Source organism: Achromobacter sp. FW305-C-13, from assembly GCF_058783475.1.
The window spans coordinates 735,949-793,619 of sequence record NZ_JBYSYN010000003.1; the positions used below are offsets into that span (position 1 = coordinate 735,949).

The 57,671-nt window shown below is 65.3% G+C and carries 50 protein-coding genes and 1 other RNA gene (2 of these 51 only partly in view); 28 read left to right on the forward strand and 23 right to left on the reverse strand.

Annotation, left to right across the window (positions count from 1 at the left end; genetic code table 11):
• A protein-coding gene (locus AC3WMU_RS22275; protein ID WP_006223934.1) for an outer membrane protein assembly factor BamD crosses the window boundary here: on the reverse strand, positions 1-222 show its start. Its footprint begins 567 nt before the window's first position; only the first 222 of its 789 coding nucleotides appear in the window; the start codon lies at positions 220-222; the stop codon falls past the left edge of the window.
• 107 nt (positions 223-329) lie between these two features.
• Here AC3WMU_RS22275 and AC3WMU_RS22280 point away from each other — a divergent pair, with 107 nt between their 5' ends.
• The 10 genes from AC3WMU_RS22280 to AC3WMU_RS22325 all read left to right on the forward strand — a co-directional run bounded on the left by AC3WMU_RS22280 (position 330) and on the right by AC3WMU_RS22325 (position 9,774).
• The gene (locus AC3WMU_RS22280) at positions 330-1,349 is read left to right on the forward strand and encodes an RluA family pseudouridine synthase (RefSeq protein WP_280025469.1); all 1,020 of its coding nucleotides are present in this window, start codon (positions 330-332) and stop codon (positions 1,347-1,349) included.
• Positions 1,337-2,101, forward strand: a complete 765-nt coding sequence (gene pgeF / locus AC3WMU_RS22285; protein ID WP_280025467.1) for a peptidoglycan editing factor PgeF — start codon at positions 1,337-1,339, stop codon at positions 2,099-2,101. The genes AC3WMU_RS22280 and pgeF overlap by 13 nt, the downstream gene beginning before the upstream one ends.
• Before the next feature lie 123 nt (positions 2,102-2,224).
• Positions 2,225-3,862 carry a class I poly(R)-hydroxyalkanoic acid synthase gene (gene phaC / locus AC3WMU_RS22290; protein WP_088590143.1) on the forward strand — a complete coding sequence of 546 codons (1,638 nt, stop codon included), beginning with the start codon at positions 2,225-2,227 and terminating at the stop codon, positions 3,860-3,862.
• 77 nt (positions 3,863-3,939) lie between these two features.
• On the forward strand, positions 3,940-4,677 hold the full coding sequence (gene phbB / locus AC3WMU_RS22295) for an acetoacetyl-CoA reductase (protein WP_006222901.1): 738 nt from the start codon (positions 3,940-3,942) through the stop codon (positions 4,675-4,677).
• Between the two features lie 121 nt (positions 4,678-4,798).
• Positions 4,799-5,368 carry a polyhydroxyalkanoate synthesis repressor PhaR gene (phaR, locus tag AC3WMU_RS22300; protein ID WP_006222902.1) on the forward strand — a complete coding sequence of 190 codons (570 nt, stop codon included), beginning with the start codon at positions 4,799-4,801 and terminating at the stop codon, positions 5,366-5,368.
• Between the two features lie 250 nt (positions 5,369-5,618).
• Positions 5,619-6,155, forward strand: coding sequence for an iron transporter (locus AC3WMU_RS22305; RefSeq protein WP_006222903.1), 537 nt, complete (start codon positions 5,619-5,621; stop codon positions 6,153-6,155).
• A gap of 2 nt (positions 6,156-6,157) precedes the next feature.
• The gene (locus AC3WMU_RS22310) at positions 6,158-6,511 is read left to right on the forward strand and encodes a cupredoxin domain-containing protein (RefSeq protein WP_006222904.1); all 354 of its coding nucleotides are present in this window, start codon (positions 6,158-6,160) and stop codon (positions 6,509-6,511) included.
• 13 nt (positions 6,512-6,524) lie between these two features.
• Complete coding sequence (locus AC3WMU_RS22315) at positions 6,525-7,376, forward strand: FTR1 family iron permease (RefSeq protein WP_280025461.1); 852 nt, start codon at positions 6,525-6,527, stop codon at positions 7,374-7,376.
• A gap of 39 nt (positions 7,377-7,415) precedes the next feature.
• Complete coding sequence (locus AC3WMU_RS22320) at positions 7,416-8,813, forward strand: 4Fe-4S binding protein (protein WP_492282989.1); 1,398 nt, start codon at positions 7,416-7,418, stop codon at positions 8,811-8,813.
• An 88-nt stretch (positions 8,814-8,901) separates the two neighbouring features.
• Positions 8,902-9,774, forward strand: coding sequence for a PhzF family phenazine biosynthesis protein (locus AC3WMU_RS22325; RefSeq protein ID WP_492282990.1), 873 nt, complete (start codon positions 8,902-8,904; stop codon positions 9,772-9,774).
• Between the two features lie 92 nt (positions 9,775-9,866).
• Here the strand turns inward: AC3WMU_RS22325 and AC3WMU_RS22330 are convergent, their stop codons facing one another.
• The 5 genes from AC3WMU_RS22330 to cphA (AC3WMU_RS22350) form a co-directional block, all read right to left on the reverse strand.
• On the reverse strand, positions 9,867-10,205 hold the full coding sequence (locus tag AC3WMU_RS22330; RefSeq protein ID WP_006222908.1) for a BON domain-containing protein: 339 nt from the start codon (positions 10,203-10,205) through the stop codon (positions 9,867-9,869).
• Between the two features lie 95 nt (positions 10,206-10,300).
• Positions 10,301-10,465 carry a DUF1328 domain-containing protein gene (locus AC3WMU_RS22335; RefSeq protein WP_006222909.1) on the reverse strand — a complete coding sequence of 55 codons (165 nt, stop codon included), beginning with the start codon at positions 10,463-10,465 and terminating at the stop codon, positions 10,301-10,303.
• A gap of 45 nt (positions 10,466-10,510) precedes the next feature.
• A complete protein-coding gene (locus AC3WMU_RS22340) occupies positions 10,511-10,711 on the reverse strand; it encodes a CsbD family protein (protein WP_006218180.1) in 201 nt (66 codons plus the stop codon).
• A 577-nt stretch (positions 10,712-11,288) separates the two neighbouring features.
• A complete protein-coding gene (cphA, locus tag AC3WMU_RS22345) occupies positions 11,289-13,859 on the reverse strand; it encodes a cyanophycin synthetase (protein WP_492282991.1) in 2,571 nt (856 codons plus the stop codon).
• 14 nt (positions 13,860-13,873) lie between these two features.
• A complete protein-coding gene (cphA, locus tag AC3WMU_RS22350; RefSeq protein ID WP_280025454.1) occupies positions 13,874-16,489 on the reverse strand; it encodes a cyanophycin synthetase in 2,616 nt (871 codons plus the stop codon).
• Positions 16,490-16,759: 270 nt separating this feature from the next.
• On the opposite strand from cphA (AC3WMU_RS22350), the gene AC3WMU_RS22355 reads away from it, so the two are divergent.
• Positions 16,760-19,045 (forward strand): cyanophycin metabolism-associated ABC transporter, encoded by a 2,286-nt coding sequence (locus AC3WMU_RS22355; protein WP_492282992.1) that lies wholly within the window; start codon positions 16,760-16,762, stop codon positions 19,043-19,045.
• Positions 19,046-19,066: 21 nt separating this feature from the next.
• On the forward strand, positions 19,067-19,537 hold the full coding sequence (locus AC3WMU_RS22360) for a cyanophycin metabolism-associated DUF1854 family protein (RefSeq protein WP_006225173.1): 471 nt from the start codon (positions 19,067-19,069) through the stop codon (positions 19,535-19,537).
• 9 nt (positions 19,538-19,546) lie between these two features.
• Here AC3WMU_RS22360 and AC3WMU_RS22365 read toward each other — a convergent pair whose 3' ends face one another.
• Entirely contained in the window at positions 19,547-20,677 is a 1,131-nt protein-coding gene (locus tag AC3WMU_RS22365) for a GNAT family N-acetyltransferase (RefSeq protein ID WP_492282993.1), read from the reverse strand.
• A gap of 97 nt (positions 20,678-20,774) precedes the next feature.
• Here AC3WMU_RS22365 and AC3WMU_RS22370 point away from each other — a divergent pair, with 97 nt between their 5' ends.
• The 4 genes from AC3WMU_RS22370 (at position 20,775) to AC3WMU_RS22385 (ending at position 24,413) form a co-directional block, all read left to right on the forward strand.
• Positions 20,775-21,599 (forward strand): ferritin-like domain-containing protein, encoded by an 825-nt coding sequence (locus tag AC3WMU_RS22370; RefSeq protein ID WP_492282994.1) that lies wholly within the window; start codon positions 20,775-20,777, stop codon positions 21,597-21,599.
• Positions 21,600-21,654: 55 nt separating this feature from the next.
• The gene (locus tag AC3WMU_RS22375) at positions 21,655-22,878 is read left to right on the forward strand and encodes a lytic murein transglycosylase (RefSeq protein WP_492282995.1); all 1,224 of its coding nucleotides are present in this window, start codon (positions 21,655-21,657) and stop codon (positions 22,876-22,878) included.
• A 111-nt stretch (positions 22,879-22,989) separates the two neighbouring features.
• Positions 22,990-23,403 carry a YidB family protein gene (locus tag AC3WMU_RS22380; protein WP_006225169.1) on the forward strand — a complete coding sequence of 138 codons (414 nt, stop codon included), beginning with the start codon at positions 22,990-22,992 and terminating at the stop codon, positions 23,401-23,403.
• 62 nt (positions 23,404-23,465) lie between these two features.
• A complete protein-coding gene (locus AC3WMU_RS22385) occupies positions 23,466-24,413 on the forward strand; it encodes a DUF4434 domain-containing protein (protein ID WP_006225168.1) in 948 nt (315 codons plus the stop codon).
• A 7-nt stretch (positions 24,414-24,420) separates the two neighbouring features.
• On the opposite strand, the gene AC3WMU_RS22390 is transcribed toward AC3WMU_RS22385, so the two are convergent.
• The 16 genes from AC3WMU_RS22390 to ompA all read right to left on the reverse strand — a co-directional run bounded on the left by AC3WMU_RS22390 (position 24,421) and on the right by ompA (position 44,061).
• The gene (locus AC3WMU_RS22390) at positions 24,421-25,551 is read right to left on the reverse strand and encodes an acyl-CoA dehydrogenase family protein (RefSeq protein WP_006225167.1); all 1,131 of its coding nucleotides are present in this window, start codon (positions 25,549-25,551) and stop codon (positions 24,421-24,423) included.
• 9 nt (positions 25,552-25,560) lie between these two features.
• Complete coding sequence (locus AC3WMU_RS22395; RefSeq protein WP_427937769.1) at positions 25,561-26,235, reverse strand: alginate O-acetyltransferase AlgF; 675 nt, start codon at positions 26,233-26,235, stop codon at positions 25,561-25,563.
• Positions 26,236-26,238: 3 nt separating this feature from the next.
• Positions 26,239-27,708: an AMP-binding protein gene (locus AC3WMU_RS22400; protein ID WP_454676353.1), complete on the reverse strand. Its 1,470-nt coding sequence runs from the start codon at positions 27,706-27,708 to the stop codon at positions 26,239-26,241.
• 31 nt (positions 27,709-27,739) lie between these two features.
• Complete coding sequence (locus AC3WMU_RS22405; RefSeq protein ID WP_006225164.1) at positions 27,740-27,979, reverse strand: acyl carrier protein; 240 nt, start codon at positions 27,977-27,979, stop codon at positions 27,740-27,742.
• A gap of 25 nt (positions 27,980-28,004) precedes the next feature.
• Positions 28,005-29,585, reverse strand: coding sequence for an MBOAT family O-acyltransferase (locus tag AC3WMU_RS22410; protein ID WP_454676354.1), 1,581 nt, complete (start codon positions 29,583-29,585; stop codon positions 28,005-28,007).
• A 9-nt stretch (positions 29,586-29,594) separates the two neighbouring features.
• Positions 29,595-30,689, reverse strand: coding sequence for an alginate O-acetyltransferase AlgX-related protein (locus tag AC3WMU_RS22415; protein WP_454676355.1), 1,095 nt, complete (start codon positions 30,687-30,689; stop codon positions 29,595-29,597).
• Between the two features lie 4 nt (positions 30,690-30,693).
• Positions 30,694-31,674 carry an alginate O-acetyltransferase AlgX-related protein gene (locus AC3WMU_RS22420; protein ID WP_492282996.1) on the reverse strand — a complete coding sequence of 327 codons (981 nt, stop codon included), beginning with the start codon at positions 31,672-31,674 and terminating at the stop codon, positions 30,694-30,696.
• Positions 31,675-31,712: 38 nt separating this feature from the next.
• Complete coding sequence (locus tag AC3WMU_RS22425) at positions 31,713-34,448, reverse strand: NfrA family protein (protein WP_492282997.1); 2,736 nt, start codon at positions 34,446-34,448, stop codon at positions 31,713-31,715.
• Positions 34,445-36,142 carry a glycosyl transferase family protein gene (locus AC3WMU_RS22430; protein WP_280025434.1) on the reverse strand — a complete coding sequence of 566 codons (1,698 nt, stop codon included), beginning with the start codon at positions 36,140-36,142 and terminating at the stop codon, positions 34,445-34,447. The genes AC3WMU_RS22425 and AC3WMU_RS22430 overlap by 4 nt, the downstream gene beginning before the upstream one ends.
• 12 nt (positions 36,143-36,154) lie before the next feature.
• Positions 36,155-38,371, reverse strand: a complete 2,217-nt coding sequence (locus AC3WMU_RS22435) for a cellulose biosynthesis cyclic di-GMP-binding regulatory protein BcsB (RefSeq protein ID WP_492282998.1) — start codon at positions 38,369-38,371, stop codon at positions 36,155-36,157.
• Between the two features lie 34 nt (positions 38,372-38,405).
• Complete coding sequence (gene wecB / locus AC3WMU_RS22440; RefSeq protein WP_424626369.1) at positions 38,406-39,566, reverse strand: non-hydrolyzing UDP-N-acetylglucosamine 2-epimerase; 1,161 nt, start codon at positions 39,564-39,566, stop codon at positions 38,406-38,408.
• A 365-nt stretch (positions 39,567-39,931) separates the two neighbouring features.
• Positions 39,932-40,321, reverse strand: a transfer-messenger RNA (tmRNA) gene (gene ssrA / locus AC3WMU_RS22445).
• Positions 40,322-40,411: 90 nt separating this feature from the next.
• The gene (locus tag AC3WMU_RS22450) at positions 40,412-41,587 is read right to left on the reverse strand and encodes an MFS transporter (RefSeq protein ID WP_006225156.1); all 1,176 of its coding nucleotides are present in this window, start codon (positions 41,585-41,587) and stop codon (positions 40,412-40,414) included.
• 342 nt (positions 41,588-41,929) lie between these two features.
• The gene (locus AC3WMU_RS22455) at positions 41,930-42,604 is read right to left on the reverse strand and encodes an HAD-IA family hydrolase (protein ID WP_006225155.1); all 675 of its coding nucleotides are present in this window, start codon (positions 42,602-42,604) and stop codon (positions 41,930-41,932) included.
• Positions 42,601-43,329 carry a bifunctional 2-polyprenyl-6-hydroxyphenol methylase/3-demethylubiquinol 3-O-methyltransferase UbiG gene (gene ubiG / locus AC3WMU_RS22460; RefSeq protein WP_006225154.1) on the reverse strand — a complete coding sequence of 243 codons (729 nt, stop codon included), beginning with the start codon at positions 43,327-43,329 and terminating at the stop codon, positions 42,601-42,603. The genes AC3WMU_RS22455 and ubiG overlap by 4 nt, the downstream gene beginning before the upstream one ends.
• Positions 43,330-43,479: 150 nt before the next feature.
• Positions 43,480-44,061, reverse strand: coding sequence for an outer membrane protein OmpA (gene ompA / locus AC3WMU_RS22465; RefSeq protein ID WP_006225153.1), 582 nt, complete (start codon positions 44,059-44,061; stop codon positions 43,480-43,482).
• A 413-nt stretch (positions 44,062-44,474) separates the two neighbouring features.
• Between ompA and gyrA the strand changes: the two genes are divergently transcribed.
• The 12 genes from gyrA to rfaE1 form a co-directional block, all read left to right on the forward strand.
• A complete protein-coding gene (gene gyrA, locus AC3WMU_RS22470; protein ID WP_492282999.1) occupies positions 44,475-47,144 on the forward strand; it encodes a DNA gyrase subunit A in 2,670 nt (889 codons plus the stop codon).
• Positions 47,144-48,274, forward strand: a complete 1,131-nt coding sequence (gene serC, locus AC3WMU_RS22475) for a 3-phosphoserine/phosphohydroxythreonine transaminase (protein WP_006225151.1) — start codon at positions 47,144-47,146, stop codon at positions 48,272-48,274. Before gyrA ends, serC begins: the two co-directional genes overlap by 1 nt.
• Positions 48,267-49,352, forward strand: a complete 1,086-nt coding sequence (gene pheA / locus AC3WMU_RS22480) for a prephenate dehydratase (RefSeq protein WP_280025421.1) — start codon at positions 48,267-48,269, stop codon at positions 49,350-49,352. The genes serC and pheA overlap by 8 nt, the downstream gene beginning before the upstream one ends.
• Before the next feature lie 11 nt (positions 49,353-49,363).
• Positions 49,364-50,485, forward strand: coding sequence for a histidinol-phosphate transaminase (gene hisC / locus AC3WMU_RS22485; RefSeq protein ID WP_006225149.1), 1,122 nt, complete (start codon positions 49,364-49,366; stop codon positions 50,483-50,485).
• Positions 50,482-51,384 (forward strand): prephenate dehydrogenase, encoded by a 903-nt coding sequence (locus AC3WMU_RS22490; RefSeq protein ID WP_280025418.1) that lies wholly within the window; start codon positions 50,482-50,484, stop codon positions 51,382-51,384. The genes hisC and AC3WMU_RS22490 overlap by 4 nt, the downstream gene beginning before the upstream one ends.
• A 5-nt stretch (positions 51,385-51,389) precedes the next feature.
• Positions 51,390-52,712 carry a 3-phosphoshikimate 1-carboxyvinyltransferase gene (aroA, locus tag AC3WMU_RS22495; RefSeq protein ID WP_006225147.1) on the forward strand — a complete coding sequence of 441 codons (1,323 nt, stop codon included), beginning with the start codon at positions 51,390-51,392 and terminating at the stop codon, positions 52,710-52,712.
• Positions 52,713-52,724: 12 nt separating this feature from the next.
• Entirely contained in the window at positions 52,725-53,417 is a 693-nt protein-coding gene (gene cmk, locus AC3WMU_RS22500) for a (d)CMP kinase (protein ID WP_088590170.1), read from the forward strand.
• A 204-nt stretch (positions 53,418-53,621) separates the two neighbouring features.
• Positions 53,622-55,334, forward strand: a complete 1,713-nt coding sequence (gene rpsA / locus AC3WMU_RS22505; protein ID WP_006225145.1) for a 30S ribosomal protein S1 — start codon at positions 53,622-53,624, stop codon at positions 55,332-55,334.
• Positions 55,335-55,337: 3 nt separating this feature from the next.
• Entirely contained in the window at positions 55,338-55,697 is a 360-nt protein-coding gene (locus tag AC3WMU_RS22510; protein WP_006225144.1) for an integration host factor subunit beta, read from the forward strand.
• A 183-nt stretch (positions 55,698-55,880) separates the two neighbouring features.
• The gene (locus AC3WMU_RS22515) at positions 55,881-56,195 is read left to right on the forward strand and encodes a LapA family protein (protein ID WP_006225143.1); all 315 of its coding nucleotides are present in this window, start codon (positions 55,881-55,883) and stop codon (positions 56,193-56,195) included.
• Positions 56,196-56,254: 59 nt separating this feature from the next.
• Entirely contained in the window at positions 56,255-57,472 is a 1,218-nt protein-coding gene (gene lapB, locus AC3WMU_RS22520; protein ID WP_006225142.1) for a lipopolysaccharide assembly protein LapB, read from the forward strand.
• Positions 57,469-57,671, forward strand: the 5' end (the start) of a protein-coding gene (rfaE1, locus tag AC3WMU_RS22525) for a D-glycero-beta-D-manno-heptose-7-phosphate kinase (RefSeq protein WP_006225141.1). The gene runs 739 nt beyond the window's last position; 203 of the gene's 942 nt are visible here — the first part of the coding sequence; its start codon is at positions 57,469-57,471; the stop codon falls past the right edge of the window. Before lapB ends, rfaE1 begins: the two co-directional genes overlap by 4 nt.

The following is a 57,671-nucleotide window of genomic DNA, read 5'->3' on the forward strand; positions in this document are numbered from 1 at the left end:
CAGCTCAAGCAGCGCTTGCTGGGCGTAGACGCCGAAAGGGTAGCGGCTTTCGATGGCGGTCAGACGTTCGCGTGCTTCCTTCCAGCCTCCGGAGGACATTTCGGCCTTGGCGTCGGCGTAGAGCTGTTCGGCGCTCCAGTTGGTGGTCTTGTCGTACTTGCTGTTTGTCGAGCCGCAACCGGCGATGACAATGACGGCCAATAGCGCGATAACCACGCGCAAAACCGGCCCGCTTCGGGATGCGGGGTTCGAGGGAGCTGCGGGGTGGTGAATCACGAGAATCGTATCCTTGGTGTTAGCATGGCAGGCTGATTATATGATTTGTCTCCATGTCTGATACAGCCGCCGGCACAGATCTCGTTTCCGACGATGAACTTCTGGGCCTTTCCGACGAAAACGCCGACGAAAACCCCAATGAAAACCGGGGTGAACCGCAACTTGTAACGGTGCCTTCCACGACGAAGGCCGACCGGCTGGACAAGGTGCTGGCCGGGTTGTTGCCCGACCATTCCCGCAGCCGCCTGCAAGGCTGGATCGAAGCCGGCAATGTGCACGTCAACGGCGCGCCCGGCAAGGTCCGTCAGACGGTCGGCCCCGGCGACGAGCTGCAGGTGTGGGCCCAACCGGCGCCCGATGCGCGCGCCTTCACGCCCGAGCCCGTTGAATTCCTCGTGGTGGACGAAAGCCCCGAGTGGATCGTGGTGAACAAGCCCGCGGGGCTCGTCACCCATCCCGGCGCGGGCAACTGGAGCGGCACGCTGCTCAATGGCCTGCTCTACCGCTACCCCGAATTGGCGTCCGTGGCGCGTGCCGGTATCGTTCACAGGCTGGACAAGGACACCTCCGGACTGATGGTGGTAGCCCGCAACGAGCGCGCCCAGACGCATCTGGTGCGCCAATTGCAGGCGCGCAGCATGGGACGCGAATACGTGGCGCTGGCGCATGGCTGGATCGCGAACGGCGGCCGTGTCGAACGCGCCATCGGCCGCGATTCCCGCGTGCCGATCCGCATGAGCGTTGAGCGTCCCGTGGCACCCAAACCCGCCATTACCAATTACGCGCCAGCGCGCCGCGGCCAGGTGGACCCTGGCGGCCGCGTCACCGAAGTGGTGTGCCGCCTGGAAACCGGCCGCACCCACCAGATCCGCGTGCATATGGCCAGCCTGGGTCATCCGCTGCTGGCCGATACGATCTACGGCGGCAAGAACATTGCCGGGGCGCAGCGGCAGATGCTGCACGCCCGCGCCCTGCATTTTGACGACCCGGGTGGCCGCGGCGAAGTCCGATTCGCCGCCGCCGTGCCCGAGGACATGACCCTGGTCCAGGAAAGCATTGCATGGAACGCGTGATCGCCAGCCTGCCTGTCGTGACCGGCCCGGAATGGGCCGGCGTGAATTATTTCTGCACGACCCGCGCAGGCGGCGTGGGCGTGGCGCCGCACGACACCCTGAACCTGGGGCGTCGCGCGGGCGATGATCCGGACACGGTGGCCGAGAACCGGCGCCGCGTGCGCGCCGCCGTGCCGGCCGACCCGCTGTGGTTGCGCCAGGTGCACGGCAGCGAGGTTGTGGACGCCGATGCGCAGGACGTGCCGGACGAACCTGCAGTAGACGCCAGCGTCACGGCGCAACCGGGCCGCGTGCTGGCCGTCATGGTGGCGGACTGCCTGCCGGTGGTCATTGCCGATGCCGACGGGCAGGTGCTGGGCGCGGCGCATGCCGGCTGGCGCGGCCTGTCGGGCGGCGTGCTGGAACATACGCTGGCGGCCATGCGCGCCAAGGCTCCCGCGGCTACCGGCTGGCGCGCCTGGGTCGGCCCCGGCATCGGCCCGCAGGTGTTCGAGGTGGGGCAGGACGTGCTTGACGCCTTCACGCAAGACGATCCCGCCACCGCGCGCTACTTCACGCCGCGCGCCGGTCTATCGGGAAAGTGGTTGGCGGACCTCGCCGGATTGGCGGATTTCCGCCTGCGCCGCGCCGGGGTACAAGAGGTGGCCTTGTCCGGGATGTGCACCGTATCCGAATCGGAACGCTTCTTCTCGTACCGACGCGACGGCGAAACCGGACGCATGGCGCTGCTGGCCTGGCTCGACCCGGTTTGATCTTGCGCAAGGCCGGCCGCCGGGCTTGAGATCTACCCTGGCGGTCTCCTTGTATACCCGCATTGACAGTCCTGGACCCGGAATGCAACATCAATCGAGCAGTCTCGATAACAAGGTGTCGAAGTGAACGCCAATCTCTCCGCCGCAGGGCCCATACCGGTGAGCGTGGCACCGGAAATCCTGGCCGATATTCAGGCCGAGTTCTCGCGCGAGTGGCAGCGCCTTTGTGACGACGCCCGCCGCGGTGCGCTTGCGCCTCTGGCCGACCGCCGCTTCGCCGGCGACGCCTGGGCCGCCAACGGTTCGCATCTGCTGCTGGCGCATACCTATCTGCTGTCGGCCCGCGCCATGCAACGCATGGTCGATGCGGCCCAGGTCAGCGAACCCATGCGCGAGCGCCTGCGTTTTTCCATCATGCAATGGGTCGACGCGCTGTCTCCGTCGAACTTCCTGGCGCTGAATCCGGATGCCCAGCAATCCATCGTGGAAAGCGCGGGCCGCGCCTTGAACGAAGGGCTGGCCAACCTGTTGGGCGACGTCAAGAAAGGCCGCATCACCCAGACCGACGAATCGCAGTTCGAGATCGGCCGCAACGTGGCGGTGACGCCCGGTGAAGTGGTGTTCGAGAACACGCTGTTCCAGCTGATCCAGTACGCGCCGTCCACCGCCACGGTGCACGAGCTGCCGCTGGTGATCGTGCCGCCGAACATCAACAAGTTCTACATCCTGGACCTGCAGCCCGAGAATTCCTTCGTGCGCCATGCGGTGGAGCAGGGCTACACCGTGTTCCTCGTCTCCTGGCGCAATCCGGTGGCTAGCGACACCGATGGCGTGGACCGCGCCACCTGGTCCGATTATCTGGATGACGCCGTCCTGCAGGCGCTGCGCGTGGCCAGCGACATCACCAAGCAGCCCAAGGTCAACGCCCTGGGGTTCTGCGTGGGCGGCACGATGCTGGCGTCGGCGCTGGCGCTGGCCGAGGCCCGCGGCGAACAGCCCGTGGCGTCCCTGACGCTGTTGACCTCGCTGCTGGACTTCCATGACACCGGCATCCTGAACGTCTTTGTCGACGAAGCGCATGCGCTGCTGCGCGACCATCAACTGGGCAACGGCGGGCTGATGCCCGGCCGCGACCTGGCCACCACGTTCTCGTTCCTGCGGCCCAACGAGCTGGTCTGGAACTATGTGGTGGGCAATTACCTGAAGGGCCAGAAGCCGCCCCCGTTCGACCTGCTGTTCTGGAATGGCGACAGCACCAATCTGCCGGGGCCGTTCTTCTCGTGGTACTTCCGCAATACCTACCTTGAGAACAACCTGAAAGTGCCTGGCCGCGCGCAAGCCGCCGGCCTGCCGCTGGACCTGACGCGCCTGACGATGCCGGCGTACATATTCGGGTCTCGCGAAGATCACATCGTGCCTTGGGTGTCGGCCTATGCCTCCACGCAACTGCTGCGCGGACCGCAACGCTTCGTGCTGGGGGCCTCGGGCCACATCGCCGGCGTGGTGAATCCGCCGGCCAAGAAGCGCCGCAGTTATTGGGTGGCGGACAAGCTGGGGAACACGGGCCATGACATGCCCGGCGACCCCAAGGCCTGGTTTGCGCAGGCGACTGAAAATGCGGGCAGCTGGTGGCCCGACTGGACGCAATGGCTGTCCCGGCATTCGGGCAAGCAGGTCAAGGCGCGCACGAAATTAGGCAATGCCAAGTACCGGCCGATCGAGCCGGCGCCTGGCAGGTACGTGAAGGTCCGGGCTGCCTGAAACCGCCATGCGCGGTTGGCCCAGGCCAATAAGAAAGTTAATCAACGAGGCGTCCGTCGCACACAGGAGGAAGTCCAATGAGCGGAAAACTGGCTTACGTAACAGGCGGGATGGGCGGTATCGGCACCTCTATTTGCCAGCGCTTGGCCAAGGATGGCTTTCGCGTGGTGGCAGGTTGCGGCCCAAGCCGCAATTACCAGCAATGGCTGGATGAGCAGGCAGCGCAGGGCTACACGTTCTATGCATCGGTAGGCAACGTGTCGGACTGGGATTCGACGGTAGCGGCCTTTGAACGGGTCACCGCCGACCTGGGCCCGGTCGATGTGCTGGTCAACAACGCGGGCATCACGCGCGATGGCCTGTTCCGCAAAATGAGCGCGGATGATTGGCGCGCGGTCATCGACACCAACCTGAACAGTCTCTTCAATGTGACCAAGCAGGTCATCGAGGGCATGGTCGAGCGTCAGTGGGGCCGCATCATCAACATCAGCTCGGTGAACGGGCAGAAGGGCCAATTCGGCCAGACGAACTATTCCACGGCGAAGGCGGGCATCCACGGCTTCACCATGGCGCTGGCCCAGGAAGTCGCCAGCAAGGGCGTCACGGTCAACACGATTTCGCCGGGCTACATCGGCACGGACATGGTTCGCGCCATCCGTCCCGAAGTGCTCGAGAAAATCGTGGCCACCATCCCGGTGCGCCGTCTGGGCACGCCCGAGGAAATCGCCTCCATGACCTCGTGGCTGGCTTCGGATGAATCCGGCTTTTCGACTGGCGCGGATTTCTCGCTCAACGGCGGCCTGCACATGGGCTAATGTTGGTCAGCGGGCCGCCATCGGGCGGCTCCAGGCGCTGGAAGGCCTCGGGGAGAGGGCCTTCCGGCATTACACTCCACCTTATCCGAAGTCTTAGAGATCGCCCGATCCGGGGACACACATGACGCAAGCACAAACCGGCGCCAGCCTGCGCCTGATTAAAAAATACCCCAACCGTCGCCTATACGACACCCGGACCAGCACCTACATCACTCTGGCAGATGTCAAGCAACTGGTCCTGGCCAACGAAGAATTCCAGGTGGTCGACGCCAAGAGCGGCGAAGACCTGACGCGCAGCATCCTTTTGCAGATCATCCTGGAAGAGGAAAGCGGCGGCATGCCCATGTTCTCGTCGAACATGCTGTCGCAGATCATCCGTTTCTACGGCCACGCCATGCAGGGCATCATGGGTTCTTACCTTGAGAAGAACATCCAGGCCTTCATGGAAATCCAGACGCGCATGGCCGAACAGTCCAAGGGACTGTATGGCAGCCAGTTCGGGCCCGAAGCCTGGACCCAGTTCATGAACGTGCAGACGCCCATGCTGCAGAACATGATGAACAACTACATCGACCAGAGCAAGAACCTGTTCGTGCAGATGCAGGACCAGATGCAGGACCAGACGCGCGCGATGTTCTCGACGTTCCCGTTCACGCCCGGCAGCACGCCGCCGGGGTCGGGCCGCAAGTAATCGCCGCAAAGCGGGCGGGCCAGGCCCTTCCGTTGAACCAGAAGCCGGCAGGGCCATCGCCTGACCGGCTTTTTTGTTGCCGCTCACAGGTGCATCGTGACCGGGGCGCCCGTTGACTGAACGCAATAATCCGCCCCTTTTTTGGCCTCCGGGTTCAGGGATATGTCAGTTTTTTTGGTTACATTAATGAAAACGGTTCTTGTTTAGCTTATTGGAACCGCCATTCATTTGTGTCTCAAGGATTATGCACATGATCAAGAAAGCCTTGGCGCTGGCCATCGTCGCTCTGAGCGTGTCTGCCGCGCAAGCGGCCGAATACCCCATCGGCAAGCCGGTTGAGAAGGGCGGCATGGAAATTGGCGCGGTCTATCTGCAGCCGATCGAAATGGATCCGCCCGGGATGATGCGTCCTGCCAAGGATTCTGACGTGCACCTTGAGGCCGATATCCACGCCACCGCCGGCAACAAGACGGGCTTCCCGGAAGGCGAGTGGGTGCCTTACCTGGTCGTGAATTTCGAGATCCAGAAGGTCGGCAGCCAGAACGTGCAGAAGGGCACCTTCATGCCCATGGTCGCCAACGATGGCCCGCACTACGGCGACAACATCAAGCTGGAAGGCCCGGGCAAGTACAAGCTGAAGTACACGATCCTGCCGCCGTCCGAAAACAAGATGGCTCACTTCGGCCGCCACGTCGACAAGGAAACCGGCGTGGGTCCGTGGTTCGAGCCGTTCGAACTGGAATATGAATTCGTCTACGCCGGCACCGGCAAGAAGGGCGGATACTGATCGTGCGCCGCCTGCATCGCGTTGTTGCCGCCGTGCTGATCGGCCTGGCCGCTTTTGCCGGCATGGCACCCGCGCAGGCGGACGAATTGCCGACGTTCACCTTGAGGTTCAAGCCGGACGGCACGTTCGAGCCGGCGACCCTTGAAGTGCCCGCCGGCCGTTTCAAGATCGAGCTCATCAACGAGAGCAACGAGCCGGTGGAATTCGAGAGCATTCCGCTGCGCAAGGAAAAAGTGCTGGGCCCGGGGGTGAAATCCTTCGTGGTGATCACCATTTCCCGTCCCGGCGAGTATCCCTTCTTTGATGACTTTCACCAGAGCGTGAAAGGCACCCTGGTCGTCAAGCCCAAGGAATAAGCGGTAGCAATACATGGAACAGGTCCTCTTTATCGTCTGGCGTGAAAGCGTCGAAGCCATGCTGGTGGTGGGCATTTTGTACACCTGGCTGCGCTCCACGCCCGAAGGCAAGCGCGGGCTGAATTACCTGTGGGGCGGTGTGGCCGCAGGGCTGGCCCTGGCCGTGGCGCTGGCGCTGGTGCTGCTGGGCGTGTCGTCCTGGCTCAGCGACGAAGGCCAGGAATGGTTCCAGGCCATCATGTCGCTGGCGGCGTGCGCGCTGGTCGTGCAGATGGTCGTGTGGATGAAGAAGCACGGCCGCACGCTGAAAGGCGAACTGGAAAGCGGGGCGCGCAGTTCGGTGGCCAACGACAACTGGTGGGGCCTGTTCGTGCTGGTTGCCATCGCCGTGGCGCGGGAAGGTAGCGAAACCGTGGTGTTCCTGTACGGCACCGTATCGGCGGGCGAAGGCGGCAGCAACATGCTGATGCTGGCGCTGGCCGGCGTCGCGGGTTTTGCCGTGGCCTTGCTGACGTTCTGGCTGCTGCAACTGGGCGGCAAATTGATTACCTGGCGCCGCTTCTTCCGCGTGACCGAAATTCTGCTGCTGCTATTGGCCGGTTCGCTGCTGGTCGGCGGCCTGGACCACTTGATTTCGCTGGACGTGCTGCCGACGATCATCGACCCCGTGTGGGATAGCTCGTGGCTCCTGAGCGACAGCACCGGCATCGGCAAGATCCTGGCGGACTTCGCTGGCTACCGCGCCCTGCCGGCCCTGATCTCGGTTTTGTTGTGGGTGGCTTACTGGATCGTGGTCTGGGCGCTGCTGCGCTGGGTAGGCAACAAGCCAGCCCGTGCGCCGGCCGCCGCCCGGAGCGCATCCTGATTCCGACGTGATGCCCGACTGAACAATGAAGGTTTGACCATGGCAGCTGTACTCGGGAGGGTGACTTCCCGGATCGCCGATTTCTTCCGTGACCATGCCCCGCTGTTGCGCAAGCTGCAGTGGGGCATTGTCGCGTTGTACGCGTTCCTACTGATCGTGCCCGCGATCCTTCCTTTGCCGGACAACACGGCGTCGGTCTTCAATAACCTGACGATCGTGGCGCAGTTTGCCTTCTGGGGCGTCTGGTGGCCGTTCGTGCTGATTTCCATGCCGATCCTGGGCCGCGCCTGGTGTGGCTGGTTCTGTCCCGAAGGGATGCTGACCGAGTGGGCCAGCGAACGGGGGCAGGGGCATGCCATTCCGAAATGGATGCGCTGGGGCGGCTGGCCCTTCGTGGCCTTTGCGTTGACGACGGTCTACGGCCAGTTGGTCAGCGTGTACCAGTATCCGCTGGCGGTGCTGGCCGTGCTGGGCGGGTCCACCGTGGCGGCGATGATCGTCGGCTGGCGCTATGGCCGCAGCAAGCGCGTGTGGTGCAAGTACCTGTGCCCGGTCAACGGCGTGTTCAACCTGCTGGCCAAGCTGGCGCCGTGGCACTTCAAGGTCGACGAAGAGAAGTGGCGCCACCCGGTCATCCGGATCGAACCCATCAACTGTGCGCCGCTGGTGCCCCTTCGCCACATGAAGGGCGCCGGCGATTGCCACATGTGCGGCCGCTGCAGCGGTTATCGCGGCGCGATCCAATTGACGCCGCGTTCCCCGGAAGAAGAGATCGTGCACGTCGCCGACGGCGACGCGTGGCAAACCGCGCTGCTGTGCTTCGGACTGATGGGCATCGCGATCGGCGCCTTCCTGTGGAGCGCCAGCCCCTGGTATGTGACGGCCAAGCAATGGGCCGCGACGTGGCTGGTGGAACACGACATCATGTGGCCGCTGATGGACAACGCGCCCTGGTTCATCCTGACCCACTATCCGGATGTGAACGACAGCTTCTCGTGGCTGGACGGCGCAGGCATCCTGCTCTTCGTCGTCGGCGCGACGGTCATTGTCGGGGGCGCAAGCTTCCTGTCGCTGTGGATCGCCGACCGCCTGGCGCCCGCTGCGGGCCAACCGGATGCGCCTGCCACGCGGTGGATCCGTCCCGGTGTGCACAAGCTGGCGCAGGCGCTGATTCCGTCGGCCGGCATCGGCGTGTTCCTGGGCTTGTCCGCCACCACGGTCAACCTGCTCAAGCATGAAGGCGTGCAAGCCGCCTGGGCCGGTCCCGTGCGTTTTACGCTGCTGACGCTTGCCGTGTTGTGGACCTTGCGCCTCTTCGCGCGCCTGCTGTCGCAGCGCCAGGTCAGCGGCTGGCGCAAGGGCGCCGCCTGGCTCGTGCTGGTGGCAGGCTTGGTGCCGTTCTGCATGGCCTGGGTGCTTTTCTTTGCAATCTGGTAAGTACTGCTTGATGGTCTGAAGCGGGGCGCTGCGATACATTGGAAGGCTTAGCCGGACTGGCCGGCGGTCTTCCTCTACACGCCTTTCGATGACTTCCTACGCGTTTCGCCTGCTCAACGTTTTTGCGTCCACCACCTTCAGCGGCAACCAGCTTTGCGTGTTTGAAGACGCGCGCGGCATGGACGACGCCACCATGCTGAACCTGGCGGCGCAATTCAATCTTTCCGAAACCACCTTCATCCTGCCGTCCGACCGTGCGGACGCGCACGTGCGCATCTTCACGCCCGGCTACGAAATGAAGTTCGCCGGCCATCCGACCATCGGCACCTCGCAAGTGGTGCGTGACCTGCGCCAGACGGGCGACGCGCTGACGCTCGAGTTTAAGGCGGGCGTGGTGCCGGTCGTGGCTCGTGGCGACGCCTGGACCTTTACCGCCCCATGCCCCGATGGCGTGCGTACGGCGCCGCCGGAACTGGACCGCGCCGAGATCGCGGGCCTGGTCGGGCTGGATGCCGATGATCTGTTGGGCGACCCGATCTGGGTGGACACCGGCGCGGACCAATTGCTGGTGCCGCTGGCCAGCGTCGAGGCCGTGCGTCGCGCGGCGCCGGACGCCTCCAAGCTCCATCGCTGGCAGGCCAGCAGCCTGGGCCGCAAGACGCTGTACGTGTTTGCCTTCGACGAAGGCAATGTGCAGGACGCGCGCCAGGTGGTGGTGGCCCGCTACTTCTTTGCCAAGGCAGGCGGCGGCGTGGACGAGGATGCGGGTACCGGGTCGGCGTGCGCCAACCTGGGCGGCTGGCTGATCCACAACAAGCGTGCGTTGCCCGCCAGCATCCTGGTCGAGCAGGGCGATCAGATGGGTCGGCCCTGCCGGTTGTTGTTGGACGTGCTGGCCGATGGCCGTATCCAGGTGGGCGGCCGCGCGCTTGAGATCGGCCGGGGTTCGATCAGTATCTGAACGATTGCGCGGGCGGCGCGCAAACGAAAGCGGCGCCTGTGTATCACAGGCGCCGCGGGCTCTCTAGGCCTCAGTGGGAAACGGTATCGGCGTTACTTCTTGTTCTTGGCCGGGTCGACCTTGATGTTGTTCATGACCTGCTTGACGCCTTCGACGCCGCGAGCCACGGTGGCCGCGTGATCAGCTTCGGCGGCAGTGCCCACCGAACCCGTCAGCGTGGCCACGCCGTTGTTGGTTTCCACGGCGATATCCAGGGCGCTCAGTTGCTTGTCGGCGACGATGGCGGCCTTGACCTTGGTGGTCACGGTCGCATCCGATGCGTACTCGCCCACGGATTGCTTGGGCTTGCCGTCATCGGCCGCAAAAGCCATGGAAGTGAAGACGGCGCCAGTTCCCAGTGCAGCAGCGGCGATCAGCTTACGAAGTTCCATAGTTGTGCTCCTTTAAATATCTAGTGTTCGGCGCGTCGTCTCAGACGACGCGGACTTGCAAAACTCTTGGGGGGTACGCGTTTTATCAACGTGTCCTATTTTTTCCGAAGGGCGCCGCTCAGGATGGACAAGAGCGCCAGCACCAGGAAGACGAAGAACAGGACCTTGGCGATACCCGCAGCCCCGGCGGCAATGCCGCCGAAGCCGAGAACCGCCGCGATGATCGCGATGACGAAGAAAACAACGGCGTAGTGCAACATGTCAGCTTCTCCAGTGGTTTCGACCGATCAAGGCGGGTGGGGGAATCAGGGATTGCGGTCGAAGAAATCCCGGACTTCCTTCTGGGCTTCATCCTTCGTCTTGCCATAACGCTCCTGGATCAAACCAGCCAGGCGTTCGGCGTTGCCTTCGGTACGGGTCAACTCGTCGTCGGTGAGTTCACCCCAGGCCGCTTTGGCCTTGCCGGTCAGTTGCTTCCACTTGCCGGCGATGATGTCGTTATTCATGGTGACCTCTCTCTGTCTGCTTGCGACACAAGGCTTATGGCCTATAAGTCCTGCAATCGCGGTTGAGTTGGACACTGATCAGCTAGCCCCTACCGTACGAGCCCGGTGGCAGGCCTGTCAAACCTGGCTGTGGGTAAATGTAACGGCGCAAAGTGCGAGTTTTGCGGGGTTCTTCGACGGGCCGGACTGGCGGGCGTACCAGAGGTAGGAGTTACATTTCCGCAATGTTTTGTCCCCTTTTGATCGGGGCTAGTAACGGGAGTTGCAGGGGATTTGGCGCCTGCCTGCGCTGGCTGTCGCGCACGTGCCCCGGTATAGTCGTGGCGGAACCCGCCGTGCGGTTCACCAACAGGGAAGGGAGAGGGGCAGGCATGACGCAACGACTTTGCAGCGCTATCTTGTTGACGCTGGCCGCCATGGCGGCCGTGGGATGCACCCACGTGACGGACCGCTACCAGGCGTCGGCGCCTGTGGAGGCCTCGCGCGGCTGATGCGGGGCACGGCATGGCGGTAAAGCAAACGGGGCGCCAGAGCGCCCCGTTTTGCATTGCCGCGAGCGCGGCGGGCAGCGGTGGGATCAGCCCTCAGCGATGCGGCGGGCGATGTGGTCTAGCGCCTCTTCCACCTGGTCGACCAGGATCAGGCACAGGTCGCCGGCCGCCAGACGCGCGAGTGCCGTGTCGATGGCCAGGAACTCGCCGTGGATCTCTTCGATGTGGGTCGTGCGCGGCGCGCCGACCAGGCCTTCCTGCAGCAGCGCCAGCACTTCGCCGTCGGCGCGCCCGCGTTGGCATTGGTCCTGGTACAGCAGCACATCATCGAACGCGGCGCCCAGGATCTCGGTCTGCATGCGGATGTCTTCGTCGCGACGGTCGCCCGCCCCGCTGATGACGACCGAACGCCGCTTGGCGGGCATGGCGTCCACGGCGCGTACCAGGGCCAGGATCGCATCGGGATTGTGGCCGTAGTCCGCGATCACCGTGGCGCCGCGATGCTCGAACACATTGAAGCGTCCCGGAGCCGTCTGGGCGTCGTTCACGAACGTGGCCAGGCCGCGGCGGATGATGTCCCAGTCCAGGCTCAGCGCCCAGGCGGCGGCGATCGAGGCCATGGCGTTTTCCACCTGGAACGTGATCGTGCCGTTGCGCGTGAGCGGGATGTCGGCTAGCGGGAAGCGGACCTCTTCCGTGCCCTGCGCGGCAACGATCGCATCGCCGTCGCGGTACACCGAGCGCAGGCCTTGCGCACGATGCGTGGCCAGCACGGGATGGTTGCGGTCTTCGGCGAAGTAGGTGATGGAACCCGGGCAGCTCGCGGCCATTTCGGCCACGATGGGGTCGGCGGCGTTCAACACGGCAGTGCCCGTGGGATGCACGTGCTGCACGATGACCCGCTTGACCACGGCCAGGTCTTCCACGGTGCTGATGTAGCCCAGCCCCAAGTGGTCGCCCATGCCGATGTTGGTGACGATGGCCACGTTGCAGCGGTCGAAGGCCAGGCCTTCGCGCAGGATGCCGCCGCGCGCCGTTTCGAACACCGCAGCGTCCACGTCGGGATGCATGAGCACGCTGCGCGCGCTGCGCGGGCCGCTGCAGTCGCCGGTGTCGATGCGCAGGTTGTCCACGTAGACGCCGTCGGAATTCGTCATGCCGACGCGGTTGCCGGCCGTGCCCAGCAGGTGGGCGGTCAGGCGCACCGTGGTGGTCTTGCCGTTGGTGCCGGCAACCGCCACGACCGGGATGCGGCCGTCGTCGCCGTCGGCGTACATGTTGGCGATGATGGCCTCGCCCACCGCGCGGCCCTTGCCGAACGACGGGTTCAGGTGCATGCGCAGGCCGGGCGCGGCGTTCACTTCCACCACGCCGCCGTGCTGGTCTTCCAGCGGGTAATGAACGCTTTCCGCAACGACGTCCACGCCGCAGATGTCCAGGCCGATCATGCGGGCCGCCGACACGGCGCGCGCCGCCATTTCGGGGTGCACTTCGTCGGTCACGTCGGTGGCCGAGCCGCCCGTGCTGAGGTTGGCGTTGTTGCGCAGGAAGATCAGCGTGCCCAGCGGCGGCACGGAATCGGCGTCGAAGCCCTGCTTTTTCAGGGTGGCCAGCGCGATGTCGTCAAAGCGGATCTTGGTCAACGAGGTGGCGTGCCCGTCGCCGCGCAAGGGGTCCGAGTTGACCTGGTCCACCAGTTGGCGGATGGTCTGCTGCCCGTCGCCGGTGACTTGGGGCGGATCGCGGCGCGATGCGGCCACGAGCGCGCCCCCCACCACCAGCAGGCGGAAATCGTGGCCCGGGATGTAGCGTTCGACGATGACTTCCGAGCTGACTTCCTCGGCCACTTCAAAGGCCTGGATGACGCGCTCGCGCGTTTCGATGTTCACGGCCACTCCGCGTCCCTGGCTGCCGTCGCGCGGCTTGACGACGACGGGGCCGCCCAGCTCTTGCGCGGCTTCCCAGGCGGCTTCCGCCGTGGTCACGGAACGGCCCATCGGCACCGGCACGCCGGCGGCGTCCAGCAGCATCTTGGTCAGGTCCTTGTCCTGCGCGATCGATTCCGAGATGGCGCTGGTCAGGTCGGTTTCAGCGGCCTGGATGCGGCGTTGCTTGCTGCCCCAGCCAAACTGCACCATGCTGCCCTGGGTCAGGCGGCGAAAGGGGATGTTGCGGGCGACGGCGGCATTCACGATGGCGCCCGTGCTGGGCCCCAGGCGCACGTCTTCGTCCAGTTCGCGCAGGCGCTTGAGCGCATCGGCAAAGTCGAACGGGGTGTCATCCAGCGCGGCGCGCACCAGCGCTTGCGCCAGCTCCATCGCCAGCTTGCCGACTTCCTCTTCGCTGTACTCCACCACCACCTGGAACACGCCGGGCTCGATGGTCGACGAGGTGCGGCCGAAGGTCACGGGGCAGCCGGCATGCGCCTGCATCGTCAGCGCCACGATCTGCAGGACGTGGGCGATCGACACGGCGCCTTGATGGCCTTCCGGGCGCATCAGGCCGATCTGCGGCAGCCGCGCGCGCAGGCGGGCTTCGAACTCGGGCAGATTGTCGATGGAACACTCGGCGTCGGCGCAGGAAACGATGGCCTCGATCGCGGTGTTCTTGCTCCACAGATTGGGGCCGCGCAGGGCTCGGATACGGGAAACTTCCATGGCAGGTATTCCTGTCAGTATTGTTGAATCCAGCGGCGGACCAGATCGATGGTGGGGCCGGAGAATGCTTCGTCGGATTGCAGCAGGGCGAAGTCGCCGGCCGCAATGCCGTTCAGCACGCTCTCGATGGCCTTGCCATGGTCGGGCTCGTCCTGGATGTCTTTCACGCGGCTGCCTTGCGACAGGCCCTGGCGCAACAGCGCGCGCGCCTGGCCCTCGGGGCGCTTGCTGTCCACCGTCTTGTCGTCGTAAAGCACAACGCGGTCGAAGGCGTCGCCCAGCAGGCGGCCTTGCTCGATCAGGTCCGCGTCGCGGCGGTCGGCGCCGGCGGAATAGACCGCGGCGCGGGTCGCCGACGGGAACTGGTCGATGGCGGCGATCAGCGGGCGCAGCGCCGACGCGTTGTGCACGTCGTCCACGACCACCGTACTGCCGTTGCGTTCGAACAGCGTGAATTGCCACGGCGCATCGGCCTGGTCGATGTCGAAGGTCTCGATGCCGGCGCGGATCAGTTCCACGGGAATGTCCAGCGCCCAGGCGGTGCCCACGGCGGCCAGCACGTTCTCAACCTGGAAGGCCACGCGGCCGCCATGCGTCAACGGGATCGCGGCTACGTCGGCCAGCCGTTCTTCGCGGGCGCCTTGCGCCAGGATGATGCTGCCGTCGCGCACGTACACGGCGCGGCCGTCCTGTTGCAGATGGGCGGCGATGGCGGGCAGGGCGGGGTCGATGCCGAAGAAGATCACGGCGCCGTCGCAGAGCTCGGCCATTTCCACCACGCGCGGGTCGCGTGCATTGAGCACGGCGGCGCCGGTGGGCAGGACCACGTCGACCTGCGTGCGGAACACATTGAACATGCGCTCCGTTTCGTTGATGTCGAAGTCGCCCAGGTGGTCGGCGTCGTCGATGTTGGTGACCACGCCCACCTGGCAGCGGTCATAGGCCAGACCCTGGCCCAGGATGACGCCGCTGTCGTTTTCGATGACGGCGGCATCCACGTTGCGGTTCATCAGGAGGCGGGTGCCCGAGGCGAAGTCGGCGCGGTCGCCCTTTTGCACCAGGCGGCGGTCCAGGTAAAGCCCTTCGCTGCAGGCCAGGCCGGTGCGCTTGCCCGACAGGTGCAGCAGGCGGGCCACCAGGCGCGCGACCACGGTCTTGCCGTTGGTGCCGGTGACGCCAACGATGGGAATGCGGCCCGCGTCGCCTTCGGGGAACAGGTGGTCGACGATGGCGCGGCCCACCGGGCGCGGCGTACCGTCGGCCGGCTTCAGGTGCATCAGCAGGCCCGGGCCCGCGTTGACTTCCACGATGGCGCCGCGCTGTTCGTCCAGGGGGCGTGAAATGTCTTCAGCCACCAGGTCGACGCCGGCGATGTCCAGGCCCACCACGCGGGCGGCCAGCGTGACGGTGGCGGCAATGCTGGGGTGGACGCGGTCGGTCACGTCGAAGGCGACGTTACCGCTGCGTTGCACCAGCACGCGTTGGCCGTCGTCCGGCACGCTGTCTTCGGACAACCCCTGGCGCGCGATTTCCAGCCGGGCGGCGGAATCCAGGCGCACCGGGTTCAGCGGATGGTTTTCGGTGCGCCCGCGGCGCGGGTCGGTGTTGATCTGGCTGTCGATCAGTTCGGTGATGGTCGACTTGCCGTCGCCCGTCACCCAGGCCAGTTCGCCGGCGGCTGCCGCCACCATGCGATTGCCGACCACCAGCAAGCGGTGCTCGTTGCCCAGCACGAAGCGTTCGACGATCACGCCGCTGCCTTCGTCCACCGCCACGCGGTAGGCGGAAATGACTTCGTCGCGGGTCGTCAGGTTGGTGAACACGCCGCGGCCATGGTTGCCGTCATAGGGCTTGACCACGACGGGCAGGCCGATGTCTTCGGCCGCTTCCCAGGCGTCGTCTTCGCTGCGCACCAGGCGGCCTTCCGGCACCGGCACGCCGCAGGTCGACAGCAGCTCCTTGGTCAGGTCCTTGTCGCGCGAGATCCCTTCGGCGATGGCGCTGGTGCGGTCGGTTTCGGCCGTCCAGATCCGGCGCTGGGCCGAACCGTAGCCGAACTGCACGAGGTTGCCCTCGAACAGACGGATATAGGGGATGTCGCGGTCGTCGGCGGCATCCACGATGCAGGCCGTGCTGGGCCCCAGGCAATGCTTGTCCACCAGGCTGCGCAGGCGCGCGATGGTGGCGGGCACGTCGAACGGGCGGTCTTCGATGGCGGCCATGACCAGGTCGCGCGCTTCGTTCAGGGCGGTGCGGGTGACCTGCTCCTGCCACGCCCGCACGACGACCTTGTAGACGCCGCGGGTCGAGGTTTCCCGGGCTTTGCCGAAACCGCCGCGCAAGCCGGCCAAGTTCTGCAATTCCAGGGTGACATGTTCAAGAATGTGGCCGGGCCAGGTGCCTTCTTTCAAGCGGGCCAGGAAGCCGCCGCGTACGCCGGGGCTGCAACGGTGCTCGATCAGGGTCGGCAGCCATTCGGAAAGGCGCTCGTAGAACCCGGGAATGGTGTTGGACGGAAAGTCCTCCAATTCACCAATATCCACCCATGCTTCAAGGACCGGGCGATACGTCCAAATGTTCGGGCCGCGCAAAGCCACGACATCGAGAAATTCAATGTCTTTCTTTTTCATGTTTTAATTTACTTGAGAAGCAGGTTGGCACGCGCGGACGCCCCTATGCAAGACCGCGAATTTATTGGCGAATTTATGGGGATGCGCCTTAAGAATAATGCCAACGAGTGGGGGATCCCAGATATTCCTAATTAGAAAAATCGGCTGATACTATACGACGCCTTCAAGGCGTGAACTCGTTGTGTTGTAAGGAAGGGACACGTTTGCCGCCGTGGGTGGTAAACCGGTTGCCGCCTAGTAGGGCAGAGTCCTGGCCCGGTATGCGTTCCAATGAAAAAACCACACCTGCTTTCCGGCCTTGCCGATGCCTTTCCTGCCCGCTGGCGGGACGAAATCCGCGCTGAATTAGCGGACGACGAAAACCTGCTGGCCTGGGTTGAAATAGACCTGGATCAACGGCTGAAGTTCCACCCAGGGTTGGTTGCCGCGACCGACCGGCGCCTTTTGGCCCGCAATGCCGACGATACCGGCTGGGAATCGTGGGTCTATGGCCCCCAATTAACGCTGAACCTGAGCGACCACGCCGGCGCCGCCGTGCTGGAGCTGCACGACGATACCGCCCGCCTGGCGGTCTGGCGTTTCACGCTGGCACGCAATCCGGCCGCCTTGCGCCTCCTGGCCCAGTTCGAAGGGCAGCAGGCGATCCGCCTGTCCGGCCATCAGGAAGAGGCGCGCGCCGAACGTACCTGCACCAACTGTAATAACGTTATTCCTGCGGACGAGGAAGAATGCCCCGCCTGCCACCAGGAGCAGGCGGCGCCGTCGACCACCTGGGCGCTCCTGCGCCTGTGGCGCTTCGCCCGGCCGTACCGCGGTCCGTTGCTGGCCGGCTTCATCCTGACGCTGCTGGGCACGGCCGCGACCCTGGTGCCGCCGTACCTGACCATGCCGCTGATGGACGACGTGCTGATCCCGTTCCAGAACGGTTCGCCCATCGACTACAGCAAGGTCCGCCTGTACCTGGGCGGCCTGCTGGCGTCCGCCTTCCTGGCCTGGGGCCTGGGATGGGCCCGCACCTACATCCTGGCCTGGGTCAGCGAACGCATCGGCGCCGACCTGCGTACGACCACCTATGAGCATTTGCAGCAGCTGTCGCTGGAGTATTTCGGCGGCAAGCGTACGGGCGACCTGATTTCGCGCATCGGCAGCGAAACCGACCGCATCTGCGTGTTCCTGTCGCTGCACCTGCTGGATTTCGCCAATGACATCCTGATGATCGTCATGACGGCGGTGATCCTGGTATCCATCAACCCGTGGCTGGCGCTGGTCACGCTGGTGCCGCTGCCGTTCATCATCTGGATGATCCACGCGGTGCGTGACCGCCTGCGCCACGGCTTTGAAAAGGTCGACCGCATCTGGTCCGAGATCACCAACGTGCTGGCCGACACCATCCCGGGCATCCGCGTGGTGAAGGCATTCGCCCAGGAAAAGCGTGAAGTGGCGCGTTTCCGCGAAGCCAACAATCGCAACCTGGAAGTCAACGACCGTGTGAACACGACCTGGTCGCTGTTTTCGCCCACCGTCACGCTGCTGACCGAAGTGGGCCTGCTGGTGGTGTGGATCTTCGGTATCTGGCAGGTGTCGCAAAAGCAGATCACGGTGGGCGTGCTGGCCGCGTTCCTGGCGTATATCGGGCGCTTCTACATGCGGCTGGATTCGATGAGCCGCATCGTCTCGGTCACGCAGAAAGCGGCGGCCGGCGCCAAGCGCATCTTCGACATCCTGGACCACGTATCCAGCGTGCCGGAACCGCAGAATCCGGCCAAGCTGCCGCAGATCAACGGCCGCATCGAATTGCGCGACGTGGGGTTCCGCTACGGCAACCGCCAAGTCATCCGCGGGCTGGACCTGACCATCGCCCCGGGCGAAATGATCGGCCTGGTGGGGCATAGCGGTTCAGGCAAGAGCACGTTGATCAACCTGATCTGCCGCTTCTACGACGTGTCCGAAGGGGCGGTGCTGGTGGACGGCGCCGATATCCGTTCGGTGCGCGTGGCGGATTACCGCCGCAACATCGGGCTGGTGCTGCAAGAGCCGTTCCTGTTCTTCGGCACCATCGCCGAGAACATCGCCTACGGCAAGCCCGACGCCACGCGCGATGAGATCGTGGCGGCGGCCCGCGCCGCCCATGCGCACGAGTTCATCCTGCGCCTGCCGCACGGCTATGACTCGCTGGTGGGCGAACGCGGCCAGGCCCTGTCGGGCGGTGAACGCCAGCGCATTTCGATCGCCCGTGCGCTGCTGATCGATCCGCGCATCCTGATCCTGGACGAAGCCACGTCATCGGTGGACACCACGACCGAAAAGGAAATCCAGAAGGCGTTGGACAATCTGGTGCGCGGCCGCACCACCATTGCCATCGCCCACCGCCTGAGCACGCTGCGCAAGGCTGACCGCCTGGTCGTGCTGGACCGCGGCCAGATCGTCGAGCAGGGGCCGCACGAAGAATTGATGGCCCGCGAGGGCGCCTACTATCGCCTCTACCAGGCGCAGGCGCGCCAGGCGGAAGCCGACGCGCAGGCGTCGGGCAGCGAAGACATGGCCGCCGTGGCCTGACACGGAACCGGGATTATCGTCATGACGTTGCCGTCTTTTCAGCTGCGCCGCAACGCCTTCGGGCGCCTTGAATATCAATCCGCCGACGGCGAGACGCACGAAGGGGTCATCCCCGTGCGCGCCTTCCCGATCAGCGAAGCCGGTCGCGGCCTGTCGCTGGTGACCAGCGACGGCCACGAACTGGTGTGGATCGAACACCTGACCGACGTGCCCGAGGGGCCGCGCGCGCTGATCGAAGAAGAACTGGCGGGCCGTGAATTCATGCCCGAGATCCGCAAACTGGCCAGCGTGTCGACCTACGCCACGCCCAGCACGTGGAAGGTGGAGACGGATCGCGGCCCCACGTCCTTCGTCCTGCGCGGCGAAGAAGACATCCGCCGGCTCAGTCCGCAGACGCTGCTGATCGCCGACAGCCACGGGATCTTCTATCTGGTGCGCGACATCCTGTCGCTGGACAAGCACAGCCGCAAGCTGCTCGACCGCTTCCTGTAAGCCGCCAGGCTAGGGGCTGCGCTTGAACGGCGTGTGGCCTTCCAGTTCGCCCAGGTAGTCGGTCACGGCCGAGGTCTCTTCGTCCAGGAAGTTCTGGATCGCCTCGGCAAATCCGGGGTGGGCGACCCAATGCGCCGACCACGTCGGCGTGGGCAGCAGTCCGCGCGCCATCTTGTGTTCTCCCTGCGCGCCGCCTTCGAAGCGGGCGATGCCATGCGCAATGCAGTACGCGATGGACTGCATGTAGCAGGTCTCGAAATGCAGTCCCGGCACGTATTCCGTCGCGCCCCAATAGCGGCCGTAGAGCGCATCGCCGCCCGCCAGGTTCAGCGCGGCAGCGACCGGTTCGCCGTGGCGTTCGGCCAGGATCAGCACGAAGGCGTCGGGTTGTTCGCGGTGCGCGCGCACGAAGAAATCACGATTCAGATAGGGCGGGTTGCCGTGCTGGAAGTAGGTGCGGCAGTAGCAGTCATAGAAGAAGCCGAGTTCCGCATCACCGATCTCGCTGCCGCGAAGCCAGCGGTACGACAAGCCGGCCGCCGCGACTTTTTTCCGGTCTTGCCGGATCTTCTTGCGCTTGTCGTGGCTCATCATTCCCAGGAATGCGTCGAAGTCCGCATAGCCGGGATTGGTCCAATGGAACTGCACGCTTTCGCGGATCATGAAGCCCGCCTCGCGCAGCACCCGCATGTCGGCATCCGACGGAAACAGCAGATGCAGCGACGACACCTTGATCTCTTCGGCGAAGGCGACCAGGCCGCGCACCAGCGTGGCTCGGTCTTCGTCGTTAGCCGCCAGCAGGCGCGGCCCCGTCACTGGCGTGTAGGGGATGGCCGACAGCAGCTTGGGGTAGTAGCGCATGCCGTGGCGCTGGAAGGCGTCGGCCCAGGCATAGTCGAACACGTACTCGCCGCGCGAATGCGATTTCAGGTAGAGCGGCGTGGCTGCCGCCAGTGCGTCGCCGCGCCAGAACGCCAGGTAATGGGGCGACCAACCCGTGGCGGGGGACGCGCAGCCGGTCTCGTGCAGCGCGCACAGGAAGGCGTGCCGCAGAAAGGGCTGGTCGCCGGCCAGCGCGTCCCATTGCTGGGCGTCGATGCGGGACAGGTCGGTTTCAATGGTCAGGCGCAGGGAATCCATCCGTGAATGATAAAGTCATCGCCAACGCACGGTATTGAAACCGTTGGTTTTTTCAGGGTTTGACGCGGCGCTTCGGCGCTTGGGGTTTGCAATCATCATGGACAGCAACACGATCCCTTCCGCCCAGGTTGGGGCAGGTACGGACTGCCTGCGCGGGCAGGCGCTGGCGGCCCTGGCCGCTGCAGCGTGGCCCGAGAAAATGGCGGCGGTACGCGCCATCACCGATGGCGCGACGCTTGACCGCGCGCGGGAGTTCGCAGCGCCTGCCGGTTTGCCCGGGCGTCCGCCGCGCCCGGAACTGGTGGCGCCCGCCCTGGTCAAGCACCGTTCCATGGCGACCCAGGAAGGACGCGCGGCGCTCTTGCACGCGCTGGCCCACATCGAATTCAACGCGGTCAACCTGGCGCTGGATATTCTCTGGCGCTTTGCCGGCATGCCCGAAGCCTTCTACCGGGATTGGCTGCGCGTCGCCCGCGAAGAGGCCTATCACTTCGACCTGCTGCGCCAGCGGCTGGCCGTGCTGGGGTTCTCATACGGCGATTTTCCAGCGCACAACGGCCTGTGGGACATGGCCGAGCGGACGCATGGCGACCTGCTGGCGCGCCTGGCGCTGGTGCCCCGCACGCTGGAAGCGCGCGGCCTGGATGCCTCGCCCATGATCCGCAACAAGCTGGCCGGCGCGGGGGATGCGGAAAGCGCGGCCATCGTCGACATCATCCTGCGCGACGAGATCGGTCACGTCGCCATCGGCAACCACTGGTTCAAGCTGCTGTGCGCGCAAGCGGGCCAGGAACCGGTGGCCTGCTATGCCGAATTGGCGCAGCGTTACGATGCGCCCCGGCTGCGCGGCCCCTTCAACCTGGAGGCGCGCCGCGCCGCAGGCTTCGACGACGACGAACTTGCCGCGCTGCAGGCGGGCTGACGGGATCCGTCCCGCCTTGCCTGACTCGCGCCGCTTATCCCAAGGAACCCCAAGCATGAAGTCCTTATTGGCCACCGCGCTCTCCGGCGCCGCCCTGACCCTGCTGGCGGGCACCGCCCCGACGGCGCAGGCCGCGGAACCCTTTGCCGCCTGCCTGTCGCAACTACGCGGCCCCGCGCTCAAGGCGGGTGTGTCGGGCGCCACCTTCGACACGCATACGGCCGGGCTCGCGCCCGACATGGCTGTGATCGACCTGCTGGATGCGCAACCGGAGTTCAAGACGCCGATCTGGGACTACATGGCGGGCCTGGTCGATGACGAGCGCGTGGCGGACGGGCAGGCCGGCATGGCGCGCTGGCAGTCCGAGCTGGACCGCGCGGCGTCGCGCTATGGCGTAGACCCGGCCACCATCGCCGCCGTGTGGGGCGTGGAAAGCAATTTCGGCCGCACGCTGGGCGGCCGGCCGTTGCTGACGTCGTTGTCCACGCTGTCCTGCTTCGGCCGCCGGCAGGCTTATTTCCGCGGCGAATTCTTCGCCACCCTGAAGATCATCCAGGACGAGCACATCGCCCCCGACCGCCTGGTCGGCTCGTGGGCGGGTGCATTCGGTCAGACCCAGTTCATGCCGTCCACCTACTTGCGGCTGGCCGTGGATTTCGATGGCGATGGACGTCGCGACCTGGTCGACAGCGTGCCCGACGCGCTGGCGTCCACCGCCAACTTCCTCAAGCGCGCCGGCTGGAATCCCGCGCTGGCGTGGGGCTACGAGGTCAAGCTTCCCGCCGGCATCGACACGGCGGGGGCGGGGCGCAAGAACAAGCGTCCGATGTCGTCCTGGGCGCGCCAAGGCGTGACACGGGTGGATGGGCAGGCTTTGCCGGCCGGCGACCTGCCTGCCGGCCTGCTGCTTCCGGCGGGGCGCAACGGCCCGGCCTTCCTGGTGACGCGCAACTTCGACGCGCTGTATTCCTACAACGCAGCGGAAAGCTATGCGCTGGCCATTGCCCATTTGTCCGACCGGTTGCGCGGCGGCGGTCCGCTCGTGCAGCCTTGGCCGACGGATGACCCCGGGCTGTCGCGGGCGGAACGGCGCGAGCTTCAACGGCTGTTGATTGCCAAAGGCTATGACGTGGGCGAACCCGATGGCATGATCGGCGCTCGCACGCGCCAGGCCTTGCAGGCGGCGCAGCGGGAACTGGGCCTGCCGGCTGACGGCCGTGCGGGGCAGAAGGCGCTGAAGGCCCTGAAGGCGTCGGCGGCGACCAAGACCTCGGGCTGACCAGCTGCGATTTACAAGTTTTGCAAAGATCCGGCCCCAGGTAACGGGGCTGACATGCGTTGCGCCAGCAGCGGCCCTATACTGGTTTTCCGACTTTTCTGGAGCATTGCGATGAGTCTGTTGGATACCTTGGCCTCGATGGCCGGCGGCGGTCAGCAAGGGGGCTCGGCATCGCTGCTGCCCGCGCTGATCGAGCAACTGAACAAATATCCGGGCGGCCTGAGCGGCCTGATCGCCAGCTTCCAGCAGGGCGGCTTGAGCGAGATCGTCGCGTCATGGGTGGGCACGGGGCAGAACCTGCCCGTCAGCGCCGACCAGCTCGGTTCCGTGCTGGACCCCGGCGTCGTCAATGACCTGGCGGCCAAGACCGGCCAGGACACCGATTCCGTGCTGGGTTCCCTGTCTTCGCTGCTGCCGCAGCTGGTGGACAAGGCCACGCCGGAAGGCGCGGTGCAACCGGGGCAGCAATTCAACCCGACCGATCTGCTGGCGTCGCTGTCCGGCCTGTTCGGCAACCGCGGCTGAAGGCGGCACGGGATTTTCGCCTGACACGCCGTCTGCTTGCATCCCCCTCCCGCCGGCGCCTCTTGCAGGCGCTGGCGCTTGGTGCGTTGGCGCCGCTGGCTGCCTGTGCGCCGCCGTTGTCGTTGAACGCCACGTTCCTGCAACTGTGGCGCAGCCACCTGGACCTGAGCCCCGACGATTGGCGCGTGCGCCTGTCCGCCTACCGGCGGCTGGGTTGCCGCGAGATCTTTCTGCAATGGGTCGGGCTGGAAGGTGGGCGGCCGGACGACTGGATGGTGCCCGATGCGGTGCTGCGCCTTATCTTCGACGAAGCCGAGCGTCAGGGCCTGGGCGTGCACGTGGGCCTGCCCTACGATCAGCGCTGGTGGGACGTGCTGGCCAGCCAGGACAAGGCCGCCTTCACCGGCTACCTGGACCAGACGCGCTCGCGCGGCGTGGCCTATATGGAGTCGGCGCCGTGGCCCAAGCGCCGCGCGTTCCGAGGCTGGTACCTGCCGTATGAACTCGAGCAATACAACTGGGCGTCGGCCGAGCGCCAGGGGCAGTTGATTCCCTGGCTGGACGCGCTCTCGCGCACGGCGCAGGCCACGAGCCGGGGCGTGCCCTGCATATCGACGTATCACAGCCGCCTGCCCGGCGACGGCTCGCTGATGAAGCTGTGGCAAGGCATCCTGGACCAGGTGCGGATCCATCCGATGATCCAGGATGGCGTGGGCGTGGCCGGCCTGGCGAACTACCAGGCGCTGGAACCGCTGCACGACATGCTGCTGGCGCGCCGGGCCTCGTTCGATCTGATCTTGGAACTGTTCGAGGAACTGCCGTCAGGCAGTACCGATGGATCCACCTTCAAAGCGCGCTCGGCGGAGTTCAGCCGCGTGAAGCAACAATGGGACGTGGCCCGCGGCTATGGCGCCAAGCGCGTCGTGGCGTTTGCGATCGACCCCTGGGTCATCGACGACACGCCCGAGGCGCGTGCGCTGATGCGCGCCTGGCTGGACGCGCGCGTCTGAACGCGCGTCAGTTGAAGCTGCGCCCGATGATCTCCAGCATCACTTCGCTGGTGCCGCCGAAGATGCGCAGCGCGCGCGCGTCGACCCAGGCGCGGCCGATGCCGTATTCCGCCATGTAGCCGTAGCCGCCATACATCTGCAGCAGGTCGTCCAGCACGCGGCCCTGGATTTCAGTGGCGTTCAACTTGGCGATGGCGGCCGTCGTGGGGTCCAGTTCGCCTTCCATCTGGCGCGCCAGGCAGTCGTCCAGGAACACGCGCAGCATGGTGGTTTGCGCGCGGGCGTTGGCCAGCTTGAAGCGCGTGTTCTGATAGTCGATCACGCGGCGGCTGAATACCTTGCGGTCGCGGGTGTACTGCGCGGCTTCGTCCAGCATGCCTTCGACCGAGGCGGCGGCGCGCAAGGCGATCGCCAGCCGTTCGCGCGCCAGTTCGCGCGTCATGTATTCGAAGGCGGCGTTCTCCTGCCCCAGCAGGCAATCCGCCGGGACGCGCACCTCGTCGAAATACAGCTCGCAGGTGTCCTGGCTGTGCTGGCCGATCTTGTTTAGCGCCGCGCCCTTGGTGTAGCCGGGCAGGTTTTCTTCAACGCAGAACAGCGACAGGCCGCGCGCGCCCTGGTCCGGATCGGTGCTGGCCAGCACGATGGCCAGGCCTGCGTTCACGCCATTGGTGATGAAGGTCTTCTGGCCGCTGAGCACATAGGCGTCGCCGTCGCGGCGCGCCCGCGTGCGGATGGCTTTCAGGTCGCTGCCGGCGCCGGGCTCCGTCAACGCGATGGCGCCGATCACTTCGCCACGCGTCATCGGGGGCAGCCAGCGTTCCTTTTGCGCGTCGGTGCCGAAGTTCAGCAAATAGGGCGACACCATGTCCGAATGGATTGAAAAGCCGATACCCAGGAAGTTGGCATGGGCAAGTTCTTCGATGACGACGGTGGCGTGGCCGAAGTCGCCCCCCAGGCCGTAGGGCTCGGGCAGGGCGCAGTTGAGCAGGCCTTCTTCGCCCGCGCGTCGCCACAGCGAGCGCGGCGTGACGCCGGCCTTTTCCCATTCGGCATAGTGGGGCGCGATCTCGTTGGCGACAAAGCGCCGGACCTGATCGCGGAACAGTTCATGGTCATCCCGGAAAACGCGGCGCATGACGTCTCCTTAGCGGCTGTAGGGGTCCGTGGCGCTGACCTGGCCGCGCAACACCGGCGCGGCCGCGGTCCCCGTCAGGAACAGGCTGTAGTGGTCGCCCGGTTGCAGGGCCGGCAGCGGCAGCGCGGGCGACGCGGCAGCGCCGCAGCCCGCGGCCAACGTGGCGCTGACCGGGTTGATGGCACGCGCGGCGGACGCGCCCGGCTTCACGTCCTGGAACAGTGCAGGCCCGGACGGACTCACGCCCAGTTGGCCGGCAGCGCAGTCGGCCGCCAGGTTGTAGAAGCGCAGTTCCGCCTTCAGCGCATCCTGCGTGCCGTTGCTGTCGTCGATGACGGCGAATGTCAGCTTGCCGTCGCTGCGCCGGGGGATCAGCGTGCTGAAGGTGTCGGGGGGCACTTGCAGGCTGGCTGCGGGCTTGCCGTCCACCAGCACGTTGAAGGGCTGGTTGCCGCGGACGATGGCGTAGGTCGTGGCGGGCTTGGCCGCGCCGGGTTCCTGGGCCGGTCCGTTGGCGATCTGCACGCGCAACGGGGCGGCGTCCGGATTCACGATGCGCACGAATGAGGATCCGGCGGGCGGACGCGCGGCGTACAACTGCGCGAAGGCGCCTTCGGCCGCCGCGTTGCCGGCCAACGTGGCCAGCGCGAGGGCAAGCGCCGCATTGCGGAAAGGGTGGGACATGGTTCAGGACTCCGGTTTTTTGCTGAGGCGGGCGTCCAGGTACAGGCGCTGGAGCTGCTTGCGGTCTGCCTTGTCCGTGCTGGTCGTGGGAAAACGGTGGCAGGCGACCAGCTCGGACGGGATCATGTAGGGCGGCAGGCGGCGCGCCAGCACGGCCTTCCAATCTTGTAGTTCGGGCGGCAGCGGTTGCAGGCCTTCGGGGCCCGCCACCGCGGGCTCGACAAAGCCAATCAGGCGGACGATCGCGCCGTCCGGGCGGCGCAAGGCGACGGTGGCGCCCGCGCGCGCGCCGGGCAGGGTGGCCAGCGCGGCATCGATCTCGGCAAGTTCGATGCGGTAGCCGTGCAGTTTGATCTGGTCGTCGACCCGGCCGCGGAAGGTGACCAGGCCTTGCGCGTCGATCTCGCCCAGGTCGCCGCTGCGGTAGCCGCGCTTGCCGTTGCGCGTGAACATGCGCGAGGCGTTCAGGTCAGGGCGGTTCAGATAGCCGCGCATGACATGGTCGCCCGAGATGCTGATTTCGCCGTTTTCGATGAAGACGTCCGCGTAGGGCTTGGCGCGGCCGATGGGAAACGGGTTGGGCGCCGTGGCGCGCAAGGCCGGATCGATCTCGACCCAGGTCGTGGAGCAGGTGGCTTCCGTCGGGCCGTACGAATTGATGATGCGGACCTGGGGAAAGCGCTGCCAGAGTTCTTCGGCCATCGGCGGCGTCAGCGATTCCGCGCCGAACACGAAGACGCGCAGGTCGGGCAGATGGGCGTGGTTGAAGTCCGGATTGAACAGTTGTTGACGCACGAACGACGGCGTCGAGGCCCAGACATTGATACGGGTGTCGGCCAGATACCGGATGAAGGCGTCGCGCTCGGCGATGGTCTCGCGTGGGCAGAGCACACAGGTGCCACCCAGTTCCAGCGCGCCCACCCAGTTGAACAGCGAAAAGTCGAAGCTGAACAGCATCTGGTCCATGAAGGCAGGCGCCGCCCCCAGGTTCAGGCAGTCCCGGATCCAGCCGGCAAAGAGCGTGACGCTTTCGCGTCCGATCTGCACGCCCTTGGGATCACCCGTGCTGCCCGAAGTGAACATGATGTAGGCCAGCCCCGCCTCGGCCAGCGGCGCGGGGGCGACGCAGCCGGGCAGGAAGACCTTGGCCTGGGCGTCGTAGCGCAGGCCGGCACGCACCAGTTCGCCGATGCGCGCGATGCGTTCCGGCGGGTTGATGACGTCTACCGGCACGAAGGGCACGCCCAGCCGCAGGCAGCCCAGGATAGCCACGAGGAAGGTGGTTTCCTTGTGGCCCGAAATCGTGAGCGGCACGCCCGCAGTGGCGCCGGCCTGGCGAGCGTTCGCTTCCCAGGCTTGCGTGGCGGCCTTCAGCTCGCCCCAGGTCGTGGCGCCTTGCGCGTCGACCACTGCGACGGCGTCGGCGCCTGACTCCGTGTCGGCAAAGTCGTAAGCGTTGAAATCGAAACGCATGGTCCAGTCCTCCGGGCTGCTCGCCTGTGGGTCAAGCGCGGGCGTTCTCCGCGATGAATGCGGCAAGCGTGTGCACCGACTCCAGATGCACGTCGATTTCGGTCGGCGGAATCTTGCAGCCGAACTCGCGCTCCACGGCCAGCGCCAGGTCGACGGCGGCCAACGAATCCACCAGGCCGGAGTCGATCAGCAGCGTGTCGGGATCGACCTTGGTCAGGATGATGCCTTCGATGATGTCCGAGACTTTGGTCTCGATCGTCTTGATGTCCATTTGATGCTCCTGGACCGCGTCGCGGTCAGAATTGGAAATAGAGGAACCGGGTTTCCTTGTGCAGGTTTACCAGGCAAAGGAACAGCAGCGCCAGCATCGCGACCAGCCAGGCCGCGTTGGGACGCCATCGCATGAAGGCGCTAGGCGCTTCCTGCGTCTTGAAGAGCGCGGGCGAATAGCGGCCCAGGATCTGGTGCGCGTTGGGCGTGAACCAGGCGATGCCCAGCAACACGACCGCGTAGACCAGTTGCAGGTGATGCCCGACCACGACGCGCCAGGCGTCGCCCCAGGCCAGGCCGGCCACATGCGCGGACAGGTCCAGCGCTTCCATGCCGCGCAAGCCGACCATGCCCTGCATCAGCAGCATGGCGTCACCCACGCCATGGGCGCGGAAGAACGCCTGCGCCACCAGCACTGCCACGAAGGTCAGCAGGATGCACAGGGCACGCTTGACTCCGCCCACCTTGCGCGCGGCAGCCGGCTTGCGTCCGACGACGAAAATCCGCCAGGCATGGTTCACCGACAGGTACATGGCGTGCAGCAGCCCGAAGACGATGAATTGCAGGCCCGCGCCGTGCCACACGCCCGCCAGCGTCATCGTGAAGAGCGTGGGGAACACGATGCTGCTGACGAATCCGCCCGGCGTGCTGATGCCCGCGGAGCCCACCGGCAGGTTGCGGTCTGTGCGCCACTTCGATACCGCCATCGCCACGGGGTAGTACAGGTAGGCGGTGATGTAGCGGGTCAGCGTCATGTGCCAGCGCGCCCAGAAATCGATGATGCTGCTGGCCTTGTAGGGCGAGTTGAAGTTCAGCGGGAAGCGGATGCCGAACATCTTGGCCAGGCCCAACGCCATGTCCGAGTAGCCTGAAAAGTCGAAGTACAGCTGCAGCGCGTAGCAGATGCTGGCGCCCCATGAGCCCCAGAACATCAGCTCGCCCGGCGCGGCGAAGCCGGCGTCGGCATAGGGCGCGATGCCGTCGGCCAGCAGCACCTTCTTGGCTAGCCCGATCACGAACAGCATCGCGCCAACCGACAGGTTTTCGGCCTTGAAGCGGTAGTTCTCGGGTTGCGCGAACTGCGGCATCATCTCTTTGTGATGCAGGATGGGGCCAGCGATCAGGTGCGGAAAGAACGTGACGAACAGCACATAGCTGAGCAGGCTGCGTTCCTTCACCACGCCGGCCTTGCAATCCAGCAGGTAGCCGATCTGCGTGAACGTGAAGAACGAAATCCCCAGCGGCAGGATGATGTCGTCGATCGTCGTGCTGGTCATGCCCAGGTCGGTCAGGAAGTTCAGCAGCGTCGCGAAGTACTTGTAATGGAACAGCAGTACCAGGTCGGCGCCCACGCCCAGGCCGACGATCAGCCCTTGCAGCCGGGGGCGTCCGGCGTAGTGCAGGATCAGTTGGCTGATTATGTAGTTGAACGCGATGGATCCCGCCAGAAGCGCCACGAATTGCGGGTTCCACCAGCCGTAGAAGACCAGCGAGGTCAGGCACAGCCACAACGCCGCCAGGCGCACGTTCAGCGGCCCCAGCGCGTAATAGACGGCGAGAGTGACCGGCAGGAAGATCAGCAGGAAAAGGTAGGAGTTAAATAGCATCTTGGTTCGCTACGGCAGGCCGGCCAGCACGGCCTTTTCTTCCGGGGTCAACGGCAGGGACAAGGCGTTTTCCGAGAATTCCCAGATCAGCACCTTCAGGCTCTTGGGCCATTGGTCGCGTTGACTCATCGCGATCTGCAAGGCGCCCGAGAACTGCCCGCCGTCCAGGCTCAGGTTCCAGACTTCGCGGCCCAGCCCCATGCCCAGTCGTTCCGCGAACTGGCTGCGGCGCCCGTTCGAGGTGCCCGCCAGCAGGACTTCCACCGGTGGCGCCTCGTCCAGCAGCCCGCCGGAGCGCACGGGTTCGATCTTCTGTTCCGACACGACTTCCAGCTCGGGTCGCCAGCCTGGCCGCGCGTGCTCCAGCCCCGACAGCACGATCAGGTCGCCCATCCGCGGCGCGGGCGCCGCCGGCGCATCCGTCTTGAAGGCTTGCGTGCCCCGGTCTTGCAGCAGCGGCAAGGCTGCCTCGGCCACGCGCTGGGCGGCGGCTTGCGCGCCCTGCGCGTTCATGTGCACGTCCGTGCGGAAAAAGCGGGGAGCAGGCGCGGCCTGCAGGGCGTCGCGCAGGTCCACGAAAGGCACCCCTTGCGCTCGCAGGGCGTCCTGCCAGGCATCCAGCGTCTGGCGCATGGGAAGCGATACCGGCAGGCCGCAAAGCCGGTCGGCCTCGACGCGGGATTTGTCGGGCACGGCCACGACCAGCACCTGTACCTGCTTCTGGCGCAGTTCCTCCACCCAGTGCCGCATCAGGCGCAGGCGATCGTTGAACACATGGATGCCCGGCGGCGGACGCAAGCCGTCGCGGTAGAACAGCCACTGCGGGCAACCCATTGCCACCTGGTCCCCCAGGTCGCCCAGCATGCGGTAGCGCACCGAAGCGTTCCAGGTGTCCACATCCGCCTGCCGGGGCATATGCAGGGCCTTGTTCAGCACGGTGCCCGCCGATCCGTCGACCCAGGCGGACGGCGATACCTGCGCCGGGCTGATCTTGGCCTCGACCAGGCACCAGGCGCCCCAGCCCAGCCCGATCGCCAGCAGCAGGGCGACCACGCAGGCGCTTGCCCGATGGCTGGGCGCGGCGGGTGGATCGGAAGGCGCCATGGCGTTACTGGCCAACGGCGGCCTTCATGCGGCTGCGCCAGGTGTCGGCGCCCATGATGGACGCGTTGTCCCACAAGCCCTTGGCGTCCGGCCCCTGCGCGTAGGTCGGCTCGAACATCTGCCAGACCAGCACCTGCGGCTTGTTCTGCTTGAAAGCGGGCGACTCCAGGTACTCCAGCAGCATGACCCAGTGCCCGACATTGCCGGGCTTCCAGTTCACGGAAACCGGGCGGTCCAGCACGTTGGACAGCTTTTGCGGAAAGCCGAAATACGGCTGCACCATGCTGTGGCCAGTGACATGCACGGGAGCGGGCGCATCGTCCAGCAGGCTCTGGTTCTCGGCCTGGCGGCGCACGGTAAATGTCTCGCGGCCGGCCTGCTTGCGCTGGTCCGGCGTCAGGAACAGTTCGGCCAGATCGCCATAGCGGCGTTCATTGACCACGCTGCCCAGCGGCATGCCGGTGCCGGGCTTGCCCGCCAGTGTCTTCACGTCTTGCTTGATGCGTTGCGCCAGGGCTTCCGCCGTGGCATCGGCGGCGGCCTGCGTCCAGTGCTGATCGGTGCGGTAGAAGACGTCCTGGCCGCCGTCCTTCACGCGCTTGAGCACGGCCTCGTCGTCGAAGGTCGCCACGCCGGCCTGCTTGAGCTTGTCCTGGATGGTTTGATAGCGCTTTTTCACATCGGCGCTGAGAGATTTTCCGTCGGGCAGCTTGTCCTGATAGAACAGGGTCTTGTCCGGCAGCACCAGCACTTCCAGTTGAATGCCCTTGGCCGCCAGCGCATCGCGAGTTTCGCGCACCAACTGGGTCGAGGCATCGATGCCGCGCGTGTCGACCTGCGTGAGGCTGCCCCAGCCGGGGAACAGCCAGTTGTCCTTGCCCTGGATCACGATGGACGAGCCCTCTTGCGCATGCGCGGCAACGGCCATCAGCGCGGCGGACAGGCCAAGCGCCAGGCGGGCGGAGTAGGGAGGTGCGGTTTTCATGAAACAGGGCTCCTTGTTCGGTACGGTTCGGCGGGTCGTCAGTAAGACAGGGTCAGGTTGATGAACAGGCCCCGGGCCCGGTCAGCCGCCCCGCCGCCAATGTTGAAACGGTATTGCGTTGTGAGGTCCAGGTAGGACCGCGGCGCGTTGTAGTGGTCTTCGCGGAACCAGTAGCGGATGTTGAAGCCCGGGCCGGCGCCCATGGACCACGACGAGCCGTTGCCCAGCAGGTTGTAGGAATCGGTGCCGGCGATGTCGAGGCCTGAGGCGCGGTTCCGGTTCGACAGCCAATCGGCGCCGACCACGGCATACGGGAAAAACACGAGGCGGTCGCTGATGGCGTCCATGCGGTAGCTGCGGCCCACGCGCAGTTCGCCGGCGCCGAAGGCCTGGTCGCGCTTGAGCCGGCCCGATGATTTCTCGCCGTCCACGCCGGTCGCATTGTCGCGCAACCAGAACTTCGCGGGCATGTCCTGCCAGGAGTACCCCGCCTGCACATAGCCTTCCATCGTGAACCAATCCGGTCGGTCGATGCGAAGCGTCGTGCCCTCGTACAGCCCGTAGGTCACGTACGCCAGCCAGCCGCCGCTGCCCGCATTCGTTTCGTAGTGGGCAGTCTGATTGTCTTGATTGAGCGCGCAGCGCAGCCGCGACGGATCCGGGCTGAAGGTGCCGCGCCGGGTCGCAGTGCCCAGGTTGAACTGGCGTTCCAGGCCGAACGTCAGTCCAATCTCGGTGGAAGGCGTGAAGCGCATCCCCAATGAGCCTACCGTGGTCGGAATGCCGGCCAAACCCTGGTTGCTGGTCTCGTTGACGTCAATGCTGCCGCCGCACGGGTCGGATACCGTCTGGCTGGATGTCTTGCCGCCCTTGTCGTACAGGGTGTTGGACAAGCGGCCGTACAGCTCGAAGACCTGGGTCGAGGAATTGAGAAAATCGGACGGCCGCCAGAAGATCTCGGTGGTGCTGAACACGGCGTCGCCAGGCACGGTGACCGCCGCGCCGCCGAGTCCCGCCGAAGCGGGCCGCGCGCCCCGATAGCCGGCGGAAAAATAACCGCCCCATTCGCGGTCCAGCCCCGCGATGCCATTGCGGGTATCGAAGCGCTGCTGCGGCGTCAATTCCAGCCGGCCGGCGTCGGCCTCGTCTATGGCTTCCTTCAGCTTGCTGACCGCGCCGCGCTTATCGCCAACGCTCGACAGCGCATAGCCTTCGTCCAGGATGATGGTGGGGGGAGCCTTGCCTGTCGCGCGCGCCGCCTGGAAATCCTGCAGGGCCAGCTTGGGCTCTTTCATGCGCTGGTGCAGATAGCCGCGCTGCATCAGCAGCGTGGGGTCGTCCGGCTGGGCGGCCAGCGCTTCGCCCATGCGTTGGTTCGCTTCCGCCAACTGCTGGCGGTTGCCCGCGGCCAGCGTGGTCGTCAGCAGGCGTTGGAGTTCTTTGTTGGCGGCGTCCTGTTCGACCGCCTTGCGGGCCTGGGCGATGGCTTCCTGATAGTCCTCGCGGGCATAGGCGGCGTACGCCAGCGATGCCGGGCCGCCGCTGCCGGCGGCGTCCGAGGGCAGCAGTTCGCACGACGTGCCATAAGGCGTGTCGCGGCAATCCTGCACCGGGGCGGGGTAATTGGCCAAGGTCAGCGTGGCGGGCACGGCCGGCCGCGCACGCGCGCGCTTGATGCGGGCATCGGCCGCGTCGTCCTTGGCGCCCAGCGGTTGCACCAGGGCCAGTGCGCGCGCGTTTTCACCGGCCGCTAGCGAGGCATCGGCGGCAATCAGGCGGATGTTGCGCCGCTGGTCGTCGTCCAGCCAGTCCTGCTTGAGAGCCGCGTCGAAGTCCGCGTTCGCCAGATCGGTTTTTCCCTGGCGCTGGCGCAGATAGGCGCGCATGACCAGCGCCACGGTGTTCTCGTCATCCTGCTTCATCGAGTCGGTCGCGGCGTCTTCAGCAGCTTGCAGCTGGTTGTCCAGCATCAGCGCGCTGATGAGCAGCAGCCGATGGCTGGCGGTGTCGGGCGCCAGCGCGACGGCCTGGCGCGCCAGCGGCACCGCATCGCCGGGGCGGTTGGCGATCAGGGCCTGGTAGCCCGCTTCGGCGGGTTTGATCGCCATGCGCCGCTTCATGGTCTGTTGCCGCGCGGTCAGGTCGTTTCTGTTGGGCGCACCGAGCGCAATCGCCTTGGCGGCCGCGGCATCGGCCTCTTCATACTTGCCCTGCGCTTCCAGCGCGTCCAGCCACAGCATCGCCCAGGCGCCTTGCTTCGGATCGATGCGGAACGCCTGTTCGGCGCCGCGCGCAGCCGCCGGGTAGTCGGCGCGGTTGTAGTCGGCATAGGCGCGCGTGGCGATGGGAAAACCGCGGCGGTAGGCGGACGTCGTGGCCGGCCCGCCGGTGGCGCCGCCGGCGGGCCGCGCCGCGGCTTGTGGCCGCAAGTTGGCGCGTGCCTGCCGCAAGGCGGGCGTATCCAGGCCGTTCTTGATGGCGTCGGCGGCGGCCTGGTCGGCCTCCTTTAGCTTGCCTTGCTTTTGCAGCGCATAGATCAGCAACAGGCGCAGCCGCTCCACGTCCGGGCGCAGGGCAATCGCGGATTCCGCTTGCTGCTGGGCCAGCGCGTACTTGCCGGCGTCGTAGTTCTTGTAGCCTTCATCGGCAAACTGCCAGGCGGCGCCTTCCAGCGGCGCTTCCGCCTTGGCGGGGGTTTGGGCGGCGGCGGGCGCTGTCGCCCACACGCATGCCAGCGCGGCGGACAGGATGAGCGAACGGGTCAGCGGAGTCATGTCGTCGCGGGTTTGTCTTCTGCGTGCGGGGGCGGCGGCGCCTCCTGTCCCGCTTGTTGAAAATCGATGGCCTCGTTGAGCGTGCCTTCATCCAGCCAGCCTTGCTCCATCAGGATCTTGCCCAATGGCTTCTTCTCGCGGGCCTGGATCTCCAGCGCGCGCGACAGCGTTGCCTGGTCGATGGCTTGCCAGGACAGCAGCAACTCACCCAGCCGCTTGCGTTGCTGCGACAGCTGGTCGGTGCTGGGGAAGTCATGCATGGTCTTGTCCCATGCCAGGCGCTTGCCGGTGATCAGGTGCATGATGAACAGGCGCCAGGCGCGTGCCGCCGCCATCGCATTGATGAAGTTGCCCACGATCATCCGCGGGATCGACAGCAGGGCGTGTTCCCAGCCGTACATATGGCCCACGAAATACGCCCGCTGCACCACCCGCAGCAGTAGCGCCACCGCATTGATCCACATCAGCGTCACCAGCCACCCGCCGGGCCGGAAGTACGACGGGTAATACACCGTCCACCAGCCGAACTTGTCCGCCAGGAAAAACAGGAAGAAGTTGGCCAGCAGCACGTACGCCAGGATGGCGATGAACGACGTGACCAGCCCTTTGCGGTCGCGGAACAACAGATACTTGGTGGCCAACGATCCTGTCCAGCCCACCTGTTGCCAGCCCTGCAGGCCGATCCCCAATGTCCACCGAGCCTTCTGGCGGTAGGCGGTGCGAAAGGTGTTGGGGAAATATTCGCGCACGCCCAGCGGCATCCTGATCGTCGATATCTTTTCAGGCCCCAGCCCGAACCACGACCGGCGCCGCGTGACGTATTCCACCCGGAATTTGCCGAAGATCTGTTTCATGCCGCGCTGGGCCAGCCGCGCGCCGATGTCATAGTCTTCGGTCAGCGTGTCGGTGTTGAAGGGCTGGTTATTGGTTTCCGCGGCCAGCTCCACCAGCGCATGGCGCGAGAAGCAGGTGCCCACGCCGGCGGACGGCACCATCTTGGACAGGCTTTCGCGCACCACCAGATCCTTGGTGTGCCATTCCGCGAATTCGTCCATATAGGTGCCTGCCACCAGTTCGTACCAATGGCGCTCGAGCGACGTCACCGGCAGTTGGATGAAGTCAATACGCGGCAGCAGATAGTTGTAGTACTTGAGTTCCAGCGGGTGCAGCACGTCTTCGCTGTCATGCAGGATGACGCCCGCAAACGGCACCGGCTGCTTCTCGTCTTGCGCGAAGATGGCCTGCACGATCCAGTTCAGGCAGTCCGCCTTGCAGGTGGGCCCGTCATGGGGCACCTCCACGCGGACCAGTTGCCGATAGCGCCGGCGCATCCGTTCCACTTCGTCGATGGTCCGCTGGTCGTTCTGGTACGTGCCGGCGAAGATCATGTAGTTCTTGTATTCCAGCGTCGACACCATCGTTTCCAGCATCGACGAGATGACGTCGTACTCCAGCCACGCAGGCACCATGATCGCCAGCGGCTGTTCCTCCTTGGCGCGCAACTGCTCGGCCGACAGCGGGGTGTAGCGGCGCTTGACCGTCAGTGACCGCTTCAGTTCGCGCAGCCAGAACCACGCGTCGATGAACAGGTCATCCAGGCTCGAGAGCAGGATGATCACGCCCACGATGGCGGTCACGACTTCCAGCCCGCGGTAGTAGTCCGCGATGAAGTAGGGCCAGTAGAGCGAAGACATGGCGCTTCCGGATTACGCGTGGTCCTTGTTTTTCCTGCGGTTCACGCGCAGGGCCACGATCAGGATCAGGATCAGGACGAGCATGCTGATGCTGATGACGGGCACGCTCCACGAGATATAGCGGCGCCATTCGAAGAAGGCGCTTTCGCCTGCGCCCGGCGGGTGGCTGGCGTCGGGGTTGGCACTGTCGATCCAGGCCACCGGCCCCGTCGCGCCGATGAGGGCGACGTTGCCGCGGTTCAGCACGAAGGGGGCGTCAAGCATGCCGGGATGCTGGCCCAGCGTGTGCCACAACAGGCCGTCCTGGCCGCCGCCGCTGACGACTTCCGCGGTGCTCAAGTGGTCCAGGCCCGAGATGTCCAGCCAGGTCGCGTTCTTCCCGTCCACCTTCAGTTGCTTGCGGTCAGTTACCTGGACCATGGGCTTGGCCCCCTCCACCGTCACCTCCATCGCTACGAATGGCCGGCCGGGCTTGACCGCCTGGCCTGCGGGCGCCACCGTCAGTTCCGCTCGCGTCGCGGAGACGCCGCTGGCAGACGCGATGCCGATCACGCGCTTGATGTTGTCGGGCGCATCGGCCAGATAGCTGTCCGGAATGATCAGTTGCGGGTTGCCGGCCAACAGCGGCAGCAGGCCCACGAACGTGCCATCTGGCTGTGCCTTGCCCGGCTTGACGTAGCTGGTGGGCAGGACGTTCACGGGGTAGCCCTGGGGAATCTCGTTGCAATCCACCGATACCGGCTGGCGCTGGAACGTGACCCGCACCGCGTTGGTCACGCCAAGCGCGTAACCGGGCACCCGCGCGGTCAGGCGTTCAGGCTTGCCGTCGGCATCCAGCTGCTTGGCGGCCAGCAGGATGCCGTTCCAGAAGACCGAGGCCACGGGGCGGGTCGACGACGCGCCGGGCGCCGCGGCCAGGTCCATGACCAATTCGTCGGGCATCAGGCCGTCCGAGGACACGGCCGCCAAGGGGAATGTCGTGTTCCAGTCCCCGCGCGCGACCACGTCGAAGCTGTCCGGTGTGCCGCCCAGCGTCGTCAGGCGCAAGCCGCCGTCCTTGAAGGTCTGCGGCGGCGTGGCCGCCTTCACATTGACCTGGCGGGTGACCAGGATGCGGCGCCAGGCCGAGTCAAACGCGCCTGCGCCCTGGGCGCCGGCGTCGGCAGCCACCGCGATGACCGCTTGGCGGCCCAGCGACAACAGCCGGATATCCTTGGCGGGCAGGTCCGCGCCGGCCAGCGGCATGCGTTGCTGGCGCCAGGCCTTGAACGCATCGGCCGCGTCGGTGTCAGAGGCCAACTGCGCCTGCAAGGCATCCAGCGCCTCGTTATAGCGCGCCCTCAGCGCCGCATCCACGATCACCACGTCGCCGCTGACTGCCGGAGCGCCTAGCACCAACAGCGCGCCGATTTCGGCGGGGCTGGCCAGCTTGTGCTTCGCGTTGTCCGCCAGGGCGGCGAACGCCGGAATCTGTCCCAGGCCGGCAGGGGCTTGCAGGCCCCGCGTATCGATCTCGTCGCCCACCGAAGGAAACGCCTTGACCGACACGCGCTTGCCCGTGCGCTCCATCGCCACGCCAATGCGCCAGGCGCTGTCGAAGGCCTGCTGGTCCAGCTTGGTGCCCGGCACCATCAATACCGGTTTGCCGGGCAAGGTGCCCCAGGCGTCGTCAAGATTGCCGATGGCCGACGCGTCGTAGCGATAGCTCAAGCGGGTCTGAGGCGAGATCGTCAGCGCATTGGCCGTGGCCCGGTTGCTTTCGCAATGACGCAGCGCGATCTCCGATTGCCAGTCCACGCCCAGCCGCAGGAAGCCCGTTTCGCGGCGGCGCGGCTCTACCTGCAGGTTTCGGTCCACGGTCCCGTCGCCGTCGGCGATCCGCTGCGCGGCCTGCGGCACGCCGTCCACCCACAGCACCATGCTTGTGCGCCCCGGCTCGCCCTTGGTGTATTTCGCGTCGAAGTTCAGCGTCGCGTCCGAGATGGGTACGCCGCGCGGCACGGGCAGGTAGAAGTCCTGGCGCGCGTCGCTATTGCTCAGCACGACCGGCTCCGTGATGCCCAGGTCCTGCAGCGTGGTGTTGCGCGTCACCCAGTCATCGCTTTGCAGGCGGCGCAAGGCGTCGCCGGCAGGGCTGGCCATCGCGGCCAGCGGCAGCAGCAGGCCGGCGGCCATCAGGGCACGGCAAAGCGTACGGGTCACGGGGGTGGTCAGGGCAGGGTGGGGCATGGAGGCTCCGGGCAGGGAAGGCGTCGCGGGGGAGTCAGGTAGAAGGGGCGGCCTCGGTTCCGTAGGGATCGAATTCCGATACGGCGCGGCCGCACAAGGCGTCCACGATGCGCTGGCTGGCGAGGCCGTCGCCATAAGGATTGATGCGTCGCGAGAAAGACGCGTGGAGTTCCGGGTTGTCGAGCAGGCGGGCGACTTCGGCCACGATGCGCTGCGGGTCGGTGCCGACCAGCGCCACGGTTCCCGCCCGCACGGCTTCAGGACGCTCGGTCACGTCCCGCATCACCAGTACCGGCTTGCCCAGGTAAGGGGCCTCTTCCTGAACCCCACCGGAATCGGTCAGGATCAGGTGCGACCGTTGCATGAACCAGACGAAGTCCAGGTAATCCAGGGGATCGATCAAGTGCACGTGCGACAGGCCGCCCAGTGCCGTCATCACCACATTGCGTACCTGCGGGTTCAGGTGCACGGGATAGACGATCTGCAAGTCTTCGCGATGGGCCAGTTCTGCCAGCGCCGCGCAGATGTTCTTGAAGCCCTCGCCGAAGCTCTCACGCCGGTGGCCGGTCACCAGCAGCAGTCGGCGCGACGGATCCAGCCAGTCGTAGCGGGCTTCCAGTTGACGGGCCAGGGGGCCCTGCGGGTCCAGTTTGGCGCAGGTCATCGCCAGCGCATCGATCACGGTATTGCCAGTGACGGTAATGTGGCCCGCCAGGTTCTCGCGCAGCAAGTTACCGCGCGATTCCGACGTGGGCGCGAATAGCCAGTCGCCCACCGCGTCGACGACGCGGCGGTTCATTTCTTCGGGGAAGGGCATGGCCAGGTTGCCGGTGCGCAAACCGGCCTCGACGTGGCCGATGCGGACGCGGCGGTGGAACGAGGCCAGCGCGCACGCCGATGCGGTGCTGGTATCGCCATGCACCAGGACGCAGTCGGGTTGTTCGGCTTCCAAGACGCCGTCCACCCGGCTGATCAGCCGGGCATAAAGCCCGTTCAAGGTCTGGTTGGGGACCATGATGTCCAGGTCGTGCTGGGCGCGTAGCTCGAACAGCGCCAAGACCTGGTCCAGCATTTCCCGATGCTGGCCGGTAACGCACACGACGCTCTGGATCTGCGGCTCTCGTTCAAGCGCCGTCACGAGGGGAGCCATCTTGATGGCTTCGGGGCGTGTGCCGAATATGGAAAGGACTTTCATCGCAAGAGTCACCTCACAGACGCCGGTGGCATTTCCTTGCGTTTATTATGTCTTGAAAGCATTAGTAATATGTGACGGATTATTTCGAATATAAAGCCTGTTGGGGACATATTCCGTCACTGTCTTGGCAGTCGTTCGAAAGCGCGTCGGGGCGTGTCAGAGGAAAAATGGGGCCGCATTTGAAACGATCATGACTTGATCCAAACCCCGTAGCAGGCGCATTGTTACGTTCGGTGTCGTGAATGTGTCGTCGAGTGGCAACAGTACCGGTGCTGTCATGCCATGGCGCGCTGTGTGGCGGCAAAAAAATGGCCAACTCCGGGGAGTTGGCCATTTTGCTAAGCACTGCGCAATAAAGCGGAATTTGGTGGAGCCGGGGGGAATTGAACCCCCGTCCGCAAGCCCTCTGCAATCAGTTCTACATGCGTAGTCGATTTATTTAGTTTTAACTTTGGACTTAGCCAACCGACAGGCCGGACCAAAGCGATTCACGTAATTTAAATCTGAGCCGTGTGACCCCAGCGCAGACCGATTCCTTGTGAATGTCGCTGCTGTGGTTCGAGGGTTACCCCCCTAGGAAGTTGCCTTCCTCCACCTGACCCAAGGACAGATCAGTGCAGCGGCTCACCGCTTAAGCGGCGAGAGCGAAACGCTCGTCGTTGGCGTTTGTAGTGTTTCCAGTGGTTTAACGAGCGAACTGGTGCTCGGCATGCCCTGAGTTGTTTCGCGACCCACGTCGAATCCGGATCGGCCCCAAGAACTTCTATTGTACTGGTAAACGCAATAGCCTGCTGCGTTGTCCGCGCCCGCCGGTGCAGGCGTGGCGCGGGGGACACAAGTGCGGGTCAGGCGGCGTTGGCGCAGGCAGTTTTCGCCTGGCGCGGACGGGAGGCCGCCATCAGCGCGAAGGCCAGGGCGACGGATATCGCCACGATGACCGACGCCGCCCAACCCAGCGACGCCAGGCCGTAGTGGTCGATCACGTTGCCGCCCACCACCGCGCCCAGCCCGATGCCGATGTTGGCGCCCGAGATGTTCAGCGATGCGGCGAAGGCCGGCGCTTCGGGCGCGGCTTTCATCAGGCGCACGTGGCACACGATGAAGAGCGCGGCCTGCGCAATGCCCCAGATCCCCAACGCCACGGCGAGCAGGCCATGGGATTGCATCACGGGCGCCACGAACGCCAGGCCCGCCGCCATCATCGACGAGAACAGCGCGGTTGCGCCCAGCGGGCTGCGGTCCACCATGCGGCCGCCCAAGGTGTTGCCGATCAGGCCCACGCCACCGAAGGCCATCATGGTCCAGCCGACGATCTGCCCGTTGAAGCCGGCCAGCCGCTCCAGCATGTCCGCCAGGTAGGTGTAGGCCGTGAACATACCGGTGAACACCAGCAGCGACAGCACCACGTGGCCCAGCACGATCGGGTTGCGCAGGATGCGCAGCTGCGTCACCAGCTTGACGCTGTCGGCGCGAATCCGGGTGCTGGGGAACGCCAGCAGCAAGAGCAACGCCTTGGCGAAGGCAACGCCCGACAACACCCAGAATGCCGCGCGCCAGCCGAACGCATCCGAGATCAACACGCCGATCGGGATGCCGAAGACGGTGGCCGCCACGATGCCGAAGGCCACCATCGAGATGGCGCGGCCGGCGCGCGCCGGGCCGACCAGCTCCACGGCGGTGGCGCTGGCCAGTGACCAGAACACGGGCAAGGCCAGGGCGGGCACGAAACGGGCCACGGCCATGATCCAGATGTTCGGGGCCATCGCCGCCACGGCGTTGGATACACCGAACAGCACCAGCACGCCGATAAACAGGCGCTTGCGCTCGACGTTGGCCATCAACGCGGTCAGCAGCGGGCCGGTCGCGGCCACCGTGAAAGCGAACAGCGTGACCAGCAGGCCGGCTTGCGACACGGTGACGTTCAGGTCGCGGGCCAGCCCGGGAAGCAGGCCGACGATCAGGAATTCTGTCGTCAGGATCGTGAAACCGGCGGCGGAAAGTAGCAGGATAGGCAAAAGCATAGGCATTCCTCTGGCGCGATGCCGTCAGGCGGCGCGCGGGGCAGGGCGTTGTAGGCGTACTAAAAAGGTCTGGGGGGGCGCGGCGGCACGGGGCCGGGCGCTGCACGGCGGCAGAATGCCGTCGGCGTGAGGTTGCGGATGGGAACTGCCGCAACACCGGCCTGGGCCGGAATGGCAATCGGGAGGCACCCGAATGCCTTGCATGAGTGACACTTTAAGGGACTTTGGAATCCGGATAAAGGTCCTGGTACCGGATAGATTGTTCGGGTGCGTCAACTAATTCGGAACGAACAATCGGCAGGCAACACGGCGGACCCAGCGTGGTCCGCCGCGCATCGCGTGTCAGCGCAGGTCGCTGGGCAGCAGAGGCTGGATGGCGGACCAGAGCTCAGCAGGGGTATTTGCGCAGGTTTCCGCTTCCCACGTGCTGATGTTGTCTTCTTCGCCGACATAGCCGTAAGCGGCCGCCACGGCGGGCATGCCCGCCGCATGCGCCGCCTGGATGTCGCGCAGGTCGTCACCTACGTAGACGCAGCGGTCCACGGCGAAGCCGGCTTCGCGAGCGGCGTGCTGCAGGGGCAACGGGTGCGGCTTGGCGTGGGCCGTCGTGTCGCCGCAGACCAACACCGCGCTGTCGCGCGTCAGGTCCAGGAATTCGACGATCGGCAGGGTCAGGTAGGTGACTTTGTTGGTGACGATGCCCCAGGACAGGCCGCGGCGGCGGATATCGGCCAGCAGGGTATCGATGCCGGGGAAGAGCTTGCTGTGCACGGTCGAGTTGGCGGCGTAGTCTTCCAGGAACTGCAGGCGGGTGGGCTCGTAGTCCGGGTCGCCGGGCTTCAAATCCAGCGCCACGCGCAGCAGGCCGCGGGCGCCTTGCGACGCCACGGGGCGCAATGCCTCGTAGGGCATGGGCTCCAGGCCGCGGCGGGTGCGCTGCTGGTTGGCGGCGGCGGCCAGGTCGGGGGCGGTGTCGGCCAGGGTGCCGTCGAAATCGAACAGAATCAGGGCGCTCATTTACGGGTAGCCATCAGGTAGTTGACCGAGGTGTCGGACGACAGCGAGTAGATCTGGGTGATCGGGTTGTATTCCATGCCACGCATGCTGATCGGCTCCAGGTTGGCGGCGCGCGCCGCTGCGGACAATTCGCTGGGCTTGATGAACTGGTCGTAGCTGTGGGTGCCGCGCGGCAACAGGCGCAGGACGTACTCGGCGCCGACGATCGCGAAAACAAACGCCTTGGCGTTGCGGTTCAGGGTCGAAAAGAACACCCAGCCGCCGGGTTTGACGAGCGTCGAGCAGGCGCGAACGATGGACGCCGGGTCCGGCACGTGTTCCAGCATTTCCATGCAGGTGACCACGTCATACTGACCGGGCTGTTCGGCGGCCAGTTCTTCCACGGGCACCTTGCGGTATTCCACTTTCACGCCCGATTCCAGGCCGTGCAGGCGGGCGACCTTCAGCGACTTGTCGGCCAGGTCGATGCCTGTGACGTCCGCGCCGCCGCGGGCCATGGATTCCGACAGGATGCCGCCGCCGCAACCCACATCCAGCACTTTCTTGCCGGCGAGGCTGCCCGCGCACTCCTGAATCCATTCCAGCCGCAGCGGGTTGATGGCGTGCAGGGGCTTGAACTCGCTTTCGGGGTCCCACCAGCGGCTGGCCAGGGCGCTGAACTTGTCCAGTTCGGCCTGATCGGCGTTGACGGCGGGGCGTTCGGAGTCGTGAATTTGCGTGGTCATGGGCGGTCCAGCGAAAAGCGACGCTATCTATATAGAGGAGTCCGTCGCGGGAAGGCGGGGAGGAAACACGCCTTCGCACCACATTGGTGCAAGACGGACGAAAAAAAGGGCCTCGCTATGCGAGGCCCTTTATTGTAGCTAGTCCGGCAATTACTTGCGGCTACCCACGATTTCGATTTCAACGCGACGGTTTTGGGCACGGCCCTCTTTCGTCTTGTTGGAAGCGATCGGGTTCGACTCGCCCTTACCTTCCGTGTAGATACGGTTGGGGTCGATACCCTTGCTGACCAGGTAGGTCTTGACCGAAGCGGCGCGGCGCTCGGACAGCTTCTGGTTGTAGGCGTCAGTACCGATGGAGTCGGTGTGGCCAACAGCAATGATGGTTTCCAGCTCGATACCGCGAGCTTGCTGGGCGACTTGATCCAGCAGCTGACGACCTTCGGGCTTCAGGGTCGACTTGTCGAAGTCGAAGAACGTGTCAGCATTGAACACGACCTTTGCCGCCATCGGGGCCGGCTTCGCCTTCTGTTGTGCAACCGGGACACCGTCGCAACCGGGGATACCGGTGGCAGGGGTCCAGAAAGCATCGCGCCAGCACAGTTCGTTCGTACCGTTTTTCCAAACGTTACCGAACGGGTTGCGCCAGTTGTCCACGGTTTGCGCGGAAGCTACACCAGAGGCCGTGACGGCGGCGAAGGCGAGCGCCAGAGCGAATTTGGAGGGTTTGTTCATGTTTCTCCTCGTTGAGCTTGAAGCTGGATAAGTGACTCGCAGCGAACCCCCGCCGCATATCAGGAAAACGGGGCCAGTATAGCAACGCCAAGAGCTGGTTCAAAGGAATAGCTACTGGGTTTCCTGCGTGCTGGAAACAATCTTAAGGCATTTGGGGGGCTTTGGCTTCCCTGGAGAGGCGCATTGACGCTGGATACGGCGTTTTCGGCGCTCCATCGGTTTTCCATGTTGGTTTTTGACAACAGGGCCATTGGGCGCGGCCCGACGGCCGGCCGCGGCTTGCCGATGGCGGCCCGCAAAGGTCGCTCATCGGCCACTTCCCGTGGCCCTGCCCAACGGGATCGGAATCGAATGATAGAATTTCCTGTTTACCCGGCCCGGGTTCCTCCTTACACGATTCTGTCGTTATATATATGGATTCCTTTGCCAAGGAGACGCTTCCGGTTTCGCTGGAAGAAGAGATGCGCCGCAGTTACCTCGATTACGCGATGAGCGTGATCGTTGGGCGGGCGCTACCGGATGTGCGGGACGGCTTGAAGCCCGTCCACCGGCGCGTGCTCTACGCGATGCACGAACTGAACAACGATTGGAACCGCGCCTATAAGAAGTCGGCGCGTATCGTCGGGGACGTCATCGGTAAATACCACCCCCACGGCGACCAATCCGTCTACGACACCATCGTCCGCATGGCGCAGGATTTCTCCATGCGCTACATGCTGGTCGACGGCCAGGGCAACTTCGGCTCGATCGACGGCGATAACGCCGCGGCGATGCGTTACACCGAAATTCGCCTGGCCAAGATCGCCCACGAACTGCTGGCCGACATCGACCAGGAAACCGTGGACTTCGGCCCCAACTACGACGGCAGCGAGCAAGAACCGCTGCTGTTGCCGTCGCGCCTGCCCAACCTGCTGGTCAACGGCAGCTCGGGCATCGCGGTGGGCATGGCCACCAACATTCCGCCGCACAACCTCCAGGAAGTGGTCGACGGCTGCCTGTACTGCCTGCGCAATCCGGCCTGCACGGTCGATGAGCTCATCGAGCTCATCCCGGCGCCCGATTTCCCCACGGGCGGCATCATCTACGGCATGTCCGGCGTGCGCGAAGGCTATCGCACCGGTCGCGGCCGCGTCATCATGCGCGCCAAGACCCACTTCGAAGACATGGAGAAGGGCAATCGCCAGGCGATCGTGATCGACGCGATTCCCTACCAGGTCAACAAGAAGACCTTGCAGGAACGCATCGCCGAACTCGTCAACGACAAGAAGATCGAAGGCATCTCCGATATTCGCGACGAGTCCGACAAGGACGGCATGCGTCTGGTCATCGAGCTCAAGCGCGGCGAGGTGCCCGAGGTTGTCCTGAACAACCTGTACAAGAACACGCAGCTGCAAGACACCTTCGGGATGAACCTGGTGGCGCTGGTCGACGGCCAGCCCCGCCTGCTCAACCTGAAGCAGATGATCGACTACTTCCTGCAGCATCGCCGCGAAGTGGTCACGCGCCGCACGGTGTTCCAGCTGCGCAAGGCCCGCGAACGCGGCCACGTGCTGGAAGGCCTGGCCGTCGCGCTGGCCAACATCGATGATTTCATCACCATCATCAAGGCCGCGCCGACGCCTCCCGTCGCCCGCCAGGAATTGATGGCGAAGTCGTGGGATTCGTCGCTGGTGCGCGAAATGCTGTCGCGCGCCGATGGCGATACGCCGGGAGGCCGCTCGGCCTTCCGTCCGGACGACCTGGACGCCGAGTTCGGCCTGCAGGGCGACGGCATGTACCGCCTGAGCGATACGCAGGCTCAGGAAATCCTGAACATGCGCCTGCAACGCCTGACCGGGCTGGAGCAGGACAAGATCGTCGGCGAATACAAGGACATCATGTCCACCATCGCCGACCTGCTCGACATCCTGGCCCGCCCCGAGCGCATCACGACGATCATTTCCGACGAACTGCAGGCCATCAAGGCCGAGTTCTCGACCGGCGTGAAGGACACGCGCCGCTCGGAAATCGAGATGAACGCGACCGAGCTCGATACCGAAGACCTGATCACGCCCACCGACATGGTCGTGACCCTGTCGCACGGCGGCTACATCAAGAGCCAGCCCTTGTCCGAGTACCGCTCGCAAAAGCGCGGCGGACGCGGCAAGCAGGCGACGGCGATGAAGGAAAACGACTGGATCGACCAGTTGTTCATCGCCAACACGCACGACTTCCTGCTGTGCTTCTCGAACCGCGGCCGCGTGTACTGGCTGAAGGTCTGGGAAGTGCCCCAAGGCACGCGCAATTCGCGCGGCAAGCCCATCGTCAACATGTTCCCGCTGGCTGACGGCGAGAAGATCACGGTGGTGCTGCCGGTCAAGGAATTCAGCGAAGACCACTACGTCTTCATGGCGACCTCGCGCGGCACGGTCAAGAAGACCCCGCTGTCCGACTTCTCCAACCCGCGCAAGGCCGGCATCATCGCCGTCGACCTTGACGATGGCGACTACCTGATCGGCGCCGACCTGACCGACGGCCAGCATGACGTCATGCTGTTCTCGGATTCGGGCAAGGCCGTGCGCTTCGACGAAAACGACGTGCGTCCGATGGGCCGCAACGCCCGTGGCGTGCGCGGCATGATGCTCGAGGAAACGCAGACCGTCATCGCGCTGCTGGTTGCCGGCGACGAAACGCAGACCGTGCTGACCGCCACCGAAAACGGTTACGGCAAGCGCACGCCGATCGGCGAATACACGCGCCATGGCCGTGGCACGAAGGGCATGATCGCCATCCAGACCAGCTCGCGCAACGGCAAGGTCGTGGGTGCGGTGCTGGTCAACCCGACCGACGAAATCATGCTGATCACCACCGGCGGCGTGCTGGTGCGCACCCGTGTCGCGGAAATCCGCGAAATGGGCCGCGCGACCCAGGGCGTCACGCTGATCAACGTTGACGACGGCAGCACGCTGTCCGGCGTGCGCCGTGTCGTGGAAAGCGATGCTGACGACGACGGCGACCTGGGCGAAGACGGCCCGGACGAAGGCGGCGACGACAGCACTGATGCCGCGCACGCGACGGATTCGACGGAACCTACGGAGCAATAATGGCCCGCCCCTGGAACTTCTCGGCAGGCCCCTCGGCCTTGCCCGAGGTGGTATTGCAGCAAGCAGCAGCTGAGATGCTGGATTGGCATGGCAGTGGCATGTCGGTGATGGAAATGTCTCATCGCGGCAAGCACTTCGTGCAGATCTGCGACGAAGCCGAATCCGATTTGCGTGAGCTGCTGGGCTTGCCCGCTGACTACGCGGTCATGTTCATGCAAGGCGGAGGTTCCGGGGAAAACGCCATCGTTCCCATGAATCTCATGGGGCGCCGCAGCACGCCGGCTGCCGACTTCGTCGTGACGGGCCATTGGTCCAAGCGGTCGTACAAGGAAGCCGGGCGCTATGGCAGCACCCATGTGGCGGCAAGCAGCGAGCAGGCCATCCAGCTCGATGGCCGCGAGCAAGGCCCGCTGACCTGGGTGCCGCCGGTCGATACCTGGAATGTGCGCAAGGAATCGGCTTACCTGCACCTGTGCAGCAATGAAACCATCGGCGGCGTCGAGTTCATGGACTGGCCCGACACCGCCGCGCTGGGCGCACCCGACGTGCCGTTGGTCGTCGATGCGTCTTCGCATTTCCTGTCGCGTCCGATGGACGTGACGCGTTGCGGCATGATGTATGCCGGCGCGCAAAAGAACGCGGGCCCGGCTGGCGTGACCATGGTCATCGCCCGCCGCGACCTGATCGGCCACGCCTTGCCGATCTGCCCGTCCGCCTTCGATTACGCCAATGTGGCCGCGGATCATTCGCGCTACAACACACCGCCGACCTTCGCGATCTACGTCGCGGGGCTGGTGTTCAAGTGGGTCAAGGCCAATGGCGGCGTGGCCGGCATGGAAGCCGCCAACAAGGCCAAGGCCGACCTGCTGTACGGCTATCTGGACAGCACCAATTTCTATCGCAATCCCATTCACGCTCCCGTGCGTTCGCGCATGAACGTGCCGTTTGTGTTGCGCGATGAGTCGCTGAATGACGCCTTCCTGCAAGGCGCTGATGCGGCGGGTCTGACACAACTAAAGGGCCACAAGAGCGTGGGCGGCATGCGCGCCTCCATCTACAACGCCGTCCCCCTTGCCGGGGTATCGGCGCTGGTCGAGTACCTGAAGGAATTCGAGCGCCGCTATGGATGAAGATCTGCAGCGCAAGCTGCTTCCCTTGCGCGCCCGCATCGATGCGTTGGACGCGCAGATCCTCGACTTGCTGTCGCAGCGCGCCCGCGCCGCGCTGGAAGTGGGCGAGGCCAAGCATGCCGCGCAAGCGGACGGCCCGGTGTTGCGCCCCGAGCGTGAAGCCGAAGTCATCCGCCGCTTGCAGCAGCTCAACCCCGGCCCGTTCCCGAATGCGGGTGTGGCGTCGGTGTGGACCGAGATCATCTCGGCCTGTCGCGGTCTGGAGCGCGGCATGACCGTCGCGTACCTGGGGCCGCAAGGCTCGTTTTCCGAGCAGGCGGCGCTGGAGCATTTCGGCCACGCTGTGCAGAAGCTGCCTTGCGCGTCATTCGACGAGGTGTTTCGCGCGGTCGAGGCTGGCCAGGCGGATGTGGGCATGGTGCCGGTGGAGAACTCCACCGAAGGCGCCGTCAACCGCAGCCTGGACCTGCTGCTGAACACGCCGCTGACGATCCTGGGCGAACGCTCGCTCGTCATCCGCCATTGCCTGATGTCGCAATCGGGCGGCATGGACGGCATCAAGACAATATCCGCGCATCCGCAGGCGCTGGCTCAGTGCCAGGGCTGGCTGACGCGCAACTATCCCGACCTGGAACGCGTGGCTGCCTCCAGCAATTCCGAGGCTGCGCGTGCAGCGGCGGGTGACCCGAGCGTTGCGGCGATCGCCGGCGAAGTGGCCGCGCCCGCCTGGAACTTGCAGGTCGTCGCGGCCGGCATCCAGGACGATCCGCACAACCGGACCCGTTTCCTGGCCATCGGCAACATCCAGCCGCTGGTCAGCGGCAAGGACAAGACCAGCCTGATCCTGGCCGTGCCGAACCGTGCGGGCGCCGTGTATGAAATGCTGGCCCCGCTGGCGGCCAACGGCGTATCGATGACCCGCTTCGAGTCGCGCCCCGCGCGCACCGGTCAGTGGGAATATTATTTCTACGTTGATGTCCTGGGCCACCGCAACGATCCGAACGTCGAGCGCGCCCTTGCCACCTTGCAGGCGCAGGTCGCCTATCTGAAAGTGCTGGGTTCCTACCCGGCGCCGTGAGCCTCCACACCATGACCACCGCATCCAAGCCCCTCGTTGCTCCCGCGCACGTCAGCGCCATCGCGCCCTACCAAGCGGGCAAGCCCATTGAAGAACTGGCCCGCGAGTTCGGGCTGGATCCGGCCGGCATCGTCAAGCTGGCGTCCAATGAAAACCCGCTGGGCATGCCCAAGTCGGCGCGCGCGGCCATGCTGGCCGCGGCCGAGTCGCTGGCCCGCTATCCCGACCCCAACGGTTTCGACCTGAAGGCGGCCCTGGCGGAACGCTACGGCGTGCCGATGAACTGGATCACGCTGGGCAACGGTTCGAACGACATCCTCGAGATCGCCGCGCTGGCGCTGCTGGAGCCGGGCTCGTCGGCGGTGTATGCACAGCACTCGTTCGCGGTGTATCGCCTGGCCACGCAAGCGCGTGGCGCGCGCCACATCGTCGTGCCGGCGCAAGACTACGGCCACGACCTGGACGCCATGTTCGACGCCATCGCCGACGACACGCGCCTGCTGTTCATCGCCAACCCCAACAATCCGACCGGCACCTTCGTGCCGGGCGACAAGGTCGCGTCGTTCCTCGAGCGCGTGCAAGCCGCTCATGGCGACCGCGTCACCGTGGTGCTGGACGAGGCCTACAACGAATACCTGGATCCGGAGCACCGCTTCGACAGCACCGCGCTGGCCCGCCGGTTCCCCAACCTGATCATCTCGCGCACGTTCTCCAAGGCCTACGGCCTGGCCGGCTTGCGCGTGGGGTTCTCGGTGGCCCAACCGCCGCTGACTGACCTGCTGAACCGCGTGCGCCAGCCGTTCAACGTGAATACGCTGGCCCAGGCCGCGGCGATCGCCGCGCTGGGCGATGCGGCCTACCTGGAAGAGGCGTATGCCTCGAACAAGTCCGGCAAGGCGCAATTGTGCGAAGCGTTTGACCGCCTGAAGCTGCGCTATGTGCCCAGCTACGGCAACTTTGTGCTGGTGCATGTGGGCGATGCGCCGCGCATCAATCTGGAATTGCTCAAGCGCGGCGTGATCGTGCGCCCGGTGGCCGGCGACGGCCTGCCTGAATGGCTGCGTGTGTCTATCGGCTTGCCGCAAGAGAATGCCCGCTTCATCGATGCCCTGACCGCCATCCTGTCCGCATGAACGACGCGTTACCTTCTACGAATCAGGGGGCCGCTGGCCCCCTGATTCCTGTATTGGCCGTCGTGGGCGTGGGCCTGATCGGGGGCTCCTTCGCCGCGGCGTTGCGCCAGGCGGGTCAAGTGGGCCGCGTGCTGGGAGTCGGGCGCAATGCGTTTTCGCTGGCGCGCGCCGTTGAGCTGGGTTTGATCGACGAGGCCGTCAGCGCCGAAGACGCGGCGGCCCGCGCCGACCTGATCTTGCTGTCCACGCCTGTGGGTGGCTTGAAGAACGTGCTGGCACGGATGCTGCCGCATCTGGGCGCCACGACGGTATTGACCGACGCGGGCAGCACCAAGGCCGAAGTCGTCGACGCGGCGCGCGAGGCGCTGGCCGGCAGTATCGGACGTTTTGTGCCGGGCCATCCCATCGCGGGCGCCGAACGCACGGGGCCGGACGCGGCTGATCCGGGCTTGTACCAGGGGCGCACCGTGATCCTGACGCCGCTTGCCGAAAACAGCGCGCAGGCGACGGACCTGGTACGCCGCGCCTGGCAGGCCTGCGGCGCCAGTGTGATCGACATGAATGCTGAGGCCCATGACCGCTTGCTGGCGTCGGTCAGCCATCTGCCGCATCTGTTGTCCGCGGTCTATATGGAGCAGGTGGCCACGGCCGCCGACGCGCGTACGCGCCTGGACCTGGCCGGCAGCGGTTTTCGTGATTTCACGCGTATCGCGGCGGGTTCGCCCGAGATGTGGCGCGATATCTTTCTATCCAATCGCGATGCGATGCTGGCCGAGCTTGCCGATGTGCGCGCCGTCCTGGATCGTGCCGAACGCGCCATCGCCGATGGCGACAACGCGGTGTTGCTGGCGCTGCTGGAAACCGCGGCCCAGGCGCGCCGCAACTGGCGCAAGGAGTAACTGACATGGGCGCTTTGCCTTATCTGGACCTGCCGCGCGTGCGGCAAGCGCAGGGCGTGATCGCCTTGCCGGGCTCCAAGAGTATTTCCAACCGCGTGCTGCTGCTGTCGGCGATTGCTGAGGGCACCACCGTCATCACCGGCTTGCTGGATTCCGACGATACGCGCGTCATGCTGGGCGCGCTGCGCCAGTTGGGCGTGCAGGTGTCGGACCTGGACGCCGGCCGCGTCACCGTCGAGGGCGTGCGTCGTTTCCCCGTGGAAAGCGCCGATCTCTTCATGGGCAACGCCGGTACGGCGATCCGTCCCCTGACGGCGGCCCTGGCTCTGATGGGCGGTGATTACCGCTTGTCGGGCGTGCCGCGCATGCACGAGCGGCCAATCGGCGACCTGGCTGATGCCTTGAATGCGCTAGGCGCCCGGATCGACTATCTGGGCCAACCGGGCTATCCGCCGCTGCATATCGGCCGTGGTGAGATCGCCGCGGATGCCGTGACGCGCGTGCAGGGTTCGGTGTCCAGCCAGTTCCTGACCGCCTTGCTGCTGGCTGCACCGTTGCAGGCGGGCCGCAGCGGCAAACCCGTCACGATCGAAGTGGTGGGCGAACTGATCTCCAAGCCTTACATCGAAATCACGCTGAACCTGATGGCGCGCTTTGGCGTGCAGGTGCGGCGCGACGGTTGGAGCCGCTTCGTGATCGAAGGCGGCGCCGGCTACCGCAGTCCGGGCCAGATCGCGGTGGAAGGCGATGCCTCCACGGCGTCCTATTTCCTGGCGCTGGGTGCGATTGGCGGAGGTCCGTTGCGCGTGACGGGCGTGGGCGCTGACAGCATTCAGGGCGACGTCGCCTTTGCCGATACGCTGGCGCACATGGGCGCCAACGTGGCCTACGGTCCGGATTGGATCGAAGTGACCGGCGTCCGGGTGGCCGACGGCGCGCGCCTGAAGGCGTTCGACACCGATTTCAACCTGATCCCGGACGCCGCCATGACCGCCGCGGCGTTGGCCCTGTATGCCGATGGACCGTGCCGCCTGCGCAACATCGGCAGTTGGCGGGTGAAGGAAACCGACCGCATCCACGCCATGCAGACGGAACTGGAAAAGCTGGGCGCGCAAGTGGAATCGGGGCCGGATTGGCTGCGTGTCATCCCGCCGGCGCAGGATGCCTGGCGCGACGCGCACATCGGCACCTGGGACGACCACCGCATGGCCATGTGTTTTTCGCTGGCGGCCTTTGGCCCGGCAGCGGTCCGTATCCTGGATCCGGGTTGCGTCAGCAAGACGTTCCCGGGTTACTTTGATGTCTACGCGAGCCTGGTATCGGCCTAGCGCGAACCCCCCATGACTTTGACTTCTTCGATTGATTCATCTCCGGCCGCCGTCATCACGATCGACGGCCCCACCGCTTCGGGCAAGGGCACCGTGGCGCATCGCGTCGCCAAGGCGCTGGGCTGGGACGTGCTGGATAGCGGCGCGCTGTACCGCCTGACCGCCCTGGCCGCCATCAAGCAGGGCGTTGCCGCCGACGACGAACCCGGCGTGGCCCGCGTGGCGGAAACGCTGGACGTGCGCTTTGACGGCCCCCATGTGTACCTGGAAGGCGCCGACGTCGGCCACGACATCCGCCGCGAGGAAGTGGGCAATTTCGCCTCCCGCGTGGCCGCTTTTCCCGGTGTGCGCCGGGCCCTGCTCGAGCGCCAGCGCGCTTTCCGCCTGCCGCCGGGCCTGGTGGCGGACGGCCGCGACATGGGCACGGTGGTGTTCCCGGATGCGTCCCTGAAGGTGTTCCTGGTCGCTGATGTGGTCGCCCGGGCGGAGAGGCGCCGTAAGCAGTTGATCGAAAAGGGAATTTCTGCTAATCTAGATGACCTTCTGCGAGACATGCGCGAGCGAGACGCCCGCGATACCGAACGCGCTACCGCGCCGCTGGCCCCCGCAGCAGATGCACATGTGCTGGATTCGTCTGATTTGACGATTGCAGAGACGGTGCAGGCAATACTGGATTTCTGGCAACAAGCGCAGGCAAAAGCTTAAAGGCATCAGCCTGAAAGCTTGGCTGAAAGCCCAAGTTAGCCAGTCCACCTTTATTTTTTGATTAGGCCCTGTTCTAGCCAGGCGCAACCCCCACGGGACACCCCGCAGGGCAAACCGGCAGGCAGGTATTTTGACTCCACTGTGGCGGGCAATCCGCTGCGGTGTGTTCTTAACGGCCATTTCGGCCCAATGGATTTCAACCCCATGTCTTCCGTTTCCACTACCGCCACCGGCGGCGAAAGCTTCGCCGACCTTTTCGCACAAAGCCTCAAGAGCCAGGACATGAAGTCCGGCGAGGTCATCAGCGCCGAAGTCGTGCGCGTCGACCATAACTTCGTCGTCGTCAACGCCGGCCTGAAGTCCGAAGCGCTGATCCCCCTGGAAGAGTTCCTGAACGACCAGGGCGAGCTCGAAGTGCAACCCGGCGATTTCGTCTCGGTGGCCATCGATTCCCTGGAAAACGGCTACGGCGACACCATCCTGTCGCGTGACCGCGCCAAGCGCCTGTCGGCCTGGCTGCAACTGGAAAAGGCCCTGGAAAACGGCGAGCTGGTTACCGGCACCATCACCGGCAAGGTGAAGGGCGGCCTGACCGTCATGACCAACGGCATCCGCGCGTTCCTGCCGGGTTCGCTGGTGGATCTGCGTCCGGTCAAGGACACCACCCCGTACGAAGGCAAGACCCTCGAATTCAAGGTCATCAAGCTCGACCGCAAGCGCAACAACGTTGTGCTGTCGCGTCGCCAAGTGCTGGAAGCCAGCATGGGCGAAGAGCGTCAAAAGCTGCTCGAAACCCTGCACGAAGGTGCTGTGGTCAAGGGCGTGGTCAAGAACATCACCGACTACGGCGCGTTCGTTGACCTGGGCGGTATCGACGGCCTGCTGCACATCACCGACATGGCATGGCGCCGCGTGCGTCACCCGTCCGAAGTCCTGCAAGTGGGTCAGGAAGTCGAAGCCAAGGTCCTCAAGTTCGACCAGGAAAAGAGCCGCGTCTCGCTGGGCGTCAAGCAGCTGGGCGAAGATCCGTGGGTGGGCCTGGCTCGCCGCTACCCGCAAGGCACCCGCCTGTTCGGCAAGGTCACGAACCTGACCGACTACGGCGCGTTCGTTGAAGTCGAAGCCGGCATCGAAGGCCTGGTTCACGTCTCCGAAATGGACTGGACCAACAAGAACGTCGACCCGCGCAAGGTTGTTACCCTGGGCGAAGAAGTCGAAGTCATGGTCCTGGAAATCGACGAAGACCGTCGTCGTATCTCGCTGGGCATGAAGCAGTGCCGTCAGAACCCGTGGGAAGAGTTCGCCACGAACTTCAAGCGCGGCGACAAGGTCCGCGGCGCCATCAAGTCGATCACCGACTTCGGCGTGTTCGTCGGTCTGCCTGGCGGCATCGACGGCCTGGTTCACCTGTCCGACCTGTCGTGGACGGAAACGGGCGAAGAAGCCGTGCGCAACTTCAAGAAGGGCGACGAGATCGAAGCCGTGGTTCTGGGCATCGATACCGACAAGGAACGCATCTCGCTGGGCATCAAGCAGCTGGAAGGCGACCCCTTCAACAACTTCGTCGCCACGTTTGACAAGGGCGCCGTTGTTCCGGGCACCATCAAGTCCGTCGAAGCCAAGGGCGCTGTTGTTACGCTGTCCGTGGACGTTGAAGGCTACCTGCGCGCTTCCGAGATCTCCTCGGGCCGCGTTGAAGATGCCACCACCGTTCTGAACGCTGGCGAAAACATCGAAGCCATGATCGTCAACATCGACCGCAAGACGCGTTCGATCCAACTGTCGATCAAGGCCCGTGACAACGCCGAGACCGCCGACACGATCCAGCGCATGTCCGACGCCAGCGCTTCGTCCGGCACCACCAACCTCGGCGCGCTGCTGAAGGCCAAGCTGGACCAACAGCGCAACGACGGTTAATTCGTGACCAAGTCGGAGCTGATCGCCGCCTTGGCGGCCCGCTATCCTCAGCTGGCCGCCCGCGACACCGATTACGCGGTCAAGACCGTGCTGGATGCAATGACCCAGGCCCTGGCCTCGGGTCAGCGCATCGAGATCCGCGGTTTTGGCAGCTTCTCGTTGTCGCAGCGGTCTCCCCGAGTCGGTCGCAATCCGAAATCCGGCGAACAAGTGCTGGTGCCTGGCAAACAGGTGCCGCACTTCAAGGCGGGCAAGGAATTGCGCGAACGGGTAGACCTGGTCGGCGGCAATGACGAGGACGCTCAATCCTCTGGATCGAGTGAGCCGATGCCGTCCATGGCAAGTTTGCACGCCATGCATTGACGGCTCGGCGTAAAGGCTGCCTACGGGCAGATCGGACCGAGAACAGGCCCCTTGAGAAATCAAGGGGCTTTGTTTTTTCCGGCCGTGCGCCTGGGGGCCCGGCGCCTCGCGGGGATTTTTTTTCCTTGTGGCTTTGCGGCGTCGCTTACAATTGACAGTCTTGAATTCTCTGGAGCATGCGTCATGCGCTATCTCGTCTGGGCCCTGCGATTGCTCGTGTTTATTGCGGTATTGATGTTCGCCCTGAAGAACACCGATCCGGTTGCAGTGAAGTTCTATGCGGATTACGTCGTGCAAGACGTGCCGTTGATCGTTGTGATGCTGGTCGTATTCGTGGCTGGCGCCCTGTTTGGCTTGTTGCTGACCGTGCCCGCCGCCATGCGCCGCCGCCGCGAAGCCATGCGCTTGCGCCGCGAGCTGGACCGCGTGCAGGCTGCCGTCAATGGCACCACGCCTGTCGTGCCGCCGGAAGCCGTTGCGCCCATGTCGCCGCTGTGACGGCGCGCCGTCTGCCGCACACCTCCTTTTCGCAGTGAATTACCGCAAGAGCCCGAATAGTGGATTTTGAACCTTGGTGGTTGATTTTCGTGCCGGTGTTGTTTGCGCTCGGCTGGTTGGCCGCGCGCTTCGATATCCGGCAGATGCTTCGGGAAACCCGCAGCCTGCCCGACTCGTATTTCCGGGGGCTTAACTTCCTGCTGAACGAGCAGCCGGACCGTGCGATTGACGCGTTCGTCGAAGTCGCCAAGCTGGATCCGGAAACCACCGAACTGCACTTTGCGTTGGGCAGCCTTTTCCGCCGTCGCGGCGAGATGGAACGCGCTATCCGCGTCCATCAAAGCCTGCTGAGCCGCTCTGACCTGCCGGCCGCCGAGCGCGAACATGCGCAACATGAACTAGCGCAGGACTTCCTGAAGGCCGGCATGCTGGACCGCGCCGAAAGCGGTTTTGAACAGCTCAAGGACACGCGCTACGCACTGCCGGCCCTGCGCTCGCTGATCCGCATTTTCGAATCGGAACACGACTGGCCGCGCGCCATCGAGGCCGTCAAGACGCTGCAAGGGCTGGTCGACGAGCCCGTGCCGCAGATCGTGCATTACTACTGCGAGCAGGCGCAGACCGCGCTGACCGCCAAGCCCGCGGACGTGGATGCCGCGCACAAGGCGCTGGATGCCGCCGATCATGCCCTGTCCACGACCGACGTGTCACTGAGCAAAGGCGCGATGGTGCGCACGGCCATGCTGCGCGCGCGCCTGGCCCTGATGGAGCAAGACCCCAAGCGTGAACGCCTGTACCTGGAGTCGGTGATGACCGATGCCCCGGAATACGCGGGCCTGGTGGCCGAGCAACTGCTGGCCAACTACCGCGCGGCCGGTCAGGTCGAAGCCGGGCTGGAATTCCTGCAAAAGCAGTATCAGCGCCATGCGTCGCTGGACCTGTTCAACGTGGTGTTCCGCGAATTGCGCGTGCAGCAAGGCTCGGCCGTGGCCTGGACGTTCGCGCGCGGCGCGCTGCGCAGCCATCCCTCCCTGCTGGGCCTGGACCGCTTGCTGGAAGCCGAACTCGCCAGCCCGGAATCCGGCGTCACGGAGCAGGGGCCGGTGCCCGGCGCCGACCTGACGCTGCTGCGCAGCCTGATCCACAAGCATACGCAACGGCTGGACCGCTATGCATGCCGCAGTTGCGGTTTTCAAGCGCGTCGTTTTTACTGGCAATGTCCCGGCTGCAACGCCTGGGAAACCTATGCGCCGCGCCGCCTGGAAGAACTTGAATGAAGCCTTTCCCCGCCGAAGCCATTTCGCGTAGCCGCGTCCTAGTGGTGGGCGACGTGATGCTGGACCGTTACTGGTTCGGCGAAGTCGAACGTATTTCACCGGAAGCGCCGGTGCCCGTGGTGCGCGTCGCCCGCCGCGAAGACCGCCTGGGCGGCGCCGCCAACGTGGCCCGCAACGTGGCGGCACTTGGCGGTCAGGT

Coding starts and splice junctions, on each gene's coding strand:
- AC3WMU_RS22280 (WP_280025469.1), top strand. CDS start 330: ATGTCTGATACAGCCGCCGGCACAGATCTCGTTTCCGACGATGAACTT.
- pgeF (WP_280025467.1), top strand. CDS start 1,337: ATGGAACGCGTGATCGCCAGCCTGCCTGTCGTGACCGGCCCGGAATGG.
- phbB (WP_006222901.1), top strand. CDS start 3,940: ATGAGCGGAAAACTGGCTTACGTAACAGGCGGGATGGGCGGTATCGGC.
- phaR (WP_006222902.1), top strand. CDS start 4,799: ATGACGCAAGCACAAACCGGCGCCAGCCTGCGCCTGATTAAAAAATAC.
- AC3WMU_RS22305 (WP_006222903.1), top strand. CDS start 5,619: ATGATCAAGAAAGCCTTGGCGCTGGCCATCGTCGCTCTGAGCGTGTCT.
- AC3WMU_RS22315 (WP_280025461.1), top strand. CDS start 6,525: ATGGAACAGGTCCTCTTTATCGTCTGGCGTGAAAGCGTCGAAGCCATG.
- AC3WMU_RS22320 (WP_492282989.1), top strand. CDS start 7,416: ATGGCAGCTGTACTCGGGAGGGTGACTTCCCGGATCGCCGATTTCTTC.
- AC3WMU_RS22325 (WP_492282990.1), top strand. CDS start 8,902: ATGACTTCCTACGCGTTTCGCCTGCTCAACGTTTTTGCGTCCACCACC.
- AC3WMU_RS22330 (WP_006222908.1), bottom strand. CDS start 10,205: ATGGAACTTCGTAAGCTGATCGCCGCTGCTGCACTGGGAACTGGCGCC.
- AC3WMU_RS22335 (WP_006222909.1), bottom strand. CDS start 10,465: ATGTTGCACTACGCCGTTGTTTTCTTCGTCATCGCGATCATCGCGGCG.
- AC3WMU_RS22340 (WP_006218180.1), bottom strand. CDS start 10,711: ATGAATAACGACATCATCGCCGGCAAGTGGAAGCAACTGACCGGCAAG.
- cphA (WP_492282991.1), bottom strand. CDS start 13,859: ATGGAAGTTTCCCGTATCCGAGCCCTGCGCGGCCCCAATCTGTGGAGC.
- cphA (WP_280025454.1), bottom strand. CDS start 16,489: ATGAAAAAGAAAGACATTGAATTTCTCGATGTCGTGGCTTTGCGCGGC.
- AC3WMU_RS22355 (WP_492282992.1), top strand. CDS start 16,760: ATGAAAAAACCACACCTGCTTTCCGGCCTTGCCGATGCCTTTCCTGCC.
- AC3WMU_RS22360 (WP_006225173.1), top strand. CDS start 19,067: ATGACGTTGCCGTCTTTTCAGCTGCGCCGCAACGCCTTCGGGCGCCTT.
- AC3WMU_RS22365 (WP_492282993.1), bottom strand. CDS start 20,677: ATGGATTCCCTGCGCCTGACCATTGAAACCGACCTGTCCCGCATCGAC.
- AC3WMU_RS22370 (WP_492282994.1), top strand. CDS start 20,775: ATGGACAGCAACACGATCCCTTCCGCCCAGGTTGGGGCAGGTACGGAC.
- AC3WMU_RS22375 (WP_492282995.1), top strand. CDS start 21,655: ATGAAGTCCTTATTGGCCACCGCGCTCTCCGGCGCCGCCCTGACCCTG.
- AC3WMU_RS22380 (WP_006225169.1), top strand. CDS start 22,990: ATGAGTCTGTTGGATACCTTGGCCTCGATGGCCGGCGGCGGTCAGCAA.
- AC3WMU_RS22390 (WP_006225167.1), bottom strand. CDS start 25,551: ATGCGCCGCGTTTTCCGGGATGACCATGAACTGTTCCGCGATCAGGTC.
- AC3WMU_RS22395 (WP_427937769.1), bottom strand. CDS start 26,235: ATGTCCCACCCTTTCCGCAATGCGGCGCTTGCCCTCGCGCTGGCCACG.
- AC3WMU_RS22400 (WP_454676353.1), bottom strand. CDS start 27,708: ATGCGTTTCGATTTCAACGCTTACGACTTTGCCGACACGGAGTCAGGC.
- AC3WMU_RS22405 (WP_006225164.1), bottom strand. CDS start 27,979: ATGGACATCAAGACGATCGAGACCAAAGTCTCGGACATCATCGAAGGC.
- AC3WMU_RS22410 (WP_454676354.1), bottom strand. CDS start 29,585: ATGCTATTTAACTCCTACCTTTTCCTGCTGATCTTCCTGCCGGTCACT.
- AC3WMU_RS22415 (WP_454676355.1), bottom strand. CDS start 30,689: ATGGCGCCTTCCGATCCACCCGCCGCGCCCAGCCATCGGGCAAGCGCC.
- AC3WMU_RS22420 (WP_492282996.1), bottom strand. CDS start 31,674: ATGAAAACCGCACCTCCCTACTCCGCCCGCCTGGCGCTTGGCCTGTCC.
- AC3WMU_RS22425 (WP_492282997.1), bottom strand. CDS start 34,448: ATGACTCCGCTGACCCGTTCGCTCATCCTGTCCGCCGCGCTGGCATGC.
- AC3WMU_RS22430 (WP_280025434.1), bottom strand. CDS start 36,142: ATGTCTTCGCTCTACTGGCCCTACTTCATCGCGGACTACTACCGCGGG.
- AC3WMU_RS22435 (WP_492282998.1), bottom strand. CDS start 38,371: ATGCCCCACCCTGCCCTGACCACCCCCGTGACCCGTACGCTTTGCCGT.
- wecB (WP_424626369.1), bottom strand. CDS start 39,566: ATGAAAGTCCTTTCCATATTCGGCACACGCCCCGAAGCCATCAAGATG.
- AC3WMU_RS22450 (WP_006225156.1), bottom strand. CDS start 41,587: ATGCTTTTGCCTATCCTGCTACTTTCCGCCGCCGGTTTCACGATCCTG.
- AC3WMU_RS22455 (WP_006225155.1), bottom strand. CDS start 42,604: ATGAGCGCCCTGATTCTGTTCGATTTCGACGGCACCCTGGCCGACACC.
- ubiG (WP_006225154.1), bottom strand. CDS start 43,329: ATGACCACGCAAATTCACGACTCCGAACGCCCCGCCGTCAACGCCGAT.
- ompA (WP_006225153.1), bottom strand. CDS start 44,061: ATGAACAAACCCTCCAAATTCGCTCTGGCGCTCGCCTTCGCCGCCGTC.
- gyrA (WP_492282999.1), top strand. CDS start 44,475: ATGGATTCCTTTGCCAAGGAGACGCTTCCGGTTTCGCTGGAAGAAGAG.
- serC (WP_006225151.1), top strand. CDS start 47,144: ATGGCCCGCCCCTGGAACTTCTCGGCAGGCCCCTCGGCCTTGCCCGAG.
- pheA (WP_280025421.1), top strand. CDS start 48,267: ATGGATGAAGATCTGCAGCGCAAGCTGCTTCCCTTGCGCGCCCGCATC.
- hisC (WP_006225149.1), top strand. CDS start 49,364: ATGACCACCGCATCCAAGCCCCTCGTTGCTCCCGCGCACGTCAGCGCC.
- AC3WMU_RS22490 (WP_280025418.1), top strand. CDS start 50,482: ATGAACGACGCGTTACCTTCTACGAATCAGGGGGCCGCTGGCCCCCTG.
- aroA (WP_006225147.1), top strand. CDS start 51,390: ATGGGCGCTTTGCCTTATCTGGACCTGCCGCGCGTGCGGCAAGCGCAG.
- cmk (WP_088590170.1), top strand. CDS start 52,725: ATGACTTTGACTTCTTCGATTGATTCATCTCCGGCCGCCGTCATCACG.
- rpsA (WP_006225145.1), top strand. CDS start 53,622: ATGTCTTCCGTTTCCACTACCGCCACCGGCGGCGAAAGCTTCGCCGAC.
- AC3WMU_RS22515 (WP_006225143.1), top strand. CDS start 55,881: ATGCGCTATCTCGTCTGGGCCCTGCGATTGCTCGTGTTTATTGCGGTA.